Annotated in this window: 62 protein-coding genes and 1 riboswitch (2 of these 63 cut by a window edge); of the genes, 39 read left to right on the top strand and 23 right to left on the bottom strand. The window is 54.7% G+C overall.

Translation table 11 applies throughout. The features are described from left to right. A protein-coding gene (locus FAP39_RS08200) for a CbtA family protein (protein WP_138015916.1) crosses the window boundary here: on the bottom strand, positions 1-191 show its 5' end (the start). It extends 496 nt beyond the left edge of the window; 191 of the gene's 687 nt are visible here — the first part of the coding sequence; the start codon lies at positions 189-191; its stop codon lies beyond the left edge, outside the window. 15 nt (positions 192-206) lie between these two features. Continuing rightward, positions 207-377 (bottom strand): CbtB domain-containing protein, encoded by a 171-nt coding sequence (locus FAP39_RS08195; RefSeq protein ID WP_138015915.1) that lies wholly within the window; start codon positions 375-377, stop codon positions 207-209. Positions 378-415: 38 nt separating this feature from the next. Next, positions 416-625, bottom strand: a riboswitch (cobalamin riboswitch). A 214-nt stretch (positions 626-839) separates the two neighbouring features. On the opposite strand from FAP39_RS08195, the gene smc reads away from it, so the two are divergent. Then, on the top strand, positions 840-4,295 hold the full coding sequence (smc, locus tag FAP39_RS08190; RefSeq protein ID WP_138015914.1) for a chromosome segregation protein SMC: 3,456 nt from the start codon (positions 840-842) through the stop codon (positions 4,293-4,295). 83 nt (positions 4,296-4,378) lie between these two features. Here smc and FAP39_RS08185 read toward each other — a convergent pair whose 3' ends face one another. Then, entirely contained in the window at positions 4,379-5,725 is a 1,347-nt protein-coding gene (locus tag FAP39_RS08185; protein WP_138015913.1) for an aminotransferase class III-fold pyridoxal phosphate-dependent enzyme, read from the bottom strand. A 17-nt stretch (positions 5,726-5,742) separates the two neighbouring features. Then, entirely contained in the window at positions 5,743-6,531 is a 789-nt protein-coding gene (locus tag FAP39_RS08180) for an IclR family transcriptional regulator (protein WP_138015912.1), read from the bottom strand. A 112-nt stretch (positions 6,532-6,643) separates the two neighbouring features. On the opposite strand from FAP39_RS08180, the gene FAP39_RS08175 reads away from it, so the two are divergent. The 6 genes from FAP39_RS08175 to FAP39_RS08150 all read left to right on the top strand — a co-directional run bounded on the left by FAP39_RS08175 (position 6,644) and on the right by FAP39_RS08150 (position 12,897). Beyond that, positions 6,644-7,585 (top strand): tripartite tricarboxylate transporter substrate-binding protein, encoded by a 942-nt coding sequence (locus tag FAP39_RS08175; RefSeq protein ID WP_138015911.1) that lies wholly within the window; start codon positions 6,644-6,646, stop codon positions 7,583-7,585. A 68-nt stretch (positions 7,586-7,653) separates the two neighbouring features. Then, positions 7,654-8,193 (top strand): tripartite tricarboxylate transporter TctB family protein, encoded by a 540-nt coding sequence (locus tag FAP39_RS08170; RefSeq protein WP_138015910.1) that lies wholly within the window; start codon positions 7,654-7,656, stop codon positions 8,191-8,193. A gap of 12 nt (positions 8,194-8,205) precedes the next feature. Further along, on the top strand, positions 8,206-9,723 hold the full coding sequence (locus tag FAP39_RS08165) for a tripartite tricarboxylate transporter permease (protein ID WP_138015909.1): 1,518 nt from the start codon (positions 8,206-8,208) through the stop codon (positions 9,721-9,723). A 5-nt stretch (positions 9,724-9,728) separates the two neighbouring features. After that, on the top strand, positions 9,729-11,213 hold the full coding sequence (locus FAP39_RS08160; protein ID WP_138015908.1) for an aldehyde dehydrogenase: 1,485 nt from the start codon (positions 9,729-9,731) through the stop codon (positions 11,211-11,213). Between the two features lie 26 nt (positions 11,214-11,239). Further along, positions 11,240-12,481 carry a Tm-1-like ATP-binding domain-containing protein gene (locus FAP39_RS08155; protein WP_138015907.1) on the top strand — a complete coding sequence of 414 codons (1,242 nt, stop codon included), beginning with the start codon at positions 11,240-11,242 and terminating at the stop codon, positions 12,479-12,481. 65 nt (positions 12,482-12,546) lie between these two features. Beyond that, positions 12,547-12,897 carry a hypothetical protein gene (locus FAP39_RS08150; protein ID WP_138015906.1) on the top strand — a complete coding sequence of 117 codons (351 nt, stop codon included), beginning with the start codon at positions 12,547-12,549 and terminating at the stop codon, positions 12,895-12,897. A gap of 45 nt (positions 12,898-12,942) precedes the next feature. On the opposite strand, the gene FAP39_RS08145 is transcribed toward FAP39_RS08150, so the two are convergent. From FAP39_RS08145 to FAP39_RS08135, 3 genes are all read right to left on the bottom strand, one after another. Beyond that, positions 12,943-14,112: a lytic murein transglycosylase gene (locus FAP39_RS08145; protein WP_138015905.1), complete on the bottom strand. Its 1,170-nt coding sequence runs from the start codon at positions 14,110-14,112 to the stop codon at positions 12,943-12,945. A 61-nt stretch (positions 14,113-14,173) separates the two neighbouring features. After that, positions 14,174-15,082: an adenosylcobinamide-phosphate synthase CbiB gene (gene cbiB, locus FAP39_RS08140; protein ID WP_138015904.1), complete on the bottom strand. Its 909-nt coding sequence runs from the start codon at positions 15,080-15,082 to the stop codon at positions 14,174-14,176. Then, positions 15,079-16,035, bottom strand: coding sequence for a threonine-phosphate decarboxylase (locus tag FAP39_RS08135; RefSeq protein WP_138015903.1), 957 nt, complete (start codon positions 16,033-16,035; stop codon positions 15,079-15,081). The genes cbiB and FAP39_RS08135 overlap by 4 nt, the downstream gene beginning before the upstream one ends. A gap of 174 nt (positions 16,036-16,209) precedes the next feature. On the opposite strand from FAP39_RS08135, the gene FAP39_RS08130 reads away from it, so the two are divergent. Beyond that, positions 16,210-16,599 carry a response regulator gene (locus FAP39_RS08130; RefSeq protein ID WP_138015902.1) on the top strand — a complete coding sequence of 130 codons (390 nt, stop codon included), beginning with the start codon at positions 16,210-16,212 and terminating at the stop codon, positions 16,597-16,599. A gap of 38 nt (positions 16,600-16,637) precedes the next feature. Here FAP39_RS08130 and FAP39_RS08125 read toward each other — a convergent pair whose 3' ends face one another. Further along, entirely contained in the window at positions 16,638-17,612 is a 975-nt protein-coding gene (locus FAP39_RS08125) for a glutathione S-transferase family protein (protein ID WP_138015901.1), read from the bottom strand. Positions 17,613-17,782: 170 nt separating this feature from the next. On the opposite strand from FAP39_RS08125, the gene FAP39_RS08120 reads away from it, so the two are divergent. After that, the gene (locus FAP39_RS08120) at positions 17,783-18,136 is read left to right on the top strand and encodes a hypothetical protein (protein ID WP_138015900.1); all 354 of its coding nucleotides are present in this window, start codon (positions 17,783-17,785) and stop codon (positions 18,134-18,136) included. 38 nt (positions 18,137-18,174) lie between these two features. Here FAP39_RS08120 and FAP39_RS08115 read toward each other — a convergent pair whose 3' ends face one another. Next, positions 18,175-19,347, bottom strand: a complete 1,173-nt coding sequence (locus FAP39_RS08115) for a MalY/PatB family protein (RefSeq protein WP_138015899.1) — start codon at positions 19,345-19,347, stop codon at positions 18,175-18,177. A 100-nt stretch (positions 19,348-19,447) separates the two neighbouring features. On the opposite strand from FAP39_RS08115, the gene def (FAP39_RS08110) reads away from it, so the two are divergent. The 4 genes from def (FAP39_RS08110) to FAP39_RS08095 are packed head-to-tail and all read left to right on the top strand — an operon-like array spanning position 19,448 to position 21,673. Continuing rightward, positions 19,448-19,963, top strand: a complete 516-nt coding sequence (gene def, locus FAP39_RS08110) for a peptide deformylase (protein ID WP_138015960.1) — start codon at positions 19,448-19,450, stop codon at positions 19,961-19,963. A gap of 49 nt (positions 19,964-20,012) precedes the next feature. Then, positions 20,013-20,507 carry a peptide deformylase gene (gene def / locus FAP39_RS08105; protein WP_138015898.1) on the top strand — a complete coding sequence of 165 codons (495 nt, stop codon included), beginning with the start codon at positions 20,013-20,015 and terminating at the stop codon, positions 20,505-20,507. Next, positions 20,504-21,415: a methionyl-tRNA formyltransferase gene (fmt, locus tag FAP39_RS08100; protein ID WP_138015897.1), complete on the top strand. Its 912-nt coding sequence runs from the start codon at positions 20,504-20,506 to the stop codon at positions 21,413-21,415. The genes def (FAP39_RS08105) and fmt overlap by 4 nt, the downstream gene beginning before the upstream one ends. A 21-nt stretch (positions 21,416-21,436) precedes the next feature. After that, the gene (locus FAP39_RS08095; RefSeq protein ID WP_138015896.1) at positions 21,437-21,673 is read left to right on the top strand and encodes a hypothetical protein; all 237 of its coding nucleotides are present in this window, start codon (positions 21,437-21,439) and stop codon (positions 21,671-21,673) included. A 20-nt stretch (positions 21,674-21,693) separates the two neighbouring features. On the opposite strand, the gene rnhA is transcribed toward FAP39_RS08095, so the two are convergent. Genes rnhA through ispH form a run of 4 tightly spaced genes read right to left on the bottom strand, consistent with a single transcriptional unit; the run spans position 21,694 to position 24,301 of the window. After that, on the bottom strand, positions 21,694-22,146 hold the full coding sequence (gene rnhA, locus FAP39_RS08090; RefSeq protein ID WP_138015895.1) for a ribonuclease HI: 453 nt from the start codon (positions 22,144-22,146) through the stop codon (positions 21,694-21,696). Next, positions 22,139-22,729: a class I SAM-dependent methyltransferase gene (locus FAP39_RS08085; RefSeq protein ID WP_138015894.1), complete on the bottom strand. Its 591-nt coding sequence runs from the start codon at positions 22,727-22,729 to the stop codon at positions 22,139-22,141. The genes rnhA and FAP39_RS08085 overlap by 8 nt, the downstream gene beginning before the upstream one ends. Continuing rightward, entirely contained in the window at positions 22,726-23,337 is a 612-nt protein-coding gene (locus FAP39_RS08080) for a LysE family translocator (RefSeq protein WP_138015893.1), read from the bottom strand. The genes FAP39_RS08085 and FAP39_RS08080 overlap by 4 nt, the downstream gene beginning before the upstream one ends. 13 nt (positions 23,338-23,350) lie before the next feature. After that, positions 23,351-24,301 (bottom strand): 4-hydroxy-3-methylbut-2-enyl diphosphate reductase, encoded by a 951-nt coding sequence (ispH, locus tag FAP39_RS08075; RefSeq protein WP_138015892.1) that lies wholly within the window; start codon positions 24,299-24,301, stop codon positions 23,351-23,353. A 139-nt stretch (positions 24,302-24,440) separates the two neighbouring features. Here ispH and FAP39_RS08070 point away from each other — a divergent pair, with 139 nt between their 5' ends. Then, entirely contained in the window at positions 24,441-24,890 is a 450-nt protein-coding gene (locus tag FAP39_RS08070; RefSeq protein WP_246059014.1) for a c-type cytochrome, read from the top strand. A 30-nt stretch (positions 24,891-24,920) separates the two neighbouring features. Here the strand turns inward: FAP39_RS08070 and FAP39_RS08065 are convergent, their stop codons facing one another. Next, a complete protein-coding gene (locus tag FAP39_RS08065) occupies positions 24,921-25,493 on the bottom strand; it encodes a LabA-like NYN domain-containing protein (RefSeq protein ID WP_138015891.1) in 573 nt (190 codons plus the stop codon). Positions 25,494-25,646: 153 nt separating this feature from the next. Here FAP39_RS08065 and folK point away from each other — a divergent pair, with 153 nt between their 5' ends. The 12 genes from folK (at position 25,647) to recO (ending at position 34,956) form a co-directional block, all read left to right on the top strand. Next, complete coding sequence (gene folK, locus FAP39_RS08060; protein WP_138015890.1) at positions 25,647-26,207, top strand: 2-amino-4-hydroxy-6-hydroxymethyldihydropteridine diphosphokinase; 561 nt, start codon at positions 25,647-25,649, stop codon at positions 26,205-26,207. A 76-nt stretch (positions 26,208-26,283) separates the two neighbouring features. Next, on the top strand, positions 26,284-26,637 hold the full coding sequence (gene rpoZ / locus FAP39_RS08055) for a DNA-directed RNA polymerase subunit omega (protein WP_138015889.1): 354 nt from the start codon (positions 26,284-26,286) through the stop codon (positions 26,635-26,637). A 25-nt stretch (positions 26,638-26,662) separates the two neighbouring features. Further along, positions 26,663-28,807, top strand: a complete 2,145-nt coding sequence (locus FAP39_RS08050; RefSeq protein WP_138015888.1) for a RelA/SpoT family protein — start codon at positions 26,663-26,665, stop codon at positions 28,805-28,807. A gap of 16 nt (positions 28,808-28,823) precedes the next feature. After that, positions 28,824-29,492, top strand: a complete 669-nt coding sequence (locus FAP39_RS08045; RefSeq protein WP_138015887.1) for a DUF2062 domain-containing protein — start codon at positions 28,824-28,826, stop codon at positions 29,490-29,492. A gap of 67 nt (positions 29,493-29,559) precedes the next feature. Further along, positions 29,560-30,294: a pyridoxine 5'-phosphate synthase gene (locus FAP39_RS08040; protein ID WP_138015886.1), complete on the top strand. Its 735-nt coding sequence runs from the start codon at positions 29,560-29,562 to the stop codon at positions 30,292-30,294. Continuing rightward, on the top strand, positions 30,291-30,917 hold the full coding sequence (locus FAP39_RS08035) for a LysE family translocator (protein WP_138015885.1): 627 nt from the start codon (positions 30,291-30,293) through the stop codon (positions 30,915-30,917). Before FAP39_RS08040 ends, FAP39_RS08035 begins: the two co-directional genes overlap by 4 nt. Further along, the gene (gene acpS, locus FAP39_RS08030; protein WP_138015884.1) at positions 30,914-31,321 is read left to right on the top strand and encodes a holo-ACP synthase; all 408 of its coding nucleotides are present in this window, start codon (positions 30,914-30,916) and stop codon (positions 31,319-31,321) included. The genes FAP39_RS08035 and acpS overlap by 4 nt, the downstream gene beginning before the upstream one ends. Positions 31,322-31,387: 66 nt before the next feature. Then, the gene (gene lepB / locus FAP39_RS08025; protein WP_138015883.1) at positions 31,388-32,224 is read left to right on the top strand and encodes a signal peptidase I; all 837 of its coding nucleotides are present in this window, start codon (positions 31,388-31,390) and stop codon (positions 32,222-32,224) included. Beyond that, complete coding sequence (gene rnc / locus FAP39_RS08020) at positions 32,221-32,904, top strand: ribonuclease III (RefSeq protein WP_138015882.1); 684 nt, start codon at positions 32,221-32,223, stop codon at positions 32,902-32,904. The genes lepB and rnc overlap by 4 nt, the downstream gene beginning before the upstream one ends. Continuing rightward, the gene (gene era, locus FAP39_RS08015; RefSeq protein WP_138015881.1) at positions 32,901-33,806 is read left to right on the top strand and encodes a GTPase Era; all 906 of its coding nucleotides are present in this window, start codon (positions 32,901-32,903) and stop codon (positions 33,804-33,806) included. The genes rnc and era overlap by 4 nt, the downstream gene beginning before the upstream one ends. Continuing rightward, positions 33,803-34,135 carry a DUF1491 family protein gene (locus FAP39_RS08010; RefSeq protein ID WP_138015880.1) on the top strand — a complete coding sequence of 111 codons (333 nt, stop codon included), beginning with the start codon at positions 33,803-33,805 and terminating at the stop codon, positions 34,133-34,135. The genes era and FAP39_RS08010 overlap by 4 nt, the downstream gene beginning before the upstream one ends. Positions 34,136-34,224: 89 nt before the next feature. Beyond that, on the top strand, positions 34,225-34,956 hold the full coding sequence (gene recO / locus FAP39_RS08005) for a DNA repair protein RecO (protein WP_138015879.1): 732 nt from the start codon (positions 34,225-34,227) through the stop codon (positions 34,954-34,956). Here recO and FAP39_RS08000 read toward each other — a convergent pair. The 3 genes from FAP39_RS08000 to FAP39_RS07990 form a co-directional block, all read right to left on the bottom strand. Continuing rightward, the gene (locus FAP39_RS08000) at positions 34,931-35,332 is read right to left on the bottom strand and encodes an META domain-containing protein (RefSeq protein ID WP_138015878.1); all 402 of its coding nucleotides are present in this window, start codon (positions 35,330-35,332) and stop codon (positions 34,931-34,933) included. The two genes, recO and FAP39_RS08000, sit on opposite strands and share 26 nt — an antisense overlap. 3 nt (positions 35,333-35,335) lie before the next feature. Continuing rightward, positions 35,336-35,887, bottom strand: a complete 552-nt coding sequence (locus FAP39_RS07995; protein ID WP_138015877.1) for a TetR/AcrR family transcriptional regulator — start codon at positions 35,885-35,887, stop codon at positions 35,336-35,338. Between the two features lie 140 nt (positions 35,888-36,027). After that, the gene (locus tag FAP39_RS07990) at positions 36,028-37,719 is read right to left on the bottom strand and encodes an acyl-CoA dehydrogenase family protein (RefSeq protein ID WP_138015876.1); all 1,692 of its coding nucleotides are present in this window, start codon (positions 37,717-37,719) and stop codon (positions 36,028-36,030) included. A gap of 134 nt (positions 37,720-37,853) precedes the next feature. Between FAP39_RS07990 and FAP39_RS07985 the strand changes: the two genes are divergently transcribed. After that, positions 37,854-38,621, top strand: a complete 768-nt coding sequence (locus FAP39_RS07985) for a sulfite exporter TauE/SafE family protein (RefSeq protein ID WP_138015875.1) — start codon at positions 37,854-37,856, stop codon at positions 38,619-38,621. A 108-nt stretch (positions 38,622-38,729) separates the two neighbouring features. Then, positions 38,730-39,833: an AI-2E family transporter gene (locus tag FAP39_RS07980; protein WP_138015874.1), complete on the top strand. Its 1,104-nt coding sequence runs from the start codon at positions 38,730-38,732 to the stop codon at positions 39,831-39,833. Here the strand turns inward: FAP39_RS07980 and FAP39_RS07975 are convergent. Continuing rightward, the gene (locus FAP39_RS07975; RefSeq protein WP_138015873.1) at positions 39,830-40,339 is read right to left on the bottom strand and encodes a DUF2478 domain-containing protein; all 510 of its coding nucleotides are present in this window, start codon (positions 40,337-40,339) and stop codon (positions 39,830-39,832) included. The genes FAP39_RS07980 and FAP39_RS07975 overlap by 4 nt on opposite strands. Before the next feature lie 40 nt (positions 40,340-40,379). Then, positions 40,380-40,820, bottom strand: coding sequence for an ion channel (locus FAP39_RS07970; protein ID WP_246059013.1), 441 nt, complete (start codon positions 40,818-40,820; stop codon positions 40,380-40,382). Between the two features lie 215 nt (positions 40,821-41,035). On the opposite strand from FAP39_RS07970, the gene FAP39_RS07965 reads away from it, so the two are divergent. After that, positions 41,036-42,049 (top strand): putative 2-aminoethylphosphonate ABC transporter substrate-binding protein, encoded by a 1,014-nt coding sequence (locus FAP39_RS07965; protein ID WP_246059011.1) that lies wholly within the window; start codon positions 41,036-41,038, stop codon positions 42,047-42,049. 48 nt (positions 42,050-42,097) lie between these two features. On the opposite strand, the gene FAP39_RS07960 is transcribed toward FAP39_RS07965, so the two are convergent. Genes FAP39_RS07960 through infA form a run of 4 tightly spaced genes read right to left on the bottom strand, consistent with a single transcriptional unit; the run spans position 42,098 to position 44,147 of the window. Further along, entirely contained in the window at positions 42,098-42,289 is a 192-nt protein-coding gene (locus FAP39_RS07960) for a DNA gyrase inhibitor YacG (RefSeq protein WP_138015871.1), read from the bottom strand. Continuing rightward, on the bottom strand, positions 42,286-43,308 hold the full coding sequence (locus FAP39_RS07955) for a ribonuclease E/G (RefSeq protein ID WP_138015870.1): 1,023 nt from the start codon (positions 43,306-43,308) through the stop codon (positions 42,286-42,288). The genes FAP39_RS07960 and FAP39_RS07955 overlap by 4 nt, the downstream gene beginning before the upstream one ends. Then, positions 43,305-43,883, bottom strand: a complete 579-nt coding sequence (locus FAP39_RS07950; protein ID WP_138015869.1) for a Maf family protein — start codon at positions 43,881-43,883, stop codon at positions 43,305-43,307. Before FAP39_RS07950 ends, FAP39_RS07955 begins: the two co-directional genes overlap by 4 nt. Before the next feature lie 45 nt (positions 43,884-43,928). After that, positions 43,929-44,147 (bottom strand): translation initiation factor IF-1, encoded by a 219-nt coding sequence (infA, locus tag FAP39_RS07945; protein ID WP_005978431.1) that lies wholly within the window; start codon positions 44,145-44,147, stop codon positions 43,929-43,931. 362 nt (positions 44,148-44,509) lie between these two features. Between infA and FAP39_RS07940 the strand changes: the two genes are divergently transcribed. From FAP39_RS07940 to FAP39_RS07895, 10 genes are all read left to right on the top strand, one after another. Continuing rightward, positions 44,510-45,187 (top strand): TetR/AcrR family transcriptional regulator, encoded by a 678-nt coding sequence (locus tag FAP39_RS07940; RefSeq protein ID WP_171006806.1) that lies wholly within the window; start codon positions 44,510-44,512, stop codon positions 45,185-45,187. Next, the gene (locus FAP39_RS07935) at positions 45,184-46,218 is read left to right on the top strand and encodes an alcohol dehydrogenase catalytic domain-containing protein (RefSeq protein ID WP_138015867.1); all 1,035 of its coding nucleotides are present in this window, start codon (positions 45,184-45,186) and stop codon (positions 46,216-46,218) included. Before FAP39_RS07940 ends, FAP39_RS07935 begins: the two co-directional genes overlap by 4 nt. A 79-nt stretch (positions 46,219-46,297) precedes the next feature. After that, entirely contained in the window at positions 46,298-47,173 is an 876-nt protein-coding gene (locus FAP39_RS07930) for a branched-chain amino acid ABC transporter permease (protein WP_138015866.1), read from the top strand. 4 nt (positions 47,174-47,177) lie between these two features. Beyond that, positions 47,178-48,275 carry a branched-chain amino acid ABC transporter permease gene (locus tag FAP39_RS07925; RefSeq protein WP_138015865.1) on the top strand — a complete coding sequence of 366 codons (1,098 nt, stop codon included), beginning with the start codon at positions 47,178-47,180 and terminating at the stop codon, positions 48,273-48,275. After that, complete coding sequence (locus FAP39_RS07920) at positions 48,272-49,036, top strand: ABC transporter ATP-binding protein (protein WP_138015864.1); 765 nt, start codon at positions 48,272-48,274, stop codon at positions 49,034-49,036. Before FAP39_RS07925 ends, FAP39_RS07920 begins: the two co-directional genes overlap by 4 nt. Then, on the top strand, positions 49,033-49,806 hold the full coding sequence (locus FAP39_RS07915; protein ID WP_138015863.1) for an ABC transporter ATP-binding protein: 774 nt from the start codon (positions 49,033-49,035) through the stop codon (positions 49,804-49,806). The genes FAP39_RS07920 and FAP39_RS07915 overlap by 4 nt, the downstream gene beginning before the upstream one ends. Before the next feature lie 5 nt (positions 49,807-49,811). After that, the gene (locus FAP39_RS07910) at positions 49,812-51,695 is read left to right on the top strand and encodes an AMP-dependent synthetase/ligase (protein WP_138015862.1); all 1,884 of its coding nucleotides are present in this window, start codon (positions 49,812-49,814) and stop codon (positions 51,693-51,695) included. A 122-nt stretch (positions 51,696-51,817) separates the two neighbouring features. Continuing rightward, positions 51,818-52,978: an ABC transporter substrate-binding protein gene (locus FAP39_RS07905; RefSeq protein WP_138015861.1), complete on the top strand. Its 1,161-nt coding sequence runs from the start codon at positions 51,818-51,820 to the stop codon at positions 52,976-52,978. Between the two features lie 62 nt (positions 52,979-53,040). Continuing rightward, positions 53,041-54,219, top strand: a complete 1,179-nt coding sequence (locus FAP39_RS07900; protein WP_138015860.1) for an acyl-CoA dehydrogenase family protein — start codon at positions 53,041-53,043, stop codon at positions 54,217-54,219. A gap of 4 nt (positions 54,220-54,223) precedes the next feature. Then, positions 54,224-54,962 carry the 5' portion of an acyl-CoA dehydrogenase family protein gene (locus FAP39_RS07895; RefSeq protein WP_138015859.1) on the top strand. 368 nt of this gene lie beyond the right edge of the window, so 739 of the gene's 1,107 nt are visible here — the first part of the coding sequence; the start codon lies at positions 54,224-54,226; the stop codon falls past the right edge of the window.

Genomic DNA, 54,962 nt, shown 5'->3' with positions numbered 1-54,962 from the left:
TCAGTCCCGAGAGCAGGAGCCCCCTTGTCAGATTGGGTCATGCCATCGACCAAAAAGTGTATGCGCTCACCACCTTCGTAAAGTTCGCCCTCGAGCAAAAGTGGAATCACAAACATAAACTGAAGAAGGGCCGCGAACGACCCTGCAATCAGGCCAGCGAACACGGCGCTGGACAACAAATTTTTTGTCATTTTGTTAGCGAATGCTTAGTGGCAAGGAAATGCCATAGCGTGACGCTGATCGTGCGCTGCATCGTGCAGAACGGTGGCTTGTGCCATGCCCGAAACGGTCAACAGTGCGACGCCTACGGTGAGGGCCAAAACGAAAGCTGCTGTGTTTGTACGTGCGGCTGCGAAGGTAGCTGTTTTAGTCGACATATTGTCTTCTCCTGTTCCCGTCACCCCGACGGGTGGGTTAATATTTCATTCGCATGGCCGGTCTCCTGGCTTGTGGGTCACCGCGGTGCATTCCCTTCCCAGAGGATATCCTCCAGTGGCATTGAACGCGCGCTCTCCACATACAGTCGCGGGGGCGGCTGTGGCTGCAAACCAATCTGGTTCTTCCACATTCCCGAACATCCATAGAAAGAACTTGGCCCATGGACACCATACAAAACCTGTTTGGACGGGATTAGGGGGTAAGGTCAAGGCTGTTTCCGACACCCCAGAGACAAGATGCGCCCTTTGGGCAATATGTCAGTGACATGGTGTGTCATTATGTGGGCTCAATATCTTGTGGATAAGTCTACGGATCAGAGCACATCCTGTGTTTTTTCGTTGACATGGGCGCAATCGCCTTTGCAGGGTTAAGATCAAGGGGAATCAGGGGGTGCGCGGATATTGCGCTTTTCTAAGCTAAGACTGACCGGCTTCAAAAGCTTTGTGGATCCAACCGATTTGATCATTGCGGATGGTCTGACGGGGGTTGTTGGTCCGAATGGCTGTGGCAAGTCTAATCTCTTGGAGGCTCTGCGTTGGGTCATGGGGGAAAATCGCCCGACCGCCATGCGCGGCGGGGGCATGGAAGACGTGATCTTTGCCGGTGCGGCGACACGACCAGCGCGTAACTTTTCCGAAGTCTCTCTTCATATTGATAATAGCGAACGCCTTGCTCCGGCTGGGTTTAATGACGACGACTCTCTCGAGATCGTGCGCCGTATCACACGCGATGTGGGAAGCGCCTATAAGGTGAACACCAAGGATGTGCGCGCGCGTGATGTGCAAATGCTGTTTGCGGATGCTTCGACTGGTGCGCATTCTCCGGCTTTGGTGCGGCAGGGACAGATCGCAGAACTTATCAACGCAAAACCGAAGGCAAGACGGCGGATACTGGAAGAGGCCGCAGGCATCTCGGGGCTGTACCAACGCCGCCACGAAGCAGAGCTCAAACTTAAGGGCGCAGAGACCAATCTTTCGCGCGTAGATGATGTTGTCGAACAATTGGCGAGCCAATTGGCGCAACTGGCAAAGCAAGCCCGACAGGCGGCGCGGTATCGTGCAATTGGCGAAGAATTGCGCCAATCCGAAGGGATGTTGCTGTATCGCAGGTGGCGCGAGGCAGACGACGCACGCGCCGCTGCGCAGGAAGAGTTGCGGACACGGACAACACAGGCCGGACAGGCTGAAATCTTGGCGCGAACCGCAGCGAAAGAACGCGTGAAACGCGATGATGCTTTGCCGCCGCTGCGCGAGGAAGAAGCCATTGCAGCCGCCGTTTTGCAACGATTGCAGGTGCAACGCGACACCCTGAACGATCAAGAGGCGCATGCACGGCAAATCATTGAGACCCTGGAAAAGCGTATCGATCAGTTGGTCAAGGATATGGAGCGCGAGGCAGGGTTGAACCGCGATGCCGAAGATACGATCGCACGCCTCGAGTGGGAGGCCAAAGAACTGGCCAAGGCTGGCGAAGGGCATGCTGAACGTCTTGAGGCGGCCGCAGCCGATGCCCGCCATGCAGCAAGCGTATTGCAAGAGCGCGAAAGCGATTTGTCACAGCTCACCGAGGATGTCGCCCGTCTGGCGGCCCGCCATCAATCGGCACATCGTTTGCTGCAAGATAGCCGTAAGACACAAGAAAAGAGCGAGTCAGAAGCTGGGCGCGCGCGTGCGGCCGTCGATGCGTCGAAAGCCGCACTGACCAAGGCCGCGCAAGATTTTGAAAGCTCCAAAGTTGCCGAGGCGCACGCGGTGACGTCGGCGCAACAGGCAGAAGAGACCTTGGCGCAAGCCGAGATTGATCGCGCCGAAACGCAGGCCCGCGAGGCAGACGCACGTGGGGAGCGCTCGGAAGCAGAAGGCGAGTTAAACGCCCTGCGGGCTGAAGTGACCGCCCTTGCCAAGCTTGTCGAACGCGACACAGCAGAAGGGGGCCAAATTCTGGACCGCCTTCAGGTGCAGCAAGGCTTTGAAAAGGCACTTGGGGCGGCGATGGCAGACGATTTACGTGCGCCAGAGGTAGACGAGGACGGGCCCTCGGGATGGCATGTTCTGCCGCCATATGCACAGACTCAGGCCTTGCCAGATGGCGTGACATCTTTGGTGGCGCATGTTTCGGTGCCCGAGGTGCTTGAACGTCGGATGAGCCAGATTGGTCTGGTCGCCACAGAAGATGCCATGGGTCTTCAACCTTTGCTAAAGCCGGGGCAGCGTCTTGTGTCTCTGGAGGGGGATTTGTGGCGTTGGGACGGGTATCGCGCATGGGCCGAGGATGCCCCCAGCGCGGCGGCTTTGCGGTTGCAACAGTTGAACCGGCTTGAAGAACTCAAGCAGCAGATGGCACGGGCCACCGCGCGCGCGGATGGGGCAGTGCAGGCGCATGAAACCCTTCAGGCACGTCTGCGTGACTTGTCTGAAGTGGACAAGGCCGCGAGATTGGCGCGTCGCGATGCGGACCGCGCCGTCGCTGATGCAAATCGGGCCCTAAGCCGCGCCGAGGCTGATCGGAATCTGGCTCAAGGGCGTCTTGAATCTTTGGGGCTTGCCGTCACCCGCCACGAAGAAGAGGCGATGTCGGCCCGTGCGCAAGTGTCCGAGGCCGAGCGCGCGGTTGCGGATCTTGGTGATCTGGATGCGGCGCGTTCTGGCGTTGAGGATGTGAAAATGTCGGTTGAGGCTGCGCGCATCACGATGATGTCGCGCCGCTCTGGGCATGATGAGTTGCGTCGAGAAGGCGAGGCGCGTGTGCGTCGATCACAAGAGGTCACCAAGGAAGTGAGCGGCTGGCGGCATCGTCTTGAAACCGCGGAGAAGCGGATTGGCGAGCTGAACGAACGCAAAACCACGTCCGAAGCAGAACTGAAGGAGGCCGGGTCAGCGCCTGACGAAATCGCGGCCAAACGCGAAGAACTGACGGACGCTATCGGTGACGCCCAAGCCCGCCGCGGTGCTGCATCGGATTCTCTGGCGGTGGCGGAAACCGCATTGCGTGACGCAGAAAATGCAGAACGTGACGCCGAGCGTCTGGCGAGCGAGGCACGAGAAGCCCGCGCTCGATCCGAGGCACGCTCGGATGCGGCACGCGAAACCGTGTCCTATGCGGCAGAACGCATCCTGGAAGAGCAGGATCTCACGCCTGCAGCATTGCTGGAAAGCCTTAAGGTCGAGCCAGACAATATGCCGGACAGTCACGCGATCGAGGCGGATGTGAACCGATTAAAGCGCCAGCGAGATTCGTTAGGCGCTGTGAACCTGAGAGCGGAAGAAGATGCCAAAGATGTTCAGGAAGAGCATGATGCCCTGATCGCCGAGAAAGCCGATCTTGAAGAGGCGATCAAAGCACTGCGCAGCGGCATATCGAGTCTGAATCGCGAGGGACGCGAGCGCCTTTTGACGGCATTCGAACAAGTGAACAGCAATTTTACACTGTTGTTCAAGCACCTGTTTGGGGGCGGTGAGGCCAATCTTGTCTTGGTCGAAAGCGATGACCCGCTCGAGGCAGGATTGGAAATCATGTGCCAACCTCCGGGCAAAAAACTGTCGACGTTGTCTCTCTTGTCGGGTGGGGAACAAACACTGACAGCCATGGCGTTAATTTTCGCAGTGTTCTTGGCCAACCCCGCTCCGATTTGTGTGCTTGACGAGGTCGATGCCCCGCTGGACGATGCCAATGTCACGCGGTTCTGTGATCTTCTGGATGAAATGTGCCGCCAGACAGACACGCGGTTTTTGATCATCACGCACCATGCGGTGACCATGGCGCGCATGGACCGGCTGTTCGGCGTCACAATGGCCGAGCAGGGCGTGTCGCAACTTGTGTCTGTCGATCTGAAAGCCGCGGAAACAATGGTCGCCTAACGTCGAATTATCTCGGGGCAGAAATCAGATACGGGCCGGCACTGTGCCGACCCGTATTGGGTTGTGGGGATCGTGCTGCGCGCTCAGAGCGAGGCAAACCCTTTGTCCAGCGCCGTCAGGATCAATCCCGCGTCTTCTTGCGACAGAACCAAAGGCGGCGAAAGAATGATATTTGGTCCGGATACCCGCACCATCGCGCCAGCTTCATACGTGGCCTCTTGGATTTTCCCGCCAATGTCGGCACCGATTGGGGCCTTGGTTGCGCGGTCGCTGACCATCTCAATCGCAGTCATCAGGCCGTGACCACCGCGGACGTCTCCAATGATGTCGTATTTTTCCATCAGGGCCAGACATCCTTGGTACAGCTGCGTGCCGCGCTCGGCCGCATTGTCGATCACGTTCAGGCGTTTTGTCTCAGCAAGACATGCCAAGGCGGCTGCTGCACCAACAGGGTGCCCCGAATACGTGTACCCATGACCAATTTTGGCGGCGGGGTTGTCTTCGAAAACCTCGACCATCTTGTCGCCCAACATCAGGGCACCAAAAGGAAAATACCCATTCGTAATCGCCTTGGCGGTGCACATCATATCAGGTTTGATGCCCCAGAGCCGTGCACCAGACCAAGCACCTGTCCGTCCATACGCGGTGATGACTTCGTCGGTGATCAAGAGAATGCCGTGCCGATCGCAAACGTCGCGCACCATCGGGGCAAATGACTTATGCGGTGGAATAACACCACCAGCCCCCAGAATTGGCTCCATGATCATGGCCGCAATTGTATTTGCGCCTTGGAATGCGATTTCGTCTTCAAGCGCGGCAACGCAGAGGTGCGCCAGCTTTTCAGGGTCTGTTTCATTGAACGGGTTGCGATAGGTGTATGGTGCCGGGATATGATAGCACCCAGGCAGCAGCGGTTCATAAGCTGTGCGGAAATTTGCGTTTCCGTTCACGCTGGCGCCGCCCATGTGGGTGCCGTGATAGCCCTTTTTCAGACTCAGAAACTTTACCCGCCCCGCGTCCCCGCGAAGTTTGTGGTATTGTCTTGCAAGCCGAAGCGCGGTTTCCACAGAATCCGATCCACCCGACGTGAAAAAGGCGCGGCTTAATCCGTCGGGCGCAAAAAACTTCTCTAGTTCAAACGAAAGCTCAATGGCTGCATCATTCGTCGATCCGCGAAACGTCGAATAATAAGGCATTTTTTCCAGCTGATCCGAGATCGCCTGTTTGACCACGTCACAGGAGTATCCGAGATTGACGTTCCACAAGCCGCCAACAGCATCGACCACAGAGTGCCCGTCGATATCTTGGATGCGCACACCACTTGATCCGGTGATAATCTTGGGAGGATTGTCGCGGCTATCCTTTGGGGAGGTCATCGGGTGCCACATCAGGCGCCCGTTATTTTCCTTCAAAAAGTTTGAATCTTTCATTGCGCTTTTCCCATGGGTTAAGTTTCTGCAAGGGTCTTGGACCAGCACGCTTCGATAGGGTTGGGAATGCTTCCCCCCCAATTGTGGCTGATTTGTCGACTGGCGAGGATAAGTTGATGTTTGATGGTCCGTTCCGCGTCAGCGTTGAAACGCGTTGCCACGCTGGCTACGGATACGGCACCTGCGATGGTGCCGCTTTGGTCAAACAGAGGGGCGGACAAGCCGTAAATGTCTTCTTCAATGCTGCCCTTTGAATGCGAGAATCCGGTTTCTTTGACACGCTGTATCGCCGCGTCCAATCCTTGCTCTGTTGTTTGGGTTTTTGCCGTGAAACGCTCGAGGTTTTGCTTGGCTGTTTGCGTCAGGATGTCGGGGCCATAAGCCAACGTACAGATACCAGACGCTGTCGCGTGCAGAGGTAAAGTTTTCAGATCAACGATGGCGCGCGTGCTGTGTTTGGGCGATTCGACAGCAACAAGAGAGTACAGCGTTGTTCCTGACAATACAGAGACATGTGCCGTTTCCCCGGTGGCATCCGCCAGTTGCTCGACTGACGCTTTTGCAGCGGATTTGCGGGGCACCGTGCGTTCCCGGATCTGCGCCAACGGCAAAACTGCGGGACCCATCCGGTATTTTTTTGTGAGAGGATTTTTTTCAATAAATCCTACGATTTCAAGGGATTGAAGGTGCCGGTATGTTGTCGCTTTGTCGCGACTTGTCAGCTTACAGAATTGTGACAGCCCAATCTCGGGGTGCTGTTCCGAAAAGAACGACAGCAGTTCAAGGGTTTTGGTTGCAGAAGTCATTTTCCCTCTCGTTCCTTTCAATATGAAAAAAGGTTTGACGGATTTTAATTAACAGTGCAAGTTAAAAAGTGAAACACAGGTTCATTATATGAACCGATACAGGGAGAAGGCAATGTTCAAATTTGCAAAACTAGTGACAGCGGCTGCGCTCGCATCGACAGCGATGGCGGGTATGGCGCTTGCGGAATACCCCGAGAAGCCAGTCGAGTTCGTGGTTCCGTGGCCTCCTGGCGATCTGGAGGATGTGTTGACACGCATGATCGCCGAGGACTTTCAGGCCGCATATGGTGTTCCAACAGCGGTTGTGAACAAACCAGGCGGCGGCGGGCCATTCCCCGGTGCAGTAGAGGTGGCAAACGCCCCGGCTGACGGGTATACAATCGGATCGTTCATCATCGCGGTGCCTGTTGTTGGCCCAATGATCGGTATTCCTGATTTGAACCCCGACCCCTTCGAACCCTTGGGCAACTTTTTGACATATCCGTTTGTGATCGCTGCGGGCGGCAATGCGCCGTATGATGACGTGGCGGGGCTGGCAGCGTATGCAAAAGAAAATGATGTTGTGCTTGGCCACTTTGGTGCGCCGCTGGTGCCCACACAGGTCACTATGGGGTTGGCTGTTGAAATGGGCTTCTCATTCGCTGCTGATGCCGCTTTTGATGCACTGGACTGCAATACGTTGGCGTCTGGTGATGTGGACGTCATCAACACCACGCTTCAGCTGATCTTGCCTTGCTTGGATGATGTCAAGGTTCTGGCATCTATCGGATCTGACCGTATTCCACTGACCCCTGATGCGCCGACGGTTGCAGAATTGGCGCCTGACATGGATGTGGCGCTTTGGAATGGTCTGTTTGTGCACAAAGACACACCTCAGGACGTGCGTGAAAAGATCATCGCAGTGGCCAAGACCACCATGCAATCCGAACGCGCGCAAAAGCTGGCTGCGGAAACAGGGGCTGCTGTCTATTGGCAAGACGCCGAGGCTGTTCAGGCTCAAATTCAGAAAGATATTTCGACTCTGGATCACATCGGTAAGGTTCTTGGCAACTAAAACTGTCAAACCTCACATTGCGCGCGGCCTGAGGTCGCGCGCCTTTCACCCCACCACCGAGGTGTCACATGTCGCGCATTAAAACCTTGCAGGCACTGTTCAAGCGGTATCGCCGTCCGGGGGATATTGTTTTCGCTTGGATCGCATTGGCTGTTGCCGTGTTTCTGCTGTCTCAAATATTTGCCCAAACGGCATATAAACCCAATGGAAAACTGTTTGCGCAACCTCGATTTTGGCCTGCGGTGTCTTTGATTGGTATGACAGGGTTTGCAGCGTTTCATTTGTTGGGCTCGATGTTGTCAGAGCGCATTGAAGGGCGGTGGACCGAGGTTTGGCTCTGGGTGTGTTCTTTTGAATTTGCGTTTTGGTTTGTGGCCTATGCGGCGATCGTGCCTTGGGCAGGATATCTACCGTCAACGATCGTTTTCGCGCTGTTGTTGACGATCCGCGCCGGATATCGAAGCCGAATTATTTTGATCTCTGCCACCGCGAGTGCAATCGGAATTGTTTTGCTTTTCAAAGCGTTTTTGCAGGTCAAGTTACCTGCGGGCCAAGTGTACGAGGTGCTGCCGGATGGCTTGCGGCAACTCATGCTGACCTATTTTTGATCGGAGCGACGGATGGAAGATCTAATTGCAGGTGCTGAAATGCTCGCCCGCTGGGATGTGGTCGTTGCGCTATTGGTGGGCTCAATCGGAGGGGTGATTATTGGGGCGATCCCCGGTGTTGGACCCGCCGTGGCCATCGCCATCTTGTTGCCCGCCACGTTTTCGCTGGACCCGATTGTCGGGTTGACGATGTTGCTGGGGATCTACGGGTCTTCAATGTACGGGGGGGCGATTCCGGCGGTGTTGATTAATACCCCGGGGACTGCCGTCAATGCGTTGACGTCTTATGACGGGTATCCGATGACCCAGAATGGCGAGGCGCATCGCGCGGTATCTCTGGCCTATAGCGCGTCGTTCTGGGGCGGGATATTCGGCATTCTGTGTTTGATCTTATTGTCGCCAGTGCTGGCTTGGATCGCGCCGATGTTTGGCAGTCGCGAGATTTTTCTTGCGGCGTTGCTGGGGATAATTCTGGTAATTATTGCCCATCGGGGACAGATCTTTGCCGCCGGGATGTTGGCGATGTTCGGGATATTTTTGCAAACTATTGGACTGGACGCCGTCACATATACACAGCGCTATACCTTTGGTCTGACGTTTCTAAGTTCCGGTATCAATCTGATCGTGGTTGTCTTAGGGCTGTTTGCGCTTAGTCAGGCATTCTTTTTGCTGACGACGCCAGATTCCAGCCCCGAGGCTAAACCCGTGACAGGGCGAATGATGGCGGGATTTCGTGAATTGTTGAAGCATAAACGTGTGGCCACCGTGGCCTCGGGTTTTGGCGTGATCCTTGGGATGATTCCGGGAACGGGTGAATTCACAGCTCAGTTCATGAGCTATACCTATGCGCAAAAAACGTCAAAAAACCCTGATGACTTTGGCAAAGGATCGCCAGAAGGCTTGATTGCGTCTGAAGCTGCCAACAATGCGGTTCCGGCGGCCGCCATGATCCCATTGCTGGCTTTGGGCATTCCAGGAGAAGCCCTGACGGCGATGATGTTGTCGGTGTTCTATGTGCATAATGTGATCCCCGGCCCGCAGTTGTTTCAGAACAATATCGACCTTGTGTACGGGCTCTATATTGCGCTCATCCTTCTGAATGTGATCGTGATGATCTTTCTGCTGTTTTCGACAAATTTGCTGACCAAGATCATACGTGTTCCGACCCGTTTTCTGGGTGTGCTCATTCTGATTCTGTCTTTTGTGGGCGTATATTCACTTCGAAACTCGTTGACCGACTGTATGATCGCAGCAGGATTTGGGGTGCTTGGTCTTGTTCTCAAGCGGCTGAACTTGCCCATCGTTCCCATCATTTTGGGGATGGTCCTTGGCGGCATTATGGAAGTTAAGCTGCGTTCTGCGCTGCCTCGACTCAAGACGCCGCTTGATATGATTGACCGCCCGATTGCGGCCATCCTCTTTGCATTGATCGTAATGGTTGTCGTTCTGCATATCCGAACGCTGATCAAGGAATATCGGGCGCATCTGCCCGAAGAAGACCACGATCTTCATGACTCTCAAACTCGGTAGGTTCTATGGATCAGAGCAAAATTGACGCGCTCAGAGCGCGCGAAATTCCCACGCAGACACATCTTATCGATGGCAAACATTTGCCTGCGTCGGATGGGGCCACAATGGATGTGGTGTCACCGATTGATGGCACGCTTTTGACGCAGGTTGTCAAAGGCACGGCCCAAGATATGACCGCAGCGATTGCTGCCGCACGTATGGCCTTCGAAGATCAACGCTGGGCAGGGCAACCGCCCCAAGCGCGTAAGAAAGTGCTCTTGCGCTGGGCCGAGTTGATCGAAGACAACGCGTTGGAACTGGCGGTTCTCGGGGTGCGTGACAACGGAACCGAAATTGCGATGGCGCTCAAGGCTGAACCAGGTTCGGCCGCCGGAACAATCAGGTATTACGCCGAAGCGTTGGACAAAGTGTATGGCGAAATCGCCCCCACGTCTGGTGACGTTCTGGGTCTTGTTCACAAGGAACCCGTTGGGGTCGTGGGCGCAATTATTCCTTGGAATTTCCCGTTGATGATTGGCGCGTGGAAAATCGGACCCGCGCTTGCAATGGGGAATTCGGTTGTTGTGAAACCGCCGGAAACCGCGTCGCTTTCGTTGATCCGCATGGCGGAACTTGGACTTGAAGCGGGCCTGCCGGCAGGTGTGTTGAACGTCGTGACGGGCGAGGGGGCCGTGGTCGGACAGGCCATGGGGCTTTCGATGGACGTTGACGCGCTGGTCTTTACGGGCTCTGGCGGGACAGGGCGTCGGCTGTTGGAATATGCGGCACAGTCTAACCTCAAGCGCGTATATCTAGAGCTTGGCGGGAAATCTCCAAATATGGTTTTTGCGGATGCACCCGATTTGGACGAGGCCGCCAAAGTGGCCGCGCATGGCATTTTCCGCAACTCGGGTCAGGTCTGTGTCGCGGGATCGCGGCTCTTGGTCGAGGACACAATACACGATGACTTTGTACGGGCGGTGGTGAAGGCTGCCGAGGCGATGCGCGTGGGCGACCCACTGGAGACGACAACCCAGATCGGCGCAATCAATTCCGAACCACAGCTCCGGCAAAACCTCTCTTTTGTTGAAACAGCCAAGAACGAAGGCGGGCAGGTTGAAACCGGCGGGACACAGATTTTGACCGAGACTGGCGGCTATTATATGGCGCCCACCGTGGTGACTGGCGTCAGACCTGATGCCACACTAGCGCAAAAAGAGGTCTTTGGGCCTGTGCTCGGTGTGACCCCGTTTTCGAGTGATGACGAAGCCGTCAGAATCGCCAATTCCACGGTGTATGGATTGGCTGGTGGGGTTTGGACATCCAATCTGTCACGCGCACACCGGATGATCCGACAGGTGCGCACCGGGGTGATGCACGTCAACACTTATGGCGGCGCTGATGGTACCGTACCGTTGGGGGGCGTCGGACAATCCGGCAATGGCCACGACAAATCCATGCACGCTTTGGACAAGTATGTGGATCTCAAAACCGCATGGATCAAACTATAACGCCGCCTTCCAGAGGAGAAATTCAGATGTCAGAGAAATCAATCCTCGTTGTTGGAACTTATGATACCAAAGACGATGAACTGGCCTTTTTGGCCGACGTGATCCGCGATCAGGGCGGTCAGGTTAAAACGATGGATGTCTCTGTTTTGGGGGACCCGTCAAACCCGACGGATTATTCCAAGCACGATGTGGCCCAAGCAGGCGCAAGCACGATCCAAGCCGCGATTGACTCGGGGGATGAAAATCATGCGATGCAAATTATGGCACACGGCGCGAGCCTCTTGGCTGCGCGGCTATTTTCCGAAGGCCAATTTGATGGTGTGATTGTTCTGGGCGGAACCATGGGGACCGATCTGGCGCTGGATGTCTGCGCTGCTTTGCCTTTGGGTGTGCCAAAATACATCGTTTCGACGGTGTCGTTTTCGCCCTTGATTCCGGCAGAACGCTTGGCTGCGGACACGCAGATGATCCTTTGGGCTGGCGGATTGTATGGCTTGAATTCCGTCTGCAAAGCGTCCCTAAGCCAAGCCGCTGGAGCTGTGCTGGGGGCCGCGCGCGCCGTGGTGGCGCCGGATCGCAGCAAACCCCTGATTGGCATGACCTCATTGGGCAAGTCAGCCTTGAAATACATGGTACAGCTCAAACCGGCCTTGGAGGATCGCGGGTTCGAAGTGGCCGTGTTTCACGCCACGGGTATGGGGGGCCGCGCTTTTGAGAGCCTCGCAGCCCAAGGGGCGTTTGCCTGTGTCTTTGATTTCTGTACGCAAGAACTGGGCAACCATATTCATGGCTCGAATATATCAGCAGGCCAAAGCCGGCTGACGGGCGCAGGTTTGGCAGGCACACCACAGTTGGTCGCGCCGGGATGTTATGATCTGGTTGATATCGTGGGGTGGCAACCGGTGCCGGAAAAATGGGCCAACCACCCGAAACACGCTCATAACCGATTGTTGACGTCCATCGTGATGAGTGGTGCCGAGCGCGAAGAGATTGCGCACGCACATGCGCGGCAATTGTCGACCGCAACGGGCCCCACAGCCGTATTGCTGCCGCGCGACGGCCTTGGCGAATGGGACCGCGAAGGCGCTGACTTGCATGATCGCGATGGTCTCGAGGTGTTCTTGGCGGCGCTTCGGGCCAGTCTGCCAGACGCGGTTCAGGTGTATGATGTCGATGCACATATCAATGACCTGAGGTTCGCAGAGCAGGCGTTGGACATTTTTGATCAGTGGTGTGCCGAAGGATTGGTTCAACAGGGCCAAGATTGATGCTCACTGCTTCGTGACAGCAGCGACAAGCGATTTGCCATAGTGTCTGTTGTAAGGAGATCGCTATGTGGAAACTGATTTGTGCGACATTGTTTTTGGCAGACCCGGTGCTGGCGCAAGACTGGCGCCTGAGGGAAAGCGATGTGCTGTTTGATGCCGAAGGTTTGCAGCAAGCGCTTTCGGGACAGAAGATCGAGTATTACGACGGCGGGACATCGGTATTCGGCTCGGACGGAACCTATTCCTATACCTATGGCGGCGGTGGGCTTTGGGAAGGGCACTATGAAGTCGGCGACGCAGGGCTGGTCTGTGTGACCTTTGTCACCGGAACGTTGCGATGTGATCGATTTGTCCGGAATGACGGGCGTTTGGTGCTTTTAACCGAAAAGGGCGAGCGGTTTCCCGTACGCCCCTAACGCGCATATTTCGATACCGCGCGGCTTTGAGCCAGCGCATGCGACTTACAGCTTGTTCATCAGTTGAGCTGTCGGCCATGCATCGGCCGGAAGGCCAAGGCGAATTTGCTCTTTTTGAACGGCTGCACGTGTCTTGGCCCCAAGAATTCCATCAACTTTGCCGACGTCATGACCATGCGCCTTAAGTTTCTTCTGAAGGGATTTCATTTGGTTGCCGTTAAATGCAGGGTCCGGATTTCCGGCCACGTATGATTTTGCCCCCTCCAGACGGGTGGCAAAGTAGGCCGCTGTAGTTACGTACACAAAGCTCTTGTTCCATTCAAAATAGACGCGGAAATTTGGATACGCCAAAAAGGCCGGACCTTTACGTCCTTGCGGCAATAGCAGGGATGCTTGCAGATTTGGGAGCTTCCCCTGACGAGGTTTGACGCCCATGCGTGCCCATTCAGACGCTTTCATAGAATGGTTCAATCCCGATTTTGACCAATCAAGATTCTTGGGTACGGATACTTCCTGAAGCCACGGCTCTCCCGCGCGCCACCCAAGTTGTTTCAACATGTTGCCGCCCGACATCAGGGCATCCTGTGGGGACGTTTTCAGGCGGACCTTGCCGTCGCCATCACCATCCACGCCATTTTCAAGGATGTCTTTTGGCAACATTTGTACCATGCCGATTTCGCCAGCCCATGCGCCCGTGGTTTTTGTCGGGCTGAAATCACCGTTTTCATACAGTTCCAGTGCGGCAAAAACCTGTGGACGAAAGAGTTCGGGGCGGCGGCAGTCATGCGAGAGCGTGACCAGCGAGTTGAGCGTATTAAAATCGCCTTGGAATGCGCCGTAATCGGTCTCAAAGGCCCAAAACGCGAGAAGCACGCCACGTGATACGCCATAGTTGCGTTCGATCCGGTCAAACGTACTGCTGTAGGTCTTCGCTTTTGACTTCCCGACATCAATGCGGTTTTTGCTGATCAAACGTCGAGAGAAATCGATAAACGGCATTTGGAACACACCCTGAGAGCGGTCAGCCTTAAGGGTTTTGGGATCTTTTTTCACATTGGCAAAGAACGCATTCACGGTTGATTTCGAATGACCGTTTGCGATGGCTTCTCTCTTGAGGCCTTTGACGAATCCGTTAAAGGACCCTCCGCACTGTGTGGCAGCGGTCGCTGTATGTGCGCTCAGAACCAGAGCGGCGAGAAGTGGAATTAGACGCATAGAAACCTCGAAATCAATATGTTCAAAACGTTAGCAGGTCCCGCGCGGGGCACAAGCCATTCTAAAATGGACTCAGAAGGACGGCAAATATCACAAGTACGGCCCAAGCACGCCACAGCGAAGCACTGGCCGCATCAATGTCGTCCGGCCCAAGGTCTTTGCGCCCCATCGGGTTCACAAACGGAAAATCCTGTAGCTTGCCATCATAAGATCGCGGGCCAGCAATCGCGATATTCAGCGCACGTGCCATTGCGGATTCCGGCCAGCCTGCATTTGGCGACCGATGCAATTTCGCGTCTTGTTTGATGTCGCGCCAATGTCTGACGCCATGGTGGGTCGCAGCGATCAGAAACGCGGTGAGCCGCGCAGGGATCCAGTTCAAAAGGTCATCCAGACGTGCGGCGGCCCAACCGAAATCCACGTGCCGTTCGGTGCGATATCCGATCATGCTGTCTGCGGTGTTCACAACCTTATAGATCAACAGCCCTGGCAATCCGCCCACTAAGAACCAAAATGCGGGCGCAATCACGCCATCTGACAGGTTCTCCGCTGCGGACTCGATGGCCGACCGCGAGACGTCGCTTTTGTTCATATGGGCGGTGTCACGGCTGACGATCTGGGCCACGGCACGGCGTCCATCCCCCAGCGAAATACGCAAGCCGTCCCCAACCGCCTGAACGTGCGACACCAGCGAGCGCTGGGCCAACAGAATGGCGACAATCAAGATTTCGGGAAGCCAGCCAAAGAACGCGATGATGTTCCCAAGAAGCCCCATGGCGACCACCAGACCCAAGATAACCAACAGGCCTTTGAGCTTGCGCATATCGCCAAGATTGAAACGTGTGTCTGCCTCTGCAATCAGACGGCCCATTAACACAGATGGATGTGGCACCCGCGTCCAGAGCCACCGTGGCTCGCCAATGAGAGCATCAAGAATGAGGGCAAAAAGCAAAATCAGGGCAGTGTTCATAGCGCAGCCTCGAGTTGTGACCATTGATCAGATGCAGGAAGTCCAAGACGCAAATATGTTTTGGAGTATGGAAAGACGCGTGACCAGATATGTGCTTTGGCGAGCTTGGATTGCCAGGCGGTGGCGTCATCGACTTCGTACAGGCGAAACAGAGACGTACCGCCCGCCAAGGCCGCACCATGAGACAGCATCAAATCGTCAAGGCGTGTTGCATCTGTTGCAAGGCGCGTCCGGGTATCAGAGGCCCATGTCGTATCACCCAAGGCTTTGGCGCCGATGTGTAATGCCGGGCCTGATGTGGCCCAAGGCCCGCACAGGTCGGTCAGACGCTGGATGGTGTCGGGCAACGCAATCGCAAACCCCAAACGCACTCCGGCTAGTCCCCAAAATTTGCCAAAGCTTTTCAAAACAATACGGCCGGGTTGTGTCGTTTCGCGTATCAAGCTGGCGTCCGGTGTGACGTCACAAAAGCTTTCGTCGATGACCGTAAGCGGGGCGCAGGCTTCGTCTTGCGACCAGAGTCGTCCCGTTGGATTGTTGGGGTGCACCAGAACGCGCGCATCAGCTTTATCGCAGGCATGGGGCGTTTGGGCCAAGCGCCAGCCCTGACCAACAAACGCAGCGGCATGTTCGTTGTAGGTCGGAGTGGGAATATCCACGCATCCGGCAGGGGCCAAGGCTGGAATTCGCGCAATCAACGCCGACGCGCCCGGAGCGGCCAAGATAGCGGCGTCTTGCGGCACTTTCCAAAAGCTGCGCGCGGCTGTCAAAAGGTCGTCTTGGGCTGATTGATCGGGCAGCATGGTCCAAGCATACCCTGGAAATTGGGTCACCGGATAGGGGTGCGGGTTGATCCCTGTCGACAGATCAATCCAGCCTGCTCGCGTTCCGCCCCATCGTGCGATGGCTGCATCCAACCCACCACCGTGGTCTCTTGTCTTGTGGCTCTGCATGGGCGACTCCGAACTGTGTTGGGCTTGTTCAAGCGGAAAACCGCGTGTTTGGCAAGATTGGGTTCGATGTTAGCGCCCTGTTAAGCAATCATTAACCAATTGTTAGGAGTTTTAGAGATCGCCACGTTCCGTCCGAGCCAGCGGGTTTGTGCGGAAATTCATCAGGGGAAACACATGCGCGTTCTGATTGTCGAGACAGACCCGGACTTGGGCCGAATCTGGCAACGGTATATTCAGCGCCAAGGTGCCCAAGTTGATCGGGTAGACGGACAATCCAGCGCGATCCGCGCCCTGTGTATGCGGCCCTATGATATTTTGGTTGTGAATCTGGTCTTGGAAGAAGGGGGCGCGCTGGCCATTGCGGACTTTGCCAGTTACCGGCGACCTGACGCACGTGTGATCTTTGTCACCAACACCTCGTTCTTTTCCGATGGATCGATTTTCAATCACAGTGCAAATGCATGTGCGTTTGTGCAAACAGGCACGCCGCCAGAAGATTTGGCGGCGATGGTGGCACATTACGGTATGCCTGACGATGTGCCGGGTGAGGTGAAAACCTCGTAAGAAATTTCAACCCCATCCGCAGATTTTGGCGACGTGTTCTAACCTCTGTGATGCGGCGCCCAATGGTCTAGATCGGGATTGATCGGAATAATCCTGTACGGGTTAATCGTGTCATGGCTGAAATGATAATGGCGGACAATATGGGCAAAGTTCACAGTCTGCGCGCCCCCTGAATGTTGGAACAGATCACGGGTATACGCCCATAGGTTGGGGTAATCGATCAAGCGTTTGCGATTACATTTAAAGTGCAGGTGATACACAGGATCAAATCGGATGAGGGTTGTGAATAGACGCCAGTCGGCTTCGGTCAGACGTGCACCCATGAGATAGCGCGTATGCGATAGACGTTCTTCGAGCCAATCCAACGTATCAAAAAGTGGACCAATCGCAGTGTCATAGGCGGCTTGACTGGTCGCAAACCCGCACTTGTAGACGCCATTGTTGAAGGTGTCATAGATGCGCATATTCACGTCTTCGATGGCGTTGCGATCGTTTTCGGGCCAATAGTCCGTGGTGTTGCCTGTCACCGCGTCAAAGGCACTGTTGAACATGCGGATGATTTCGGCGCTTTCATTTGAGACAATCGTGTTACGCTCTTTGTCCCAAAGAATAGGGACCGTCACGCGCCCCGAATAGGCGGGGTCGGCCCGCGTATATATCTGGTGGGCAAATTCCTTTTGATAAAGGGTATCCCCCGTGGCCCCGTCTGTATCGGTTTGAAAGGTCCAGCCATCCCCAAGCATTTCGGGATGTACGGCCGAGATGCTGATGTGAGGTTCGAGACCTTTCAAGGACCGAAAGATCAGCGTGCGATGCGCCCACGGGCAGGCATAAGACACATACAGATGATATCGGCCACTTTGTGCCTGAAACCCGTCTCCCCCTGATGGTCCGGCTGATCCGTCGGGCGTGATCCAGTTGCGAAATTGTGATGCTGCGCGCACAAATTTTCCGCCGTTGTTTTTGGTATCATACCAAGCGTCGGTCCAAGTTCCGTCCACCAAGAGCCCCATCGCGTATCTCCTTTTCGCTTGCTTGTAACATAGCTCAGAGCAGGTGCGCTTTAAACGCAACACAGCGCAAGTCACTTGCGCGCACACGCACATATATCGGGATGTCATGAAAACATGGCTTGACCAGAATCGGATGGTCGCCAACCCTACGGTTAGGAATGGAGGCGCTTGTGACCACATATTTGCCAAAAGACGTCCAGGCTGGACTGGACAACGCCCGCAAGAAAAGCTTGAAAAAAGCGAGCAAGATGCGTGTCGAAGCAAATGGCCGTAGTTTTCGCGTTCTCAAGTTTCGCGAAGACGGCTTTACCTTGGATGTAGAGGATGCCCCGCATTTGCGTGGGCTGGTTGACCTGTTTGATGGCGGCCGCCACATCTACCAATGTCTGATCGTGGCATCTGAAGAAGATGGTGATCTTATGCATTATGATTTCAAACGATCTACAGCGGCTGCGGATCGTGCTCCGCTTGATTTTTATCGTGGCGAAAATGCCCCGATTGCGCTGTTGTCGGATCAAACCTGAAAGCATGATGCCCCGCGATCGCGGGGCATCATGTTAGATCACTGAAGGTCGGAAAACGCATCCTTTAGACGCTCTGCAGCTTGTTCGACCAAGGCGCGGGGGGTTGCGATGTTGAAACGCAAGAATGTGTCGCCGCCTTGACCAAAGGTATAACCGTGGTTTGGGGCGATCCGTGCCGTGTTTTGGACGCGCTCCAACACTTCGGATTCAGCCATGCCGGTGCCTGCAAAGTCGACCCAGCTTAGATAGGTCGCCTCTAGCGGCATGGATTTTACCCCGGGAATACGATTGAGCGCGTCATCCAGAATTTTCCGGTTTCCATCTAGGTATTGAACCAGACCATCCACCCATTTGGCCCCCTCTGGGCTATAGGCGGCTTCGGCCATATAAAGTCCAAAAGAGTTTGGCGACAATCCGAGTGCCGCCATGCGAGCTGCGAAACGTGCGCGCAATGCATCATCGGGGATGATGACGTTTCCAGAATGGCTGCCTGCGATATTAAAGGTCTTGGTGGTGGCGGTCATCATCACCAGCCGGTCCAGAATGCTGTCGTCGACCAAGGGCATCGCGATATGCGTGTTGCCGGGATACACAAGGTCATGGTGAATTTCGTCGGACACGAGAATAAGATCATGCCGTTTGGCGAAATCGGCGACATCCTGAAGCTCTTGGCGTGTCCAGACGCGACCGCCCGGGTTGTGGGGTGAGCACAGAATGACCATTTTTTCGTTGCCGGTCATCATGGCGTCATAGGCGTCGAAATCCATCTCGTATCGCCCAGCCACATTGGCCAGCGGACATTCAACCACCTCACGGCCAGCGGCTTGGATCACCCGCGCAAAGGCATGATATACGGGTGTAAACAGCACGATGCCGTCACCGGGTTGGGTGTATGCATCGACGCAGATCGCGGTACCATTTACCAAACCGTGGGTGGTGAAAATATGGCTGGGGTCGACCGCCCAGTTATGGCGTTCCTGCATCCACCAGCATATTGCAGCGCGATAACCTGTCTCGTCACCATAATACCCATAGATGCCGTGATCGGTCATACCCTTGAGCGCGTCGGTGACACAGGCGGGCGGGCGGAAATCCATATCCGCCACCCACATGGCCAAACCGTCGTCGGCAGGTACACCATAGAGTTTCTCCATCATGTCCCATTTTACGGAATGCGTGCCAAAGCGGTTGATGATTTCGTCAAAACTCATGGTATGTCTTCCTGTTGTCTTTGTCGCGCAGACGCTAGCGAAATGCGCGCGCGTTGCAAGGGGCGTTGCACTGAATGGCGGCTTGTCCTAGATGAAGGCCATGCTTATGCCCATTCTCATACACCCCGACCCGCGTCTCAAAAAGGTCTGCACTGCCGTCCCTGATCTGAGCGATGATTTACGTGCTTTGGCCAAGAATATGCTTGCAACCATGTATGATGCCCCCGGCGTTGGACTGGCTGCGCCTCAAGTTGGCGTTCTCGAGCGATTGATCGTGCTGGATTGTATCAAAGATGGTGACCCCGAGCCGATGGTGATGTTCAATCCGGAAGTCTTGTCGTCTTCGGAGGATCTGAACACCTACGAAGAAGGTTGTCTGTCGATCCCAGAGCAATTTGCCGAAGTGACGCGCCCCGCTGAGGTGCGTGTGGGCTGGTTGGATGAAAACGGGACACCGCAGGAAAAAGATTTCGACGGATTGTGGGCAACCTGTGTGCAGCATGAAATTGACCATCTGAATGGCAAGCTGTTCATTGACTATCTTGGCCCGATGAAGCGTCAGATGATGACCCGAAAATCCCAAAAGATGAAACGAGAGCGCGCGCGCAGCGCATGATTTCAAATCAACTGCTCGGTGTGTATGCCCCGCACCACAGGAGGTCACCATGACAGTTCGCAAGTGTATTCCGTGGCCTGACAAGCGGCTTCGCACATCCTCGGCCAAGGTCGACGAGATCACTGACGAGGTGCGTCAGGTCTGGCAAGATTTGATAGACACAATGGAGGCCATGCCCGGAGTAGGGATGGGTGCCAATCAGATCGGTGTGATGCTGCGGCTTGTTGTTGTCGATGCCAGCGAAGAACGCGGCAAAGCGGTTCGTATGGCGAACCCTGAAATATTGCACCGCTCCATCGAGCCGCGCCAGCACGAAGAGGCAAGCCCGAATTTGCCCGGCGTATCGGCGGTGATATCAAGACCGCGTGCGCTCACGGTGAAATATATGGATGAAACCGGCGCAGAGGCGCAAAAAGACTTTGTCGGATTATGGGCGACCAGCGTTCAGCACCAAATCGACCATATCAATGGCAAAATGTATTTTGATCATCTCAGCCGCACCAAACGCGAAATGCTGATCAAAAAGGCGAGGAAGTTGCAATGAAGCTGGTCTTTATGGGAACGCCCGCGTTTTCGGTCCCCGTTCTTGATGCCTTGGTACAGGCCGGTCACGAGATTGCAGCTGTTTATTGCCAGCCTCCGCGTCCTGCAGGGCGTGGTAAAAAGGACCGACCGACGCCAGTGCATGCCCGCGCCCTCGAGCTGGGGTTAGATGTGCGTCACCCCGTGTCTCTCAAGGGGGCACAAGAACAGGCCGAGTTCGATGCGCTGGGCGCAGATATTGCTGTTGTGGTGGCGTATGGGTTGATCTTGCCGCAGGCCATTCTTGATGCCCCGACGCGTGGTTGTTTGAATATTCACGCGAGCCTATTGCCACGGTGGCGCGGCGCGGCCCCCATTCATCGGGCTATCATGGCCGGAGACGCCAAAACGGGCATCTGCATCATGCAAATGGAAGCGGGACTGGACACAGGTCCGGTTCTGCTGTGTGAAGACACCGACATTGCGCCAACCGAAACCACAGACGCATTGCATGATCGGCTGTCGGTGATGGGGGCGCAGGCGATTGTCACGGCGCTTGGGCAACTGGATGCGCTTGTCGCGGTGTCTCAGCCTGACGCAGGCGTGACCTATGCGCATAAAATCGATAAATCCGAGGCGCGTATCGATTGGACTGCGTCTGCGGTCGAGGTCGATCGGCAAATTCGTGGTTTGTCCGCATTTCCGGGCGCATGGTGTGAAATCAATGGTCAGCGGGTCAAAATTTTAGCGTCGCGTATTGCGCAAAGCGCGGGTCCCGCGGGAATGGTGCTGGATGATACGTTGACTGTGGGCTGTGCCGAGGGCGCCGTGCAATTGTTGCGCTTGCAAAAAGCTGGCAAGGGAGCGCAGGATGCAGAGGTCTTCTTGCGAGGCTTCCCAGTGGCACAAGGCACGCAAATCGCGCTCTAGCCTGTTATCAACGAGGGTTCCATGTTCTTTACGTTTTTTGGCACGGTCATCATTGCAGGCATCATTGGGTATGCGTCCGAAAAATCAGGGTTCACGCGCAATGGGTATGTGCCATCAATCATCATTTGCGTGGGGGGGGCATTCTTGTTTTTTATGGTCAGCCGTATGTTCAATATTGGCTTTGGCAGCCCCGGAATGAATGCGATCTTGTCATCGGTCGGGGCGCTGGTGATTGTGCCCACACACTATCGAAAATAACCCGAAAATCGTCTGTGATGTTATGATTTGAACGGGGCCATACCCGCACGTGCCAGTTCATCCGCACGTTCATTTTCTGGATGCCCCGCGTGGCCCTTGACCCATTTCCACGTCACATCGTGGCGCGCCTGAGCCGCATCAAGCCGTTGCCACAGCTCGACATTTTTCACGGGCTTCTTGTTGGATGTCTTCCAGCCATTGCGTTTCCAGCCGTGGATCCAGCCGGTTACGCCATTTTTCACATAGGCGCTGTCGGTCACAACAGTCACTTTGCTGGGTTTGTCCAGTGTTTCCAGCGCCATAATGGCGGCGAGCATTTCCATTTTGTTGTTGGTGGTGTCGGCCGATCCCCCGCAAAGATCGCGTTCCTTAAGCAGGGTGCCGTCTTGTTTGGCATGCATCAACACCCCCCAGCCACCTGGGCCTGGATTGCCGGAACACGCGCCATCTGTATATGCAATAATCTCAACCATGGGAGGTCACGGTTATCCAATCTGCCATGGTGCCGTCCAGCCCTTTTGTGCGTCCGGTCTGAATATTTATCACTGTAAGACCCGCCGTCTGCAAAAGGCCCAGCAATTCATCCTGAGAATAGTATGTATAAAACCGTCCCAAGGCATCGCGCGCTTCGCCATCGCCCAGCTTGAGGCCGATGTGGAAAACGCCATTTGGTTTGAGAGCATACGCACATGCCGCGAGATATCTGGGCATGTCTGCACGCGGCGCGTGCAAGAGCGAAAAATTCGCCCAAATGGCATCATACGTGGCGTGTTCCACCAAATCGTCAAAGGTGGCTTGTCTGGCGCAGACACCATCATGGGCGTTTGCCAATGTCACCATCTCGGCCGATGCATCCGTGGCCGTCACGATCATTCCAGCCTGTGCCATTGTTGCGGCACAATGCCCGGGGCCACAGCCCAAATCCAGCACATGCGCCTTGGTCGGAAGGCGCTCGATAAACGCCATAAGCTGGGTGTTTCGCGCCTCGCTTTCGGTCAGTGCTGCGTATTCATGCGCCTGTGCGTCATAAACCTTAAGGGTTTCTCGGTCACTCATGCGCGCTCCGCCGCCAAGCGGGCTGCAAGTGCCACGAAGATTGCGGCAAAGCTTCGGTTGAGCCAACGCATGACCTGCTTGCTTTCCAACAGGAACGTGCGCGCGTGCGAGGCAAATAGGCCATACAGGACGAAGACGCCAAAGGTCATTGCCATAAATACGGCGCCCAACTGGGCCATCTCAAGTGTGGCTGTGTCTGGCGTGCCGGACAAAAACGGGGGCAACAACGCCAAAAAGAACACGGACAATTTCGGGTTCAAAATGTTTATCAATGCCCCACGGCGCGCGATGTGCATGCCGGTTTGTGGCGTGACATCCCCTGTGACGGCAAGGGCACCGCTCTCGCGGATCATTTTCCACGCCAGATATAATAAATAGGCAACGCCCGCGAACTTTAGTGTCTGAAACAACAGCGCAGAGGCGTGCAATACCGCAGCAAGCCCAAGGGTAGCGGCCGATAGATGGGGGACAATCCCGACAGTACAACCCAGAGCAGCCCAAATCGCAGCGCGCTTGCCGTGACCCAACCCCATCGCCAAGGTGTAAATCACGCCTGTTCCCGGTGCGATGACCACAACAAATGCAGTAATGAGAAACTGGAGTGACATGTTGTCGATTTCCTTAAGTGGTTTCGCGCAACACGCGGGGCACTTTGAAGCTGACGCGCTCGACAGCCGTTTCAACTTGTTCGAGGGTCACATCGTAACGTGCGCGAAAGGCCTCAATGACTTCGTCCACCAATACCTCGGGGGCAGAGGCCCCAGCGGTAATTCCAATGGATTTGATGCCATCAAGAGCGCGCCAGTCTATGTCTTGGGCTCTTTGGACCAACTGGGAATAGGCACAGCCATTGTTGGCGCCGACCTCGACCAAACGTCGGGAATTTGATGAGTTCGGCGCGCCCACCACGAGAATGGCGTCTACTTTTGGGGCAATAGCTTTGACGGCTTCTTGGCGATTTGTCGTGGCGTAACAAATATCCTCTTTGTGGGGGCCGACAATCGCAGGAAAGCGCAACTTGAGCGCGGCAACAATGCCGATCGTGTCATCAACCGACAGCGTTGTCTGCGTCACAAACGCCAATTTTGTGGGGTCGCGTACCTCGATCTGCGCGACATCTGCTTCGGTTTCCACCAACAAAACTTCGCCTTCAGGCAATTGCCCCATGGTGCCCACCGTTTCCGGATGGCCCGCGTGGCCAATCATGATGATCTGTAACCCTGCCTCAGAGTGGCGTTCGGCTTCGATGTGCACCTTGGACACCAGAGGGCAGGTGGCATCCACATAGATCATTTCGCGGCGTTCGGCTTCGGCTGGAACAACCTTGGCGACACCATGCGCGGAAAAGATGACCGGGCGATCGTTGGGGCAATCCGAAAGCTCCTCGACAAAGACCGCACCCTTGTCTCGCAATCCGTCAACGACGAATTTGTTGTGAACAATCTCATGGCGCACGTATACCGGCGCGCCCCACTTCTCGAGAGCCATTTCAACGATCTTGATCGCGCGATCGACGCCGGCACAAAAACCGCGCGGGGCCGCAAGGTAGATGGATAATGGAGTGCGTGTCATATGGTGTCCTCTGGTCTTGGCTAACAGGTAAGGGTTTGCGCCATTCACGTCCATAGAAGCATCGCGTATTTGTGAATATGCTTCTTGCTACTAGAAGGTTGTATGGACTGTTGCCAGAGTCTTGAAAAAGGAAGATGTCGTGGGAATTGTAACGAAATATACCCAATGCGGTTGGGCGGCTATCCTTGTGTGCGTGGGGGTAACGCAAGCCAGTGCCGAGGCCGGAGTCGGTTTCTTGCCTTATCAAAATCCGGTGAGCGTTCAGAATGGTCAGGTGTTGTATGATCAAAATTGCGCCAGTTGCCATGGCGCAGAGCTCGAGGGGGAACCTGATTGGCGCGCTCCAAAGGAAAATGGACGCATGCCCGCACCGCCGCATGATGCATCGGGTCATACGTGGCATCATCCAGATTCGGTGCTGTTCAAAATCACAAAATTTGGCACGGCAAAAGTGGTGGGACAGGGATATCAAAGCGATATGCCCGGCTTCTCGGATGCTTTAACTGATCAGGAAATTCTGGACGTCTTGGCCTATATCAAAAGCACATGGCCCGAGCGCGTTGTCGAAATGCATAACGCCCGCAACTAAAAAAACCGGAGCATGGCTCCGGTTTTCATCTTAGTGTTCTTCAGAGTACGCCATTTCGCGATCTGGCATCGGATCACGAGGTGGGCGTCCGATGGCTTCTTTCAGGCCCTCAAGTTCGATGAAATTGTCGGCTTGGCGGCGAAGTTCGTCAGAAATCATGGGTGGCTGGCTGCGAATAGTCGATACAACCGATACACGCACGCCCTGACGTTGCAGGCTTTCGATCAGAGGCCGGAAATCGCCATCGCCGGAAAACAGCACAATGTGATCGACGTGAGGTGCAAGCTCCATTGCATTGACCGCAAGCTCGATGTCCATGTTGCCTTTGACTTTGCGGCGGCCTTGGGAATCCGTGTATTCTTTGGCCGGTTTGGTCACCATGGTAAAGCCGTTGTAATGCAGCCAGTCCACCAACGGCCGAATTGGGGAATATTCGTCATTCTCCAGAAGGGCCGTGTAATAGAAAGCACGCAGCATTTTGCCACGCCGCATGAACTCTTGCCTAAGTAACTTATAGTCGATGTCGAACCCCAGCGACTTCGCCGCTGCGTACAGATTCGATCCATCGATGAACAGCGCAAGCCGTTCGTCTTTGTAAAACATAAATAATGTCCTTCCTAATACTGCCGCGCTGTGGAACGTCCCGTGAGTGTAAAAATGGTAGGCGCGACAGGACATATAACGTAAAGCAAATATCTCGACCTTCAAGCGTTTGCTGCGCGGATTTGACGCTAACTTTTAAAAAGTAGAAAAAAGATGAATGAATTCTATGTTTTAGCTCTAGGAGGAAACTTGCCGTCCGATGAGGGGGCACCGGATGAGACCCTGCGCGGTGCGATATCTGCTCTGAAGCATAAGGGGATTGAGATCTGTCAGGTGAGTCGATTTTACGAAACACCATGTTTTCCTGCGGGCGCCGGCCCCGACTATGTCAATGCTGCGATTACGGTGCGTTCAAAAATGTCCGCCAAGGATTTGTTGAAAGAACTGCATGACGTCGAAGCGCAATTTGGCCGCGCCAGAGATCAGAGATGGGGCATGCGTACCCTTGATATCGATTTGATCGCGGCTGGGGATTTGGTTTTGCCCAACGCCGAAGTCCACGCGCATTGGCGCAATCTTGCGCTAGAAGAACAAGTCCGAGCCACGCCAGAACAATTGATTCTGCCGCACCCGCGTCTGGCTGACCGGGCCTTTGTTTTGGTGCCCCTAAATGATATAATTCCAGACTGGGTGCATCCCGAAACAGGGCGCAGTGTCGCCGAAATGTTGGCAGACTTGCCAGAAAGTGATCGAAAAGCGGTCATAGCACTGTGATTCAGTGCTTGTCATGGCTTGCAATCCCGCCTAGATACTCGTTTTCTGATCCGATCCAGATAGAATGGAGTGCCAGATGGCCCGCGTCACAGTTGAAGATTGCGTAGACAAGGTTCCAAACCGTTTTGAGCTTGTTATGCTCGCGGCACATCGTGCGCGTGAAGTCGCAGCAGGCGCTGCGATCACCGTGGATCGTGATAACGACAAAAACCCAGTTGTAAGCCTGCGCGAAATTGCAGACGAAACGCAGACTGCGGATGAACTGCGCGAGCGTTTGATCGAAAGCAACCAGACACAGATCGAAGTTGACGAGCCTGAAGAAGATCGCATGGCCTTGTTGATGGGGGCTGAATCTGATGCGCCTGCGGATGACGACATGTCCGAAGAAAAACTGCTGCGTGCGCTTATGGAAGCACAAGGCCAAGGCTAAACCCGCCAATTTAGGGAAGGCGTGAATGATTCCTGCTGACGATCTTGTCGCACTGGTCCGCGCCTATAACCCAAAGACCAATGAAATACTGATCCGCGCGGCCTATGATTATGGCCGCGAGATGCACGAGGGGCAATATCGCCACTCTGGTGAACCGTACTTCTCTCACCCGATCGAAGTCGCCGCCATTTTGACCGAGCAGCAGCTTGACGACGCAACGATCATTACGGCACTTCTCCACGATACCATTGAAGACACCGACGCCTCGTATTCCGAAGTTGCGGAGTTATTTGGTGACGAGGTGGCCATGCTGGTCGATGGCGTGACCAAGCTGACCAACCTGCAACTGTCCAGCACGGAAACCAAGCAGGCCGAAAACTTTCGCAAACTGTTTATGGCGATGTCCAAAGACCTTCGGGTTATTTTGGTCAAGCTGGCGGACCGGTTGCATAACATGCGCACGATCCGCGCGATGCGTTCGGAAAAGCAGGTCATCAAAGCGCGTGAAACCATGGATATCTATGCGCCTCTTGCGGGGCGGATGGGCATGCAATGGATGCGTGAAGAGCTTGAGGATTTGGCCTTTAAGGTTTTGAATCCTGAGGGTCGTGCGTCGATTATGCGCCGTTTTATTACGCTGCAAAAAGAAACCGGAGACGTGATTCAGCGGATCACCGGAGACATGCAGCACGAATTGGCCAAGCAAGACATCCAGGCGGATGTTCTGGGGCGGGCGAAAAAACCATATTCGATCTGGCGGAAAATGCAGCAGAAGGATCAAGGGTTTAGTCGGCTTTCGGATATCTATGGATTTCGGATCGTGACGCAGGACGAAAACGATTGCTATCGTGTTTTGGGGTCGATCCATCAACGTTGGCGGGCTGTGCCGGGGCGTTTCAAAGATTATATCAGCCAACCAAAATCCAACGGATATCGGTCAATACATACAACCGTGTCCGGCCGAGATGGCAAACGTGTCGAAGTACAGATTCGGACGCGTCAAATGCATGATGTGGCTGAAACCGGTGTGGCCGCCCACTGGTCCTACAAAGATGGTGTGCGCGGCGAAAACCCGTTTGCCGTCGATCCTGTCAAATGGGTGAGCTCACTCACAGAGCAGTTTGACGCCGAGGAAGATCACGACGAGTTTCTCGAAGCGGTTAAGCTTGAGATGTATTCGGATCAGGTGTTCTGCTTTACGCCCAAGGGTGATGTGGTCAAGTTGCCACGTGGGGCGACACCGTTGGATTTTGCGTATGCGATCCATACCCGCATCGGTAGTGCCTGCGTTGGGGCCAAAATTGACCATATGCGCGTGCCGTTGTGGACACGTATCAAGAATGGCCAATCGGTCGAAATTATCACCGCCGAAGGCCAGACACCGCAGGCCACATGGCTGGATATTGCCACCACGGGTAAGGCGCGTACCGCCATTCGCCGTGCCCTGCGCGAAGTCGACCGGGAACGCTATATCAAGCTGGGTCGCGAACTGGCGCGGGCCGCATTCGAGCATGTCGGTAAGAAATCGACAGATAAGGTATTGGCGATGGCGGCCAAACAACTGCGGTTGGATGATGCGGATGCGGTTTTGGCGCGTATGGGCAGCGCGGAGCTCACCGGACATGATGTCGTGCAATCGGTCTATCCGGATTTGGTGCCAGACGAGAGCGACGAAATCACCTCGGAAAAGGCTGTGGTTGGTCTGTCGGGCGATCAAAGCTTTGATCGTGCGCCCTGTTGCCAACCTCTTCCGGGAGAGCGGATTGTTGGTATTACCTATCGCGGCGAAGGCGTCGTGGTGCACGCGATCGATTGCGAAGCGTTAAGCCAATATGAACACCAGCCGGAGCGTTGGGTCGATCTGCAATGGCACAGTGGAAAGCATCAGGCGATCTATACCGTTGGCCTCGAGTTGACGATCGGGAATGACTCTGGGGTACTGGGACGTATTTGCACATTGATTGGAGAGCATAAGGCAAATATCTCCAACTTGGAGTTCGTAGACAGAAAACCGGATTACTTTCGTCTTTTCATCCACGTCGACTTGCGTGACGCCGAGCATTTGCATTCTGTAATGCTCGCGCTTGAAGCGGAAAGTGACGTGGCCCAGATCGAAAGACATCGGGATATGTCGCGGGCAAGAACGTCCATCGCGGGTCAGCCGCAATAACAAGGGAGCCACACACGTGGTCTTCAAGCGCCGGGACAAGAGAAGCATTCTGCAGATCCTTGCAGATGGAGTCTATCCCAAGGGTGGCTGGACGAGGGCGTTCCATTACGTAAAACATCGACTGCGCCGGCTTCCGGGAACGCCTGAATTCATTGCGCGCGGTGTTTGGGCAGGGGTCTTTACGACCTTCACGCCGTTCTATGGATTGCATTTTATTGTCGCCGCGTTGGTTTCGCGCGCGGTGCAGGGCAACTTGCTCGCGGCATTGCTGAGCACATTTTTTGGCAATCCGCTGACCTATGTGCCGATCGGAATTGTGTCGCTGAAAACCGGACACTTTCTATTGGGGACGGAATTTCATGAGGGTGCGCACCAATCGTTAGGGGCAAAATTCGCCTATGCAGGTGCCGACTTGTGGCAAAATTTTCTGGCGCTGTTTTCCGACCAGGTCGCGGACTGGACTGCGCTCAAGGTGTTTTTTCACGAGGTGTTCTTTCCGTATCTGATTGGTGGGATTATTCCCGGAATTGCGACAGCGACGGTCTGTTACTATCTTAGTGTCCCAGTGATCCGAGCCTATCAAAAGCGGCGTGCCGCGATGGTGAGGAAGAAAATTGCCAAGGCGCGCAAGAAGGCAATCGACCAAATTTCGCGTGATGCAAGCAACCGAGATGCCGAGAGCTGAAGAAAGCGGTTTTCACAACAAGTTTTGCGCTTTAGGGTCCGACTCGAACGAAGTTGGGAGCAAAGAAATGTTGCGTCTTGGTGTGAATATCGACCACGTGGCCACTGTGAGAAATGCTCGTGGTGGGGCTTACCCTGATCCCGTACGCGCGGCCAAATTGGCTGAACAAGCCGGTGCCGACGGGATCACAGCGCATTTGCGCGAAGATCGCCGCCATATTGTCGATGCTGATATTTCCGCGCTTATGCAGGCCCTGAGCGTGCCGTTGAACTTTGAAATGGCGGCAACCGATGAAATGCAAGAGATTGCATTGCGGCATAAACCGCATGCGGTGTGTATCGTACCCGAAAAGCGCGAGGAACGTACCACCGAAGGCGGTTTGGACGTTGTGCGTGACGAAGACAAGCTGGCGGCATATATCGCCCCCCTGCGCGAGGCAGGCAGCCGCGTGTCGATCTTCATCGGAGCAGATCAAGCGCAAATTCAAGCGGCTCATCGGATTGGTGCGGATATCATCGAACTGCACACGGGCGCCTATTGCGATTTCCACGCCGAGGGCGATGTCGACAAAAGAGATGCAGAGCTGCGCCAGGTCACCGAAATGGCGACCTATGCCCATTCGCTTGGGCTTGAAGTGCATGCAGGGCATGGGCTGACGTTTGATACGGTGCAACCGATTGCGGCGCTGCCGGAAATCATGGAACTGAACATCGGCCATTTCCTGATCGGCGAGGCGATCTTTTCAGGGCTCGAACCTGCAATCCAAGAGATGCGGCGCCTTATGAACGAGGCGCGGGCTTGATCTCGGCGGAATTCGGCGCGATCTGGTTGGCTTGGATGTTGGCTGGCGGATCGCCAGGTCCGGCAACGATGGGCATTGCCGGCACGGCAATGTCGGTGGGGCGACGCCAAGCGATTGCCTTTGCTTTGGGTATTTTGGCGGGGTCTGCAAGCTGGGGCATCGCGGCCGCGCTGGGGTTGTCCGCAATCATGCTCGCCAATGCTTGGGTGTTCGAAGTGATCCGATATTTTGGGGCCACCTATTTGGGCTGGTTGGCATTCAAAGCCCTAAAACGCGCTGTGGCCCCTTCGGTAACTGGCCCTATGGGCACGCCATTTCAAGGATCCTTTAGGGCGCTGTTTGCAAAGGGGGCCGCGATTCACCTGACAAATCCAAAGGCGATCCTGAGTTGGGGGTCAATCTATGCGATAATTGCGCCCGCTGATGCCACGACGGGTATGCTGCTTGGCTATTTTGCACTTCTGTACGGCGGGTCGATCATCATATTTTTGGGCTATGCGGTTTTGTTTTCCTCGGAGCGGGTCGTTCGAAAATATGCGCGGGCACAGCGTTGGTTTGATTTCGTGTTTGCTGGCTTTTTCGGTTTTGCCAGTCTCAAGATTTTGACGGCGCGCTTGCAATGATACTCGGGATTGGAACAGATTTAGCAAACATTGATCGGGTTGCAGGCACGTTGGAGCGGTTCGGAGACCGTTTTCGCAATCGGGTGTTTACAGATGTTGAACAAGCCAAGGCCGCCCGGCGTCGAGACGAAGCCGGAACCTATGCCAAACGGTGGGCCGCAAAAGAAGCGTGCTCCAAGGCGTTGGGGACAGGATTGGCCATGGGGATCAGTTGGAAAGACATGTCTGTCACCAATCTACGCACGGGGCAGCCCGTGATGCAGGTCACGGGATGGGCCGCCGAGCGGCTTAAGGATATGACGCCAGACGGATATGATGCCATAATCCACGTCACCTTGACCGATGATCACCCTTGGGCACAGGCATTTGTCGTGATCGAAGCCCGTCCTATATCTGTTGAATAGGGCAGCGGGTTGACTCCCTGCGTTGTGACCCGCATGTAACCCCAAATTCCAACCGGAGAATACACGATGGCAACCGAGGCCAGAAAGCAGAGCGGCATTGTCGAGACAGTAAAAACGATCGTCTATGCATTGCTGATCGCAGGCATCTTCAGGTCTCTGTTCTTTCAACCGTTCTGGATTCCGTCAGGGTCTATGAAAGACACGTTGTTGATTGGGGACTTCTTGTTTGTGAACAAGATGGCCTATGGGTATTCCTATGCATCTTGCCCCAGTGTGCGGATGCCGCAATTCGGGATCAATATTGACGCCACAGATATTTGCGGCGTGTTTGACGGTGACAATACACGTCTGTTCGGATCTGAACCTGACCGCGGTGATGTTGTGGTGTTCCGGCACCCGACGACAGGGTTTGATTTTATCAAACGTCTGGTTGGCCTGCCAGGGGATCGCATCCAAGTCAAAGCAGGTGTTCTAAATATCAATGGCGAACCAGTGAAGCTCGAAGATGGTGGCATCTTCGAAGAACTGGCTGGACCACAAGGCCCGCAAGGTTTGCGGCCACGGTGCGAAAACGGTCCGGTGGGCGATGGGGGGAAATGCCTCAAGTCCCGCCAGATTGAAACGCTGCCCGGCGGCGTGTCGCATCCGATTCTGAATATCGGACGCCAAGGGTCGGATGACACAGGTGTATATACTGTTCCGGCAGGGCACTTTTTCTTTATGGGTGATAACCGCGACAACTCCACCGATAGCCGCGTGCCACAGGTTGCCAGAGGCGTGGGGTATGTCCCGTTCGAAAATCTGATTGGTCGTGCCGACCGCATCATGTTCTCGTCAGCAGGCCGGTCGATGTTTGCCTTTTGGACATGGCGCTCTGATCGCTTCTTTAAGGCAGTCAAGTGAAACTATCGTCAGACCTAAAGGCGCTTGAAACGCGGATCGGACACAAATTTTCCCGTCCTGAATTGCTCGTGCGGGCGGTGACACATTCGTCAATGTCGTCGCCGACGCGCGATGACAATCAACGCCTCGAGTTTCTGGGCGATCGTGTGCTTGGCATGGTGATGGCTGAGGCCTTGCTTGCCCAAGATCGCGATGCCCGCGAAGGCCAGCTGGCCCCAAGATTTAATGCCCTTGTACGCAAAGAAGCTTGCGCCGACGTCGCACGCGAAATTGATCTTGGCGATGCTCTAAAGTTGGGGCGCTCTGAAATGCTCTCTGGGGGGCGCCGCAAACTTGCTCTGCTTGGCGACGCGATGGAAGCCCTGATCGCGGCAGTGTATTTGGACGCGGGTTTTGATGCTGCCAGAGACATGGTTGTGCGCCTGTGGGGGGCGCGGGTGCATCAGGTTGATGACGATGCACGGGATGCCAAAACATCTTTGCAAGAATGGGCGCAAGCCCGTGGGTTTAAACCACCCAAATATGACCTTATCGCGCGCAGTGGTCCCGACCACGCGCCGATTTTTACGATTGCGGCGCAACTGGAGAATGGCGAGACTGAAAAAGCGTCTGCCGGCTCCAAGCGACACGCTGAACAGGCCGCTGCTCAGGCCCTTCTGACAAGATTGGAAAGCGCATGACCCGCGCAGGATTTGTTGCCCTTATTGGCGAACCCAATGCAGGGAAATCGACACTCACCAACCGAATGGTCGGTGCCAAGGTGTCTATTGTAACCCACAAAGTACAAACAACGCGCGCGCGTATTCGTGGCGTCGCCATCGAAGGCGAAAGCCAGCTTGTCTTTGTCGATACACCCGGGTTGTTCCGCCCACGTCGCAGGCTTGATCGTGCGATGGTTGCGGCTGCGTGGGGTGGTGCTGCGGATGCGGATGTGGTCGTACTTCTGGTTGAGGCGCATCGCGGCGTGACCGAAGGTGTCCAAAAAATTCTTGAAGGTCTCGAAGACATCGGCAAAGGGCGCAAGATCGCGCTGGCGATTAACAAAATTGATCGCGTTCAATCCGAAGTGTTGCTTGGTCTGACGAAGAAGTTGAATGATCTGTTTCCATTCTCGGAAACCTTTATGATTTCTGCCGAAAAAGGCCACGGTACAGAGATGTTGCGCCAGTGGCTTGCCCAAGAAGTGCCGCAAGGGCCATGGTTGTATCCTGAGGATCAGATCGCGGATCTGCCGATGCGCATGATTGCAGCAGAGATGACACGTGAAAAGTTGACGCTGCGCCTGCACCAAGAGCTGCCCTATCAGTTGACCGTCGAAACCGAAAGCTGGGAAGAACGCAAGGACGGCTCTGCGCGGATTGAACAGTTCGTTTACGTGATGCGCGACGGGCACAAGGGCATTATCCTCGGCAACAAAGGCGAGACCATCAAGGCGGTTTCCAAAGCCGCGCGCGAAGAGTTGGAAGAATTTCTAGGTCGCCGCGTGCATTTGTTCCTGCAGGTGAAGGTCCGGCCAAATTGGCTTGAGGAATCCGAGCGGTATTCCGAAATGGGTCTGTCGTTCAAAGACGGCAATGCATGATACGCCTGACGGCGCAATTTTGGGTCCAAGCCTATGTGGCGCGGCTTGAGATATTGGGCATTCCTGCCTTTGTCGTGGCGCATGGTGACAATACGGCGGGCGCAGTCTTGATCAAGCTGAACACGCTGGATGGCAATGCGACGGCCTATCAACGCTCGTTTGACCTCATGTCTGGTGCGCGCAACTGGGTTGTCCTGTCCGAGGGCGCAGAACCTGATGTGGATGCGGCGATCTCAAAACAGCGCGCCTTTGACCCAGATCTTTGGGTGATCGAACTTGAGGACCGTCAGGGGCGCCACTTGCTGGATGAACCAGGGCTCAAGGACTAATACTGCTGCTTCGCACATGAGAAAAGTAGCTGGCATTTTCCCACTGATACCGCGCTTGGCATTTTAAATTATTGCTCTAGGGTTTCTAGATGGATTGGCGCGATCAAGGCTTTGTTCTACGGGCACGTAAACACGGGGAAACTTCTGTGATCCTTGATGTGTTCACCCGAGAGCATGGGCGCCATGCGGGCGTGTTGCGCGGTGGCACAAGTCGGAAAATGACCCCCGTGATTCAACCGGGGGCTCAGATAGATGTCGCGTGGCATGCACGTCTCGAGGATCACATCGGCAGCTATAAGGTAGAACCCATCCGAAGCCGCGCGGCTGTAATTTCCGATCGGTATGCGCTGGCCGGGCTTAATGCGGTCACAGCGTTGATCGGGTTCTGTCTGGCAGAGCGAGAGCCGCACCAAGCGCTGTATCATCGATCAGAGCAATTGCTCGACCTGCTGGGCCATCACGATGTTTGGGCCTTGGCGTACCTGCAATGGGAGTTGGCTTTGCTCGAGGAGATGGGGTTTGGGCTGGACCTTAGGGCTTGCGCCGTCACAGGTGCGACCGAAGGGCTTAGGTACGTGTCGCCGCGTTCTGGCAAGGCTGTCTCGGATCAAGGGGCGGGGGAGTGGGCCGATAAACTGTTGGCGTTGCCCGCGTGTATGTTGGGAGCCGGCGAGGCCACGGATGCGGAAATCGTGCAAGCTTTGCACACAACAGGATTTTTTCTAGAGCAGAAAGTCGCGCCGCAAATGGGACATACACCAGTACCAGATGCGCGCGGACGGCTCTTGGATTTGCTTAACCGTCGGGCGCAATTGCCTTAAACACCATTTCCCGCCCTGCGTCATTGGACAAGATCATCACATCCCCAACCACCTCGGCTTGGGACATCTCAGGCAATGCGCTGAGGTACAGTATTTCTGCGGCCATGTCAGGACATGCCATTTTGGTGGATGCAATCGGACCAAAGCCAATCCAAGGGTAAGGTTTTGTTTGTACCGTGCGAAAGCTGTTGCATGCCGCGTTGCCAGAGACCGCGCCATCGGCGCCAAATTCCAATGTCGCCTGCGCTGTAAAAGCCGTGCCATCGAGTTCGCTCAATTGCCATAGCTTGTCGCCGTCATAAGCAGCGACGGTTTCATCGTCTTTACAGGCCGTCAGACCCATGGCGAGGAGCGGTACAAAAAGAATGCGTAACATGCGCTATTCATAAAGCGCGAGGATCAAATCTACCAGTGTACCCAGAGCTTCGGCATTTTCCTGCCCATCGTGCTTAGACAGTTCGACCATTCCCAGATTCGCGGCATAAATGATCCGCGACAGCTCTGGGTTGGACAAGCCAATTTCGGCGAGCAACTCATCGAGTGCCGTCAGGCGTGTGCTGTCGACTTGCGAGACAGAGGCCGCAACTTTTTGATTTTCCTGCGCCCATGACCGCATCGCAGGTTCGATTTTTATGGATGTATCGGATGTGCCGTCATTCTCAAGTATCTGCGCAAGCAGTCGCAGGCGCTGCACCGCAGTACCGTCGCTGGATTTGATGGCATTGAAGCGGGCCAGACAGGTTGTCTCCCACGTTTGAAGCAGCGCGTCATGGTAGGCGGGAACGTCTTTGAAATGCCAGTAAAATGATCCCTTGGTCGTCTTAAGCTCTCTTGCCAAAGCTTCGGCCTTGAGCGCAGAAGGCCCTTGCGCAAAAAGCGCATCAAAGCCGGCCTGAATCCAGCTGTCAGGGGAAAGACGGGTCGCAGACATGCCCTATGCCTAGTTCAGTATCAGGGCATTGTGCAAGTGCAGCATTGTCGCGTTGTGCAGATGCAGCAAAAAGGACGCACTTGTCGCGCCAAGGCTCAAATCGGTGGCAGAGCCTTGGCGATGATTATGGTTGTGATGCGTTAGCCCAAAAGGCGGCGCGCAATCACTTGGGCCTGAATTTCAGCGGCACCTTCAAAGATGTTCAAGATACGCGCGTCACAGAGAATACGGCTGATGGTATACTCAAGTGCAAAACCGTTACCGCCATGAATTTGCAGGCCATTATCGGCCGCAGCCCACGCCACACGTGCGCCCAATAGTTTGGCCATACCTGCCTCGAGGTCACAGCGATGGCCGTGATCTTTTTCCCAAGCCGAGAAATAGGTCAACTGGCGGGCAATCATGATTTCCACGGCCATCATGGCCAGCTTGCCGGATACGCGCGGGAAATTGATCAGAGATTTGCCGAACTGCTTGCGATCAATCGCATATTGCATCCCGACATCAAGCGCGGATTGCGCCACACCAATCGCGCGCGCCGCCGTTTGAATGCGCGCTGATTCGAAGGTTTCCATAAGCTGCTTAAAGCCTTTGCCTTCTTCACCACCCAACAGATTGTCGGCGTCGACCTTGAACCCATCAAAGCCAAGCTCGTATTCTTTCATGCCACGATAACCCAGAACTTCGATTTCGCCGCCAGTCATGCCTTCGGTTGGAAACGGGTTTTCGTCGGTTCCGGGTGTCTTTTCTGCCAAGAACATCGACAAGCCACGGTGATCGGATGTGTCAGGTTTTGTGCGTGCCAAGAGTGTCATGACATGTGTACGCGCGGCGTGTGTGATCCAGGTTTTGTTGCCTGTGATCTCCCAGCCATCGTCGGTTTTCACCGCGCGTGTGCGCAGCGAGCCAAGGTCGGAACCCGTGTTCGGCTCGGTAAATACGGCTGTGGGCAGAATTTCCGCAGAGGCAATTTTGGGCAGCCAGTGATTTTTCTGCTCGTCTGTGCCGCCGCACATAATCAATTCGGCCGCGATTTCCGAGCGGGTGCCCAAGGACCCAACGCCAATATACCCCCGAGACAATTCTTCGGACACCACAACCATGGATGCTTTGGACAGGCCAAATCCACCGAACTCTTCGGGGATGGTCAGTCCAAAAACCCCCATCTCGGCCAGCTCTTCAATGATCTCCATCGGGATCAGTTCGTCCTTGAGGTGCCATTCGTGGGCGTGAGGCAGAACCTTGTCGACGGCAAAACGGCGGAACTGCTCGCGGATCATTTCCAGCTCTTCTTCAAGGCCGGATGCACCAAAGGTGATATTCGCCGATTGCTCTTGCATCAACTCAACCAGACGCGTGCGTGCGGCTTGGGTGTTGCCCGATGAGATCAAGGTGTCAATCTGTGGGATAGACATCACGGCAAGGGCGTCTTGCGACAGGCCCATATCGGCCACGCGCAGGATTTCGCCTTGGCTCATGGGGATGCCGCCCTTGATTTGGGCAAGGTATTCGCCAAATGCGATCTGGTGAATAATTTGTTCAATTTCACCAAACTTACCATCAGATTGCAGGCGCTCGGCCCATGCCTGCATTTGCTTGAGCGCCTGACCGTATGTCGCCAGCCATGACAAACCATGTGCAGACCCTTGGTTTTCTTCGATCAGGGCCCCCGACACGCGACCGTCGGCGCTGACTGTTGTGCGCACGGAGTCGGTGGCCGTTGCGACCAGAGCTTCGACCGGAGCGACAGCGGCGCCTGTCAGTGAAAGAAGGTCGGGGAGAATAGCGAATTTTGTCATCGTCAGGTCCTGTCCGTCATAGCCATGAATCATGTCGTATTATGCTGCAGTGTGACATAATCACTTTGCAGGTGCAGCGCAATATTGATGCTTAAAATAACTTGCATGAGTATGTTTGTTGCGCACGGAAGTTTTGCACCTTTTGGCTGCGGGTCGTAAGAACCCTTATGGATACCATTCTCTCTCTGATGTCTCTTGATGCGCTTTTTGCAGCTTTGGCGGTTGCCTTGGTGGCAGGAGTTGTGAAGGGGTTGGTCGGGTTCGGGATGCCCATGATCCTTGTGTCTGGTCTGGGTAACTTTTTGGCGCCCGAGCTTGCATTGGCCGGACTGATAGTACCGACCTTGGTAACAAACGGGATGCAAGCCTTGCGGCAAGGCCCCGCACAGGCGGCCAAGTCGATGCAGAAATTTCGCGTGTTTCTGGGTGCGGGCCTGATCACTCTTTTGATAAGCGCACAGTTCGTGCGGGTGCTGCCGACGGATATCATGTTGCTGATCATCGGTGTTCTGGTGGCTGGGTTTGCCATCATGCAGTTAGTGGGGCTGAGGTTCCACCTTCAGAAACCTTCGAAACGTCTTGAATTTGGAATTGGTGGTTTCGCTGGGTTGATCGGCGGCGTGTCGGGTGTCTGGGGGCCACCGACGGTGGCTTATCTGACCGCGCTGAACACGGAAAAAACCGAGCAAATGCGCGTTCAGGGAGTAATATACGGTCTGGGAGCGGTGGCGTTGGCGGTGGCCCATATTGGGTCTGGCGTGTTGAATGGCGATACTGTGGTGTTTTCCGTTATGTTGGTACCATCTGCCATTCTGGGCATGTGGGTCGGGGGCACAGTGCAGGATCGGATTGATCAGACAGCATTTCGTAAAGCGACGCTTATTGTCTTGGCTCTGGCAGCGGCGAATTTGATTAGAAAAGCACTTTTGACCTAGCTTGGGTTTATTCTCTTCCAGAGACCATGCACTCAGGAGACGGATTTCCTTGGTTACACTTTGCTTGATTACCTTTAACTGTATTTGCAGACTGCACATGAGGAAGCGATGACGTCTAAAGGTTATCAAAAAATGTCGGCTGTGAGCCTCGCGTTGATTGCAATCATAGCGGTTGGCTGGGTTTTGAATGCGGCACAGGCCATTCTATTGCCGATTGTGCTGGGGGGACTGTTGGCATTCCTCATGAACGGGATATCCCGCGAACTTGAACGACTGCCGTTGTATTCAAAAATTGTGCCAGGGCCGCTGCGGTTGTGGGTGACCTCTGTGGTCTTGTTTGTATTGCTGATGGGTGGCGTCGGCTTTTTCGCGCGCAATATGGAACCTGTTGTTCGGGCATTGCCAGAATATGTAGACGGCCTGTCTAGTGTTGTGTCTGATACCGCGAGTCGATTTGATTATGAGATCGAACTGACGTGGCAGTCCATGGACAAGCTGCTGTTTGATACGATCAATCTTCAAGCCATCATCCGATATGTTTTGAACTCACTGTCTTGGTCGGCGGGCTATATGGCGATGGTGTATTTGTATGCCATTCTGTTTTTGATCGAAAAGCAAACCGTGGCTCTAAAAATTCGGGCGCTCTTTCCGACACAAGAGGCGCGCGAAAATGTCTGGGGCATCATTGATGTCATCATCTCGCAAATTGGCACCTATTTTACGACAAAAACGCTGATCAATGTGGTGCTCGGGGTGCTGTGTTGGGGTATTCTGGTGGTGTTCGGGGTCGAGTTTGCGGCCTTTTTCGCAGTGCTCACGGCGATCTTTAACTATATCCCCTATGTGGGGTCTTGGATCGCGATGGCATTGCCCATGCTCTTTGCCTTGGGGCAATTCGGGCTGTCTCTTCCGTTGCTGGGATTGCTGGCGGCCTTGTCGGGGGCGCAGGTGGCCGTCGGGTATTTTTGGGAGCCCCGGTTTATGGGGCGTAGTATGAACATTAGCCCTGTGATCGTGATGATTTCGTTGGCCGCGTGGACCGCGATTTGGGGGCCCGTCGGGGCGATTCTGTCGGTGGTGCTAACGTCGGCAATCATGACCATTCTGGCGTTGTTTGAAACGACGCGCCCACTTGCGATCTTGCTGACAGAAACGGGCGAGGCCCCGGTCACCCGGACGGGCTTGCCCAAATCTGGCGCTGACGGTGCCTAGTCAACCTGCGTGGTGTCAAACCAATTCAGCAGATCCGTGAGCTTTGGTGGAATTTGTTTGGCGATCCCGCCCGAGAAATCTTCGAATTTCTCCGCGTTGAGTGGATTCGTACCAGCGATGACCACAGCATCCCGCGATAGGGCTTCGGCGATCAGGTCGCGAAAGCCCCGGCCGTCCGCCTCTTGTTTGCCGAACTTGTTTAGAATGAAAACATCGAAGTCATCCTGCATCCGGCGTGCGACTTCAAAAACGGCGTTTTCAAGGGCCGCAGGGTCAAGCCGACACCCCTTGGATTGATGGCCCAAAAACTGAGAGATGCGGATGAGGGGGCCATCGGGCAAGACTTGTACATCCATATCACAACGGTGTTCGGGCAGATCGCAATCGGTGTTGATTTGTACGATTCCACATGTCCGCACGCCGCGCGCAGCCAAGGTTGACGCAAAATCGGCAAGCAACTTGTCTAGATCACCTTTGCCTTGGGTCATCGTATACGCAATATTCATATTTTCGACCTGTATGTGGTTGGTGCCAATGTCGGCATGGTTATTTGAGATCACTCAACGGTTTGGGCACAAGTTTTCCCATAAGCGCGACCAGAAACGCGGTGCTAATGCCAATTGTCAGGACGCCCGAAACACCTGCAAAAGTCCCGAATATGCGTGCACCTTCGCCCAATGTGATGTCGCCATAGCCAACCGTTGTAAAGGTGACCAACGAAAAATAGAGCGCCTCGTTCAAATCGGTAAAGACACCGCGCAACATCAGCGCCTTGGCCCAGACCCAGACCTCGGCGGTATGCGAGATGGCGATCAGGATAAAACCGGACCCTGCCATCACAGTAGAGCGGAACCGAGGGGCGTGTTTGAGCAGAAATCCGTCCAGTTTTGTCATGTAAGGCAAAAAGAAGCCGATCATTGCAACGTGGATCGCCGCGCAAATCCCAAGGAATGCTGATCCCCAAAAAAGCTGTTGTAGCAGGGACATAGCTTGCTCCTGTGTCATGAAGGTGTGGACTGATTATCATGCGGTGCTCGCAGTAATTCAATAGCGCGGGAGAGGAATGGCATCTGATGGGATGTAAGGCATGATATACCTAGACAAATTGGATTAAATGCAGCAAAAACAGCGTTTTGAAAATAAACAAATAAATCATATGTCCGGCAGGGAGACTTGTGGACAGCAAGTTTTTGGAGAAGATCGTGAAAAAATCAATTCTGGCAATGGTTGGGGCAGCGTCAATTTGGGCCGGTGCGGCAGGGGCGGAAACGGAGTTGCTGGTGTACTCAGCAATTGAAGCCGAAGACCTATCTCGGTATGCCGAAGCGTTTACGGCGCAACATCCGGATATCAAAATCAACTGGGTTCGGGATTCTACGGGCGTCGTGACAGCCAAGCTGTTGGCTGAAAAAAACAATCCACACGCAGATGTTGTGTGGGGGTTGGCGGCGACATCATTGTTGTTGCTTAAATCCGAAGGCATGCTTGAACCGTACGCGCCCAAAGGCGTTGAGCACCTGAATCAAAAATTTGTCGACGCAGATGATATTCCGAGCTGGGTTGGGATGGATGCTTGGGCGGCCTCGATTTGCTATAATACAGTCGAGGCAGAAAAACTGGGGCTGACTCCGCCAACCTCTTGGGCTGATCTGCTGGCTTCGCAATACAAAGGGCATTTGATTATGCCGAACCCAAACTCTTCTGGAACCGGATTTTTGGATGTCTCGAGCTGGCTCCAGATGTTCGGAGAAGAGGGTGGATGGGCCTATATGGATGGATTGCACAAGAATATTGCGCGGTATACCCATTCAGGTTCCAAGCCTTGCAAACTTGCGGCCGCGGGCGAGATCCCAATCGGCATTTCGTTTGCGTTCCGTGGAGCAAAGTCCAAAGCAGCAGGGGCTCCTCTGGATATTATCGTTCCGTCCGAGGGCATCGGTTGGGATATGGAAGCGGCGGGCATCATCGCCGGAACCGATAAGCAGGACGCGGCGCAGAAGTTGTTGGATTTTGCTGTCAGCAAAGAGGCCAACCAGATGTATAACTCTGGATATGCGGTTGTGGCGTATCCCGGAGTGGCCAAGCCTGTCGAACATTTTCCTGAGGGCTTAGAAGAGGCGATGATCGATAACGACTTTGAATTTGCGGCGAACAATCGGGCGGCAATCCTGCGCGAGTGGCAGTCGCGATATGATGGAAAGTCCGATCCAAAGTAAGCTAATTGGCGGGGTTTTATGCCCCGCCACTTCCCCGACTTGGCGGGATCAAGAGTCTCTGGGCTGTGTGCGTAAGAGCGACGTCATCGCCTCGAACGCGGCCTCTTGATCTTCCGGGTCTTCCGATGGCACGGCATAATCGCCACTAAACCATTTCCCAAGATCAATATCTGCGCACCTCTTTGAGCAAAACGGGCGGTATTGCTGCACGGTGTCCTTTTTACATTGTGGACAGGTCAATCGAGGTACTCTTTTGTGGGCAAGCGCGCGCGTTTTCGCTGCAGCTCGTAGTGGCCCAAGGGGGTCCATCCGACCAGATTGGTGTCAATTGTGTCGGACCGAAATGCCGCGCGCAAAGCGGATTCAAATGGTCTGCGATCCTTTTTGGGCATCGGTGCCAGATCAAGTGTGATTTGACCGCCAAGGCCGCGCATCCGCAGTTGTGCGGGTAAGGCGCGGGCGGTGGCCATATTCGCTTTGGTGCCTGCCGCGGGGGATGTGTCTGGTCCTGTGTTGACGTCGACTGCAATCAGGGCGCGTGTGGGTTCGATGAACAGGAATGCACCGCCTTCCAAAGGAACACGGACGGAATTCAAGTCTTCCAAGGCGTCCAGAACGCCGTGGGTTTCAAAGCTGCCAGCGTCGGATACGACTTCTGCAGGGGCGCTCCATTCACGCCATGCTTCGAGATGTGGGCTGTCCCCATCCATCAGGCGCTCGGTGGGGCCATCAGGCTCGGCCATGATTTGCGCTGCAAGATCCATCATCGTGGCGATGTCTTCAGCAATGTCTTCTGGGTCGGCTTCTGCGCAGCAGGATCGCAAGATCATCCCCATATCCGTGCCATCCATGGCTTCGTGGGCGATCCCCTTGAGTGTGTCACGCACGTCTTCGTCCCGAATGGAGCGGCTGACGTTCAAACCCGGCGCGTCGGGCGTAATGATCACATAGCGAGATTTAAAGATCACCTTATGAGACACAGGGATGGCCTTGCCGTCCTCTGAGTATCCCGTGACTTGGACCACCAGCGGCTGGCCAGGGGCCAGACCTTTGGTTTGCTTTAGAAATGCCGGTCCATCAGGTGTCTTGAGGAACATGCCACCTTGGCCTTTCACGGGCCGATCGGCGATTGCGCGGTAAATCGTTCCCGGACGGGGGGCGTCTGCTTCGATCAGAATATCCGAGAGCTTGCCATCGACCATAAGGGCGGCGGCTTCGCGCGTGCCTAAATGGTCGAGAATGATCTGACTGCCTTTCATGACATATCCTTATATAGTGGATAGCTGGCCGCCTGCAAAAGCGTCGCTGTTTCGGCAAGCGGCAATCCGACAATCGCAGTAAATGATCCGCTGATCCAAGGGATAAAAGCCCCAGCCGGCCCTTGGATGGCATAGCCGCCTGCCTTGCCTTGCCAGTCGTTGCTGGCAAGATATGCGTTTAGTTCTTGATCGGACAGGCGCTTCATCTGGACGGTGCTGACAACATCGCGTTGCCATATCTGGTCACCACGGCGCAGGGCCACAGCTGTGATGACACGGTGGCGGCGGCCTGCCAGTGACACGAGAAATGCCGCGGCTTCTCCGGCATCTTTAGGTTTTCCCATGATCCGACGCCCCAATGCGACGGTTGTATCTGCGCACAGCACCAAATCGTCGTCTGCCGCGTCAACGGCATGTACCTTTTCAAGGGCAATGCGTTTGCAGTACGGACGGGGAAGTTCGTTTTTCAGGGGGTCTTCGTTTATGTCGGGTGGGCGAATATCATCCGCCACAACCCCAATCTGCGCCAGCAATTCTTTGCGGCGCGGGCTTCCTGATCCGAGGATAAGTTTCATTGTACCAATCCAGTCATGAGCCGCACGCCTGCAATTGAGCAGCGCTTACTTAAAGCGGTAGTTGATCCGACCTTTGGTCAAATCATAGGGTGTCATTTCGACTTGCACTTTGTCGCCAGCCAGAACACGGATGCGGTTTTTGCGCATCTTGCCTGCCGTATGTGCGATGATCTCATGGCCGTTTTCCAGCTCGACCCGAAACGTCGCATTTGGCAGGAGTTCCTTCACGACACCGGGAAATTCGAGCGTATCTTCCTTGGCCATGTTGTCTCCATCATTGTTTCTGCCGCGTCTTTGCGGACGCCCTTAAATGAGCGCAAACTCTGTGATTTACAAGGGCGTTTTCCATGTCTTTCGCCGATATGTGGTCTGCTAGACACGTACAGATCGGTGTTGGCAAGACATCCTGCCCCAAAATGGGGAGCGCTGTAGGTCATCAGCATGCCAATGAGATGGCGAGCTGCGAGGTGGTTATGATCGGCAATGAGGTGATTCATGGACCGCATGGCGTGTTCAAAAGGCCCTTCGGGTCGGTGTTCCGTTGCGTCAACACACTGCACGATCGTTGACAGCATACTCGGTAGTATGTTTCCATTTCTGTGAAATATAGCTGGAGTGTTGAACGCGTGTCTTCTTCTGCAAGGGTATCAGTTAAGGCAAATAGACTTGAGGAAATTCTTTTCGCAGCGGCGGAGTGTTTCCAACAGCAAGGATTTGCGGCAACCAGCATTGACACGGTGGCGCGCCATCTGGGTGCGACCAAGGGCCGAATATACCACTATTTTCCATCGAAAATGGACCTGTTCAATGCCGTGCGTGATCGCGCGATGGAGCTTGCGTTTGAGGCAATCAAAGAGGGCTATGAGTCCACACGCCCAACTGAAGTGCGCCTTGGCATGATGGTACGCGGGCAGGCTCTTGGCATGATGCAATATCATTCATTCATGCAAGTGCTCCTTGATGGTCTGCGCATGCGTCGGTACGGGGCGACAACAGAATTCCAACGCCAAGCCATGGCGTTACACTTGGAACAGCGCGATGCCTTTGAGGCGATGTACCGAGAAGTTCTGTCTAAGGGGCATGAAGAAGGTCTGTTCAAAATTGGACGTATGTCCATCACCCTGAGAAGCTTTGTGATTTCGGCGAACAGCCCTGTGTTTTGGTATCAAAAGCGCGACGATGACGATCAAGCCAAACTTGAGGCAATCGCCGACGAAATTGTTGCCTTCGCGATGCGAGGGTTGGGCGTCGACTGGCCTGATGACGAATTTCTCCATTCAAACCAAGTGAGACAAACCACATGAGTGATATACCTTCAACGATGTTCGCTGTTCTGCAGAAAGGCGAAGGCTACTCTGGTCGATCAGAAGGTCCGGCAATTGCGGATGCCGCAGAATATTTGGAGGCAGCAGAAATTGATGTTCCAAATCCGGGCCCCGGACAGGTTCTTATTCGGCTTCGCGTTGCTTCGGTAAATCCGTCTGATTTGCACTTTATCAAAGGTGAGTATGGTCAGCCACGGATCAAAGGAAACCCTGCCGGATTCGAAGGCTGTGGTGATGTCGTGTCCGCAGGTGCGGGTGCAGAGGGCCTGATTGGCAAACGTGTGTCTTTTGCTGTGGCGCTTGGATGCTCCGGGGCGTGGGCCGAATATGCCGTCACAAACGCCATCAATTGTATCCCGCTTCGGCCGGATGTGTCCGACATAGACGGGGCCGCGCAAATTGTGAATCCGCTGACCGCAATGGCTATGGTGGATATCGCGCAACAAGACGGTGAGGCCTTTGTTGTGTCTGCCGCGACCAGCCAACTCGGTAAGTTGATGGTGTCTCTGGGCAAAGATCTCGGGCTCAAGCCAATTGCGATTGTCCGACGCGAGGACGCGGTCGCGCCGCTCAAGGACATGGGAGCCGCCGAGGTGTTGGTCACCTCAGATCCGGATATGTTGGCAAAATTCGCAGATGTGTCCAAAGCGCTTAAGCCGCGCGTCTTTCTCGATGCCGTTTCAGATCAGCTTTCGGAACAAATCTTTGCGGCCATGCCCAACAAGGCGCGCTGGATCAGCTATGGCAAGCTAAACCCCGTACCGCCGAAGCTGACACAGATGGGCCAGTTCATTTTTATGGGCAAGCGTATCGAGGGGTTCTGGCTGACCAGTTGGATGATGAGCACGCCACCGGCCGACCAGATTCGGGTGGTCGGGGAAGTCCAGGCCAGATTTGCGGATGGACGCTGGAAAACGGACGTGTCTGCGCAGTTGCCGCTTCGTGACGTTGTGTCAGGTTTGGCAGACGCCCTGAAAAAGACTGACGGGAAGGTCATGATTACGCCATAGTGAAGTTGCGGGGCCTTGGACGTGAGGAGCTGGGGCCCTGACAATATGCAGCCGGAAAACCGGCGCAGGGAGGAAAATTTTGGATAACTTGCAGCTCTTGATAAGCGGGCTGGCGAATGGCTGTGTTTACGGCCTGATCGCCCTTGGCTTCGTGCTGATTTATAAAGCAACAGAGGCCGTGAATTTCGCGCAAGGCGATTTCATGATGCTTGGCGCATTTGTGACGATCGGCCTGACCAACACTGAATACATGGGCTTGCCGTTCTGGCTGGCTCTGCCAATCTCGCTAGGTATCATGGCCTTGTTGGGCTATCTGCTTGACCGGTTCATTATCCGCAGAATGTTTGGCGAAAGCCAAACGTCCGTTGTCATTTTGACCATCGCTCTTGGCTTTGTGATCCGCTTTGTGGCGGGGCTGATTTGGGGCCATGAACCCCAGTCTCTACAAAATCCACTGGCTGGCAAAGAACTGTCTGTCGGTGGGCTGGTTCTTGGCCTTGAAGATGTCGCCGTGATTGTTGTGACAATCTTGCTCACTTGGGGGCTGTACGAATTTTTCAACCGTACCAAGCTGGGGCTGGCGATGCAGGGCGCATCACAAAATCAGCTGGCGGCATATTACATGGGCGTGCCCGTCAAGCGTGTGCAAGGGTTCATCTGGGCGCTAGCCGGGGCGGTTGCCTGTGTTGCAGGGATATTGTTTGCAGCCAAAGGCGCGGTGGATCCCAACGCAGGACTGATGGGCATCAAAGCGTTCGCGGCGGCCGTGATCGGTGGATTTGGCAGTTTGCCAGGTGCGCTTGCGGGTGGGCTGATCGTGGGGGTGATCGAACCGTTCGCAAGTCGGTATATCGCGGCCGGATACAGCCAGATTGCACCCTATGCACTGTTGCTGATCGTGCTGATTTTCCGACCTCACGGACTGTTCAGCCAAGTCCGTATCAAGAAGGTATAGCGTCATGCGGATTATTTTCAAAACAGACTACATGCAAGATATTCGCCCTTGGAAAGACGGCTATCAACTGTCGCTTTACTTGCTGCTCTTGCTGGTGATGATCGCAGCGCCATTTGTGATTGATGATTTCTACCTCGGAGAGTTGACCAACGTCTTTGTTTGGGCACTCGCAGGGTTGGGGTTGATGGTTCTGACCGGCCATACGGGACAAGCCAGCCTTGGGCACGCAGCGTTTCTGGCGCTGGGGTGCTATATCAATATCATCCTGATCGAACAGGGGTTGCCGTTTATGGTCGCATTCCCAATCGCAGGCGTGCTGACCGGGGTTATTGGGATGGTCGTGGCTGTGCCCGCTTTGCGGTTGCATGGGATTTATCTGGCGATTGCGACGCTGGCGATGTCCATCCTTGTGGATGACATCATCGTCCTGACCGAGCCTTGGACCGGTGGGGTCGGCGGCAAATACGCGCCTTCGGTAAATGTCTTTGGTGTCATGATTGATCGCTGGGGCACACCGCGCGAGTTTTTCTATCTGGTGCTTGGGGTCACGGTGATTGTCACGCTGGGGTATATCAACCTGTTGCGATCTCCCTTGGGGCGCAGCTTCATCGCGGTGCGCGATTCCGAAGTGTCGGCACAAGCCATGGGTATCGATGTGGCACGCACAAAAGCAATTTCGTTTGCGATTTCTTGTGGCATCACCGGATTGGCGGGCGCCTTGATGGGGTTGTTCTCTGGGGCGTTCAACAATGAAACATTTAGCGTCGTGATCTCGATTCAACTGTTGATGATGATTGTGATTGGCGGGCTCGGCTCTATCCACGGGGCATTCTTTGGCGCAATTGTGGTCGGCTTCCTGCCGCAGTTCCTGTCGATTTCCAAAGAATGGGTCGGCGGGGTATTCGGCAGCAACACAGTTGCGATCCCCGGACTGGAGTTCGGGATTTTCGGGATGATCCTGATCATGTTCATCTTGTTTGAACCGATGGGGATTTATGGCCGATGGCTTAAAATACGCACCTTCTTTGAACTGTTCCCGTTCTATCGCAAGGATATGTTCAAGCGTCAGAAATCCTATCTGAAAACGGAGCGTCTGAGATGAGTATTCTTGAACTCGACAATGTCACGCTAAAGTTCGGTGGGCTCACTGCCGTAAACAAGCTTTCGTTTTCGGTGGAACAGGGCGAAGTGTTTGCGATTGTGGGGCCAAATGGGGCCGGTAAATCCACTGTCTTTAACCTGATCTCACGGTTCTATGATCCGTATGAAGGATCTATTCGGTTTGATGGTCACGACCTTCTTAAGCAAAAGGCCAGTGGCGTTGCATCATTTGGCGTGGCGCGCACCTTTCAGAACATCGAATTGTTCGACCATGCGTCGGTTCTGCAAAATCTGCTGGTTGGGCGTCATCGTCACCGCCAAAGCAACTTTTTGTCAGAGCTCTTTTTCACACCATCGGTGAAACGCCAAGAAATGCAAAACCGGCAATTGGTTGAAGAAATAATCGATTTTCTGGACCTCCAAGCCTATCGCGACAAAATGATTGCGGGGCTGCCGTATGGGGTGCGCAAAGTCGTGGAAGTTGGCCGTGCGTTGGCAACCGACCCCAAGCTGTTGTTGCTGGACGAACCCGCATCGGGCCTTTCGGTCGAAGAAACATCCGATATGCGGTGGTGGATTGATGACATTCGCCGCCAGATGGGGATCACTGTGTTGATGGTTGAGCACGACATGGGCCTTGTCTCGGGCGTTTCAGATCGTGTTCTGGCGCTGGCGGATGGTGCCAAACTTGCGCTGGGCACACCGTCCGAGGTGCAATCGCACCCCGCTGTGATCGAGGCCTATTTGGGGAAAGCATCATGAGTGAACCCATTCTGAAAATCCGAAATATTGAGAGCTTCTACGGTCCGATCATGGCTATTCGTGGTGTCTCGCTGGATGTCCACGAGGGGCGGATTGTGTCGATCCTCGGGGCCAATGGCGCAGGCAAGACAACCCTGATGAAAACCATTTCCGGTGTGATGGACCCCGAAAAGGGACAGATCATTTTTGACGGGCGAGAAATCCAGGGGCAGGAACCCCATAGGATCGTGCACAGCGGGATTGTGCATGTGCCAGAGGGACGCGAAGTGTTTCCTCTTTTGACGGTCGACGACAACCTGTCACTGGGGGCGTACACCCGCAATGACACGCAGGGGATCGAGCAGGATCGCGAGTTGGTGTTTAACTATTTTCCGATCCTCAAAGAACGTCGCACACAGGAGGCGGGCACTTTGTCCGGCGGGCAACAGCAGATGTTGGCGATTGGGCGTGGCCTTATGGCGCGACCAAAAATCATGCTGCTCGACGAACCGTCCTTGGGGCTGTCGCCATTGCTGGTTCAGGAAATCTTTGAAATTCTCCGACGTCTGAACAAAGAGCAGGGCATGACCATGATGTTGGTCGAACAAAACGCCGCTGCGGCGCTGAACCTCGCGCATGATGGGTATGTGATGGAGGTCGGTCGCATCGTGATGGACGGCACCGCCGAGGCCCTGATGAAATCCGAAGATATCCAGAACTTCTATCTTGGCGTTCAAGAAGAAGGTGCTCGCGAAGAGCGACGCTGGAAACGCAAGAAAACGTGGAGGTAATCGGGATGAATATGCATACCGTACCGGACCAGACCACCATCAATGGTGTGAGCTATAATACAAAGCCGGGCCAACGCCCTGTGTTGGTGGATAAATGTGCGACCATTCCGGCACTGTTCAAGCAGCGATGCCAGAGCATGGGGGATCGGACCGCGCATCGCGAAAAAGATTTGGGCATTTGGAAAACCTATAGTTGGAAAGACTATTGGAACCACGCCAAATGGATTGGTCTGGCGCTGCGTGAATTGGGTCTTGAACGCGGGGATGTCGTGTCGATTCTGTCAGAGGATCGCAAGGAGTGGGCCTATGCAGATATGGGCATCCAAGCTGTGGGTGGCATTGCTTCGGGGGTATATACAACAGATTCGGCGTCTCAGCTGGCGTATCTGATCAACGACAGTGACAGCCGCTTTCTGATTGTTGAAGACGAAGAGCAACTGGATAAATACCTCCAGATCGAAGATCAGGTGCCCGGCTTGCTCAAGGTCATTATTCTCGAGGACGAGGGGCTTCATGATCTGTCGCACCATCGGTGCATGCTGATCAAAGATTTGTATCAAATCGGATGGGATACCGACATTCAGGAGCCCGAGGCGTTTGAGAACGAGATTGATGAGGCCCAGCCCGAGGACACGGCTCTTTTGATCTATACGTCTGGCACAACAGGCATGCCCAAAGGGGCCATGTTGAGCAATGAAAACATTATGGCCGCGATTGAAGCCGGTGCGCGCCGCCTGTCGGTCTATGAGACAGATGAACAGCTTTGCTTCTTGCCGTTGTGCCATATTCTGGAGCGGGACGTGTCGATCTATTTCCCGCTGGCAGGCAAATGCATCGTCAATTTCGCCGAAAGCCCGGAAACGGTGTTCAATAACCTGCAGGAAGTCTCGCCGCATACGTTTACGGCGGTGCCACGGGTTTGGGAGAAGATTTATTCTCAGGTTTTGATCCTCATGCAAGAGGCGACGCCCATTGGGCGCCTGGCTTATGGGATGGCGCTTAAGGCAGGGGCCAAACGTGGAGATTACAAGATTAAGGCCGACAAGGTGCCAACCGGTGTTGCGATAAACTACTGGATTTGGGACCGCTTGGTGCTGCGGAATTTGCGGCGGATGCTGGGGCTTGATCGTATGCGTCGCGGCGGATCAGGTGCCGCGCCGATTTCGCCGGAACTGTTGAAATGGTATTGGTCCATTGGCGTCCCTCTGGTCGAGGGGTACGGCATGACCGAAACCGCAGGCTTGGCAACGATGAACACACGGTTCGAAAATGTTGTCGGCACCATCGGACAGGCCGTGCCGGGATATGATTTGCGGATTGCAGACGACGGTGAAATCCAGACTAAGGGCCTGAACAACTTTCAGGGCTATTGGCGCAACAACGAAAAAACCGCCGAAACTTTTACCGATGACGGATGGCTGCGAACCGGCGATGTGGGGCGGCTCGACGAAGATGGGTATGTGACCATCACTGGGCGCCTTAAGGACATCATCATCACGGCAGGGGGGAAGAACATTACACCCGCCGAAATCGAAAGCCGCCTCAAGTTTTCGCATTTCATCTCGGATGCTGTGATCATCGGTGATCGCCGCAAATTCCTGACGGCGTTGATCATGATTGATCAGGAGAACGTTGAGAAATACGCTCAGGACCAGAAGGTGCCGTTTTCGAACTTTGCGTCGCTTTGTGCTGCGGAAGAAATCAAAGCGCTGATCCGGACAGAGATTGATGCGGTGAACAAGGAGTTCGCGCGCGTTGAACAGATTAAGGATTTTCGCTTGATCGATGTCTTACTGACGGCAGAAGATGAAGAACTGACCGCGACGATGAAGCTTAAGCGGAGTTATGTGGAAAAGGCGCATGGTCACTTGATTGAGGAGATGTATTGATAGGGGTGCCTGTCCAACGTGGCAGGGACCACGCAATCATACCAAGGCATCGGGCCTAAGGACGTTCGGGTTTTGAAAATAGAATAACAATGTTTGTGTGAATACCAATGGGAGGAAGACTAATGAAAAAATATGTAAAGACGCTATCGCTCGCTGCTGGGTGGATGGCTGCGGCTTCGATGGCTTCAGCAGATGCGCAGGGTGTCAGCGATTCAGAGATTGTGATCGGGTCGGTGAATGACCTGTCAGGTATCTTTGCGGCCGTTGGCGTGCCCGCCACCAAAGGGGCCAACCTGTACTTTGACAAGGTGAACGAAGCTGGCGGTGTACATGGTCGCAAAATCCGGTTCGTTGTGGAGGACAACGGATACCAGATGCCGCGTGCGATGCAGGGCTATAACAAGCTTCTGAACCGCGACAAGGTGTTTGCGATGATGCAATCTTTGGGTACGCCCATGAACCTTGCCGGTTTTAAACTGTTAGATCCCAAGGGTATCCCGAATATTGCGCCTTTGACTGCTGCGCGGCAAATGCTTCAGGAGCCGATGCACAACAAGTTCACATCGTTTTCGTCGTATTATGATCAGGCACGTGTTGGCGTGAAATATCTGGCTGGTGAATTTGGCTCCAAGAACGTGTGCTCGATGTATCTGCCGACCGACTTTGGTAAGGAGATTCTGGAAGGATCACATGCCGGAGCCGAAGAAGCCGGAATTTCCTTTGTCGCCGAGACAACGCACAAGCCAGACGAAAGCGATTTTGTCGGATCATTGTCCAAGCTCAAGGAATCCGGATGTGACATCGTCACAATGGCTGTTGGCGTACGCCAAGCGATTACAATCGTGGGCACCGCCAAAAAGATGGGCCTGACGGATATGAAATTCCTTGGAACATCTGCGAGCTTCCTGACCGTTGTGGCCAAGGTTCCGGGTGGCATCACCGAAGGGTACTATGCGGCCGCGAGCTGGCAGGACCTGTGGGCACGTGCAGACGAGCCAGCCCCGAAAGCGTTTATCGAAGAGTATAAAGCGGCCTATGGCGAAGACGCTGCCGGTTTCGCAATGCTTGGATATGCAGCCGCTTCCATGACTGTGATGGCGCTAGAGGCCGCGGGTCCCGATTTGACCCAAGAGAGCTTTATCGCGGCGATGGAGACTTTGGATTACCAAGATGATTTGGTCGGCAACCACATCACATACGGTCCCGAAGATCACCAAGGCGCGGACTCGATCTATGTGTCTGTTGTCCAAGATGGTGGCTGGATAAAAGTCCACGAAGAGTAATTACCTCTCAGGAAAGGCGCCGGAAACTCTGGCGCCTTTCAACACGCGAATTCAGGTGACACATGACGGATTTACATAGTTTTCGCGCCACTACGCGGGCGTGGTTGGAAGAGAATTGCCCAGAGACCATGCGCCAACCGATGTCAGAGGCTGATGTCTGTTGGGGGGGACGAAAGTGGGTGTTTCAGTCAGAGGATCAACGTCTTTGGCTTGACAGGATGGCCACACGTGGCTGGACTGTTCCCGAGTGGCCCCAAGCATATGGTGGTGGTGGCCTAAGTGGCGACGAGGCCGGAATCCTCAAAGAAGAGATGTCGCGGATCAATGCGCGCCCTCCACTTCAAAGCTTTGGAATTTGGATGTTGGGCCCCGCCCTGCTGGAGTTCGGAACCGAAGAACAAAAACGTCATTACCTCCCTAAGATTGCACGCGGAGAGATCCGCTGGTGTCAGGGCTATTCAGAACCCGGCGCAGGGTCGGATCTGGCCGGGTTGCAAACCAAGGGCGTGGACTGCGGATCGCACTTTGAGGTTACAGGCCAGAAAATCTGGACATCATATGCCGATCAAGCCGACTGGATTTTCTGTCTGGTGCGGACGGAGCCTGATGCGCCAAAACACAAAGGCATTTCGTTTCTGTTGTTTGATATGACAAGCGCGGGCGTCTCGACCCAACCGATCCAGTTGATTTCTGGAGCGTCACCGTTTTGCGAGACCTTCTTTGACCAAGTCGAAGTACCCGCGGATCAAATCGTTGGTGCGCGCGGCAATGGTTGGACCATTGCCAAGTATCTGTTGACCCACGAACGTGAAATGATTGGATCATCTGATGCCGCGTTGTTTGGGTCCGAAGATGTGGTCGAAGTTGCCAAGGATGCGATCGGGCTAAATGCTTTAAGTCAGTTGGACGACCCATTGCTGCGCGCGAAGATCGCCGACTTTTTGGTGGATGAGGCCGCATTCGATGCCGAATTGGCCCGCGCCCAAGATTGGATGCGCGCTGGAAATCAGCTTGGCGTTCAATCCGCCACTCTCAAGTACACGGGGACAGAGCTGAACAAACGTCGGCAGGAGCTGATTATGGAAGTCAGCGGGCTGGATGCGCTGGAGTGGGACTTTGCGCAGGCGGCAAGCGATGAAAAAGCGTCATTGTGGCTGCGCTCCAAAGCAAATTCTATCGAAGGCGGCACATCCGAAGTGATGTTGTCGATCTTGTCCAAAGCTGTTCTGGAATTGGGGTAGGGGCATGAGACTACTGAACGAAGAGCACCAAATGGTGCGCGACATGGCCGCGGGATTTCTTGAAAAAAACGCACCGGTTTCGGCTTTGCGAAACCTGCGTGATCGTGCGGACAGCCAAGGCTATGATACGTCGGTATATACCGACATGGCCGGTATGGGCTGGACTGGGATGATGTCCAGCGAAGATGTGGGCGGGCTTGACCTAGGAGCCGGTGTCGCGGGGTTGGTTGCCGAAGAAATGGGGCGCCGGTTGTCTGCGGCCCCCTTTCTATCGTCTGCCGTGATGGCCGCGACGATGGCGCGCGCATGCAATGCTGTGGAAATTTCTGCAAAGATCGCATCAGGAAATGCGGTCGTCGCCGTGGCGTTTGATGAGGTCAGTAAGCATCGACCTGACAAAGTGTCGACCAAAGCTGAGGTGTCGGGAAACGGGTTTGTCCTGAGCGGCTCCAAGCGTTTTGTGAGCGACGCAGTCGGGGCGGACGCGGTGCTGGTCACTGCGATGACGGATCAAGGGCTTGGTGTGTTTTTGGTCGATCCGAAATTGAGGGGAGTTGTCACCAATCAGGTAAGCACAGTCGACAGCCGGAATGCGGCATCGATGGACTTCAATCAGGTGGTTTTGGGAGGGGACACGCTGATTGCCCAAGGCTCCGAGGCCGAAAGCGCATTGGCTTTGACGCTCCGGGTCGGAAGGTCGGTTGCCGCGTCGGAAATGGTGGGGCTGTCAAAGGAAGTCGCCG

The organism is Shimia litoralis, assembly GCF_005518135.1.
Taxonomy (GTDB): Bacteria; Pseudomonadota; Alphaproteobacteria; order Rhodobacterales; family Rhodobacteraceae; genus Shimia_E; species Shimia_E litoralis.
Note: the sequence above shows the minus strand (reverse complement) of the source record. Positions and strands in the feature narration are given on the sequence as shown.

Coding starts and splice junctions, on each gene's coding strand:
- FAP39_RS08130 (WP_138015902.1), top strand. CDS start 16,210: ATGCGCGTTCTGATTGTCGAGACAGACCCGGACTTGGGCCGAATCTGG.
- FAP39_RS08150 (WP_138015906.1), top strand. CDS start 12,547: ATGTGGAAACTGATTTGTGCGACATTGTTTTTGGCAGACCCGGTGCTG.
- FAP39_RS07995 (WP_138015877.1), bottom strand. CDS start 35,887: ATGTCTGCGACCCGTCTTTCCCCTGACAGCTGGATTCAGGCCGGCTTT.
- FAP39_RS08195 (WP_138015915.1), bottom strand. CDS start 377: ATGTCGACTAAAACAGCTACCTTCGCAGCCGCACGTACAAACACAGCA.
- FAP39_RS08050 (WP_138015888.1), top strand. CDS start 26,663: ATGATTCCTGCTGACGATCTTGTCGCACTGGTCCGCGCCTATAACCCA.
- FAP39_RS08000 (WP_138015878.1), bottom strand. CDS start 35,332: ATGTTACGCATTCTTTTTGTACCGCTCCTCGCCATGGGTCTGACGGCC.
- FAP39_RS07950 (WP_138015869.1), bottom strand. CDS start 43,883: ATGAAACTTATCCTCGGATCAGGAAGCCCGCGCCGCAAAGAATTGCTG.
- cbiB (WP_138015904.1), bottom strand. CDS start 15,082: ATGAACACTGCCCTGATTTTGCTTTTTGCCCTCATTCTTGATGCTCTC.
- FAP39_RS07935 (WP_138015867.1), top strand. CDS start 45,184: ATGAGTGATATACCTTCAACGATGTTCGCTGTTCTGCAGAAAGGCGAA.
- FAP39_RS08125 (WP_138015901.1), bottom strand. CDS start 17,612: ATGGGGCTCTTGGTGGACGGAACTTGGACCGACGCTTGGTATGATACC.
- FAP39_RS08185 (WP_138015913.1), bottom strand. CDS start 5,725: ATGAAAGATTCAAACTTTTTGAAGGAAAATAACGGGCGCCTGATGTGG.
- infA (WP_005978431.1), bottom strand. CDS start 44,147: ATGGCCAAGGAAGATACGCTCGAATTTCCCGGTGTCGTGAAGGAACTC.
- FAP39_RS07925 (WP_138015865.1), top strand. CDS start 47,178: ATGCGGATTATTTTCAAAACAGACTACATGCAAGATATTCGCCCTTGG.
- fmt (WP_138015897.1), top strand. CDS start 20,504: ATGAAGCTGGTCTTTATGGGAACGCCCGCGTTTTCGGTCCCCGTTCTT.
- rpoZ (WP_138015889.1), top strand. CDS start 26,284: ATGGCCCGCGTCACAGTTGAAGATTGCGTAGACAAGGTTCCAAACCGT.
- FAP39_RS07980 (WP_138015874.1), top strand. CDS start 38,730: ATGACGTCTAAAGGTTATCAAAAAATGTCGGCTGTGAGCCTCGCGTTG.
- FAP39_RS08160 (WP_138015908.1), top strand. CDS start 9,729: ATGGATCAGAGCAAAATTGACGCGCTCAGAGCGCGCGAAATTCCCACG.
- folK (WP_138015890.1), top strand. CDS start 25,647: ATGAATGAATTCTATGTTTTAGCTCTAGGAGGAAACTTGCCGTCCGAT.
- lepB (WP_138015883.1), top strand. CDS start 31,388: ATGGCAACCGAGGCCAGAAAGCAGAGCGGCATTGTCGAGACAGTAAAA.
- FAP39_RS08180 (WP_138015912.1), bottom strand. CDS start 6,531: ATGACTTCTGCAACCAAAACCCTTGAACTGCTGTCGTTCTTTTCGGAA.
- FAP39_RS08165 (WP_138015909.1), top strand. CDS start 8,206: ATGGAAGATCTAATTGCAGGTGCTGAAATGCTCGCCCGCTGGGATGTG.
- FAP39_RS08115 (WP_138015899.1), bottom strand. CDS start 19,347: ATGAGTTTTGACGAAATCATCAACCGCTTTGGCACGCATTCCGTAAAA.
- FAP39_RS08170 (WP_138015910.1), top strand. CDS start 7,654: ATGTCGCGCATTAAAACCTTGCAGGCACTGTTCAAGCGGTATCGCCGT.
- FAP39_RS08010 (WP_138015880.1), top strand. CDS start 33,803: ATGATACGCCTGACGGCGCAATTTTGGGTCCAAGCCTATGTGGCGCGG.
- FAP39_RS07910 (WP_138015862.1), top strand. CDS start 49,812: ATGAATATGCATACCGTACCGGACCAGACCACCATCAATGGTGTGAGC.
- FAP39_RS07920 (WP_138015864.1), top strand. CDS start 48,272: ATGAGTATTCTTGAACTCGACAATGTCACGCTAAAGTTCGGTGGGCTC.
- FAP39_RS08040 (WP_138015886.1), top strand. CDS start 29,560: ATGTTGCGTCTTGGTGTGAATATCGACCACGTGGCCACTGTGAGAAAT.
- FAP39_RS07985 (WP_138015875.1), top strand. CDS start 37,854: ATGGATACCATTCTCTCTCTGATGTCTCTTGATGCGCTTTTTGCAGCT.
- FAP39_RS07970 (WP_246059013.1), bottom strand. CDS start 40,820: ATGTCCCTGCTACAACAGCTTTTTTGGGGATCAGCATTCCTTGGGATT.
- FAP39_RS07955 (WP_138015870.1), bottom strand. CDS start 43,308: ATGAAAGGCAGTCAGATCATTCTCGACCATTTAGGCACGCGCGAAGCC.
- FAP39_RS08155 (WP_138015907.1), top strand. CDS start 11,240: ATGTCAGAGAAATCAATCCTCGTTGTTGGAACTTATGATACCAAAGAC.
- FAP39_RS07905 (WP_138015861.1), top strand. CDS start 51,818: ATGAAAAAATATGTAAAGACGCTATCGCTCGCTGCTGGGTGGATGGCT.
- FAP39_RS07915 (WP_138015863.1), top strand. CDS start 49,033: ATGAGTGAACCCATTCTGAAAATCCGAAATATTGAGAGCTTCTACGGT.
- FAP39_RS08095 (WP_138015896.1), top strand. CDS start 21,437: ATGTTCTTTACGTTTTTTGGCACGGTCATCATTGCAGGCATCATTGGG.
- FAP39_RS08080 (WP_138015893.1), bottom strand. CDS start 23,337: ATGTCACTCCAGTTTCTCATTACTGCATTTGTTGTGGTCATCGCACCG.
- FAP39_RS08065 (WP_138015891.1), bottom strand. CDS start 25,493: ATGTTTTACAAAGACGAACGGCTTGCGCTGTTCATCGATGGATCGAAT.
- rnhA (WP_138015895.1), bottom strand. CDS start 22,146: ATGGTTGAGATTATTGCATATACAGATGGCGCGTGTTCCGGCAATCCA.
- FAP39_RS08085 (WP_138015894.1), bottom strand. CDS start 22,729: ATGAGTGACCGAGAAACCCTTAAGGTTTATGACGCACAGGCGCATGAA.
- acpS (WP_138015884.1), top strand. CDS start 30,914: ATGATACTCGGGATTGGAACAGATTTAGCAAACATTGATCGGGTTGCA.
- FAP39_RS07900 (WP_138015860.1), top strand. CDS start 53,041: ATGACGGATTTACATAGTTTTCGCGCCACTACGCGGGCGTGGTTGGAA.
- FAP39_RS08135 (WP_138015903.1), bottom strand. CDS start 16,035: ATGCAGAGCCACAAGACAAGAGACCACGGTGGTGGGTTGGATGCAGCC.
- FAP39_RS07975 (WP_138015873.1), bottom strand. CDS start 40,339: ATGAATATTGCGTATACGATGACCCAAGGCAAAGGTGATCTAGACAAG.
- recO (WP_138015879.1), top strand. CDS start 34,225: ATGGATTGGCGCGATCAAGGCTTTGTTCTACGGGCACGTAAACACGGG.
- FAP39_RS08145 (WP_138015905.1), bottom strand. CDS start 14,112: ATGCGTCTAATTCCACTTCTCGCCGCTCTGGTTCTGAGCGCACATACA.
- FAP39_RS07990 (WP_138015876.1), bottom strand. CDS start 37,719: ATGATTCATGGCTATGACGGACAGGACCTGACGATGACAAAATTCGCT.
- era (WP_138015881.1), top strand. CDS start 32,901: ATGACCCGCGCAGGATTTGTTGCCCTTATTGGCGAACCCAATGCAGGG.
- def (WP_138015898.1), top strand. CDS start 20,013: ATGACAGTTCGCAAGTGTATTCCGTGGCCTGACAAGCGGCTTCGCACA.
- def (WP_138015960.1), top strand. CDS start 19,448: ATGCTTATGCCCATTCTCATACACCCCGACCCGCGTCTCAAAAAGGTC.
- ispH (WP_138015892.1), bottom strand. CDS start 24,301: ATGACACGCACTCCATTATCCATCTACCTTGCGGCCCCGCGCGGTTTT.
- FAP39_RS08175 (WP_138015911.1), top strand. CDS start 6,644: ATGTTCAAATTTGCAAAACTAGTGACAGCGGCTGCGCTCGCATCGACA.